44 protein-coding genes are annotated in these 52,349 nt (G+C 67.2%); 21 read left to right on the top strand and 23 right to left on the bottom strand.

Annotated features, from left to right (window positions below; all coding sequences use genetic code 11):
- Nucleotides 1-179: 179 nt before the first annotated feature.
- From AC1DFU_RS27005 to AC1DFU_RS26985, 5 genes are all read left to right on the top strand, one after another.
- Nucleotides 180-1,841 (top strand): T6SS phospholipase effector Tle1-like catalytic domain-containing protein, encoded by a 1,662-nt coding sequence (locus tag AC1DFU_RS27005; RefSeq protein WP_441593715.1) that lies wholly within the window; start codon nucleotides 180-182, stop codon nucleotides 1,839-1,841.
- A 15-nt stretch (nucleotides 1,842-1,856) separates the two neighbouring features.
- On the top strand, nucleotides 1,857-2,108 hold the full coding sequence (locus AC1DFU_RS27000; protein ID WP_092301675.1) for a PAAR domain-containing protein: 252 nt from the start codon (nucleotides 1,857-1,859) through the stop codon (nucleotides 2,106-2,108).
- A 10-nt stretch (nucleotides 2,109-2,118) separates the two neighbouring features.
- Entirely contained in the window at nucleotides 2,119-3,351 is a 1,233-nt protein-coding gene (locus AC1DFU_RS26995) for a hypothetical protein (protein ID WP_441593714.1), read from the top strand.
- Nucleotides 3,351-6,785: an ImcF-related family protein gene (locus tag AC1DFU_RS26990; protein WP_441593713.1), complete on the top strand. Its 3,435-nt coding sequence runs from the start codon at nucleotides 3,351-3,353 to the stop codon at nucleotides 6,783-6,785. The genes AC1DFU_RS26995 and AC1DFU_RS26990 overlap by 1 nt, the downstream gene beginning before the upstream one ends.
- Before the next feature lie 110 nt (nucleotides 6,786-6,895).
- Nucleotides 6,896-7,537, top strand: coding sequence for a hypothetical protein (locus AC1DFU_RS26985; protein WP_143093946.1), 642 nt, complete (start codon nucleotides 6,896-6,898; stop codon nucleotides 7,535-7,537).
- 13 nt (nucleotides 7,538-7,550) lie between these two features.
- On the opposite strand, the gene AC1DFU_RS26980 is transcribed toward AC1DFU_RS26985, so the two are convergent.
- From AC1DFU_RS26980 to AC1DFU_RS26970, 3 genes are all read right to left on the bottom strand, one after another.
- Complete coding sequence (locus AC1DFU_RS26980) at nucleotides 7,551-8,024, bottom strand: aminoacyl-tRNA deacylase (protein WP_092301669.1); 474 nt, start codon at nucleotides 8,022-8,024, stop codon at nucleotides 7,551-7,553.
- Nucleotides 8,025-8,061: 37 nt separating this feature from the next.
- Entirely contained in the window at nucleotides 8,062-9,000 is a 939-nt protein-coding gene (locus tag AC1DFU_RS26975) for a LysR family transcriptional regulator (RefSeq protein ID WP_441593712.1), read from the bottom strand.
- 100 nt (nucleotides 9,001-9,100) lie between these two features.
- Nucleotides 9,101-10,414, bottom strand: coding sequence for an MFS family transporter (locus AC1DFU_RS26970; RefSeq protein ID WP_092301665.1), 1,314 nt, complete (start codon nucleotides 10,412-10,414; stop codon nucleotides 9,101-9,103).
- A 404-nt stretch (nucleotides 10,415-10,818) separates the two neighbouring features.
- Here AC1DFU_RS26970 and AC1DFU_RS26965 point away from each other — a divergent pair, with 404 nt between their 5' ends.
- The gene (locus AC1DFU_RS26965; RefSeq protein WP_441593711.1) at nucleotides 10,819-11,976 is read left to right on the top strand and encodes an acyl-CoA dehydrogenase family protein; all 1,158 of its coding nucleotides are present in this window, start codon (nucleotides 10,819-10,821) and stop codon (nucleotides 11,974-11,976) included.
- A gap of 78 nt (nucleotides 11,977-12,054) precedes the next feature.
- Entirely contained in the window at nucleotides 12,055-12,633 is a 579-nt protein-coding gene (locus AC1DFU_RS26960; protein ID WP_441593710.1) for a hypothetical protein, read from the top strand.
- Between the two features lie 83 nt (nucleotides 12,634-12,716).
- Here AC1DFU_RS26960 and AC1DFU_RS26955 read toward each other — a convergent pair whose 3' ends face one another.
- Together AC1DFU_RS26955 and AC1DFU_RS26950 are read right to left on the bottom strand one after the other, a co-directional pair.
- Complete coding sequence (locus tag AC1DFU_RS26955) at nucleotides 12,717-13,088, bottom strand: PHA-granule associated protein 4 (RefSeq protein WP_092301661.1); 372 nt, start codon at nucleotides 13,086-13,088, stop codon at nucleotides 12,717-12,719.
- A gap of 153 nt (nucleotides 13,089-13,241) precedes the next feature.
- Nucleotides 13,242-16,124: a M16 family metallopeptidase gene (locus tag AC1DFU_RS26950; RefSeq protein WP_441593709.1), complete on the bottom strand. Its 2,883-nt coding sequence runs from the start codon at nucleotides 16,122-16,124 to the stop codon at nucleotides 13,242-13,244.
- Between the two features lie 154 nt (nucleotides 16,125-16,278).
- Between AC1DFU_RS26950 and AC1DFU_RS26945 the strand changes: the two genes are divergently transcribed.
- Genes AC1DFU_RS26945 through thpR form a run of 3 tightly spaced genes read left to right on the top strand, consistent with a single transcriptional unit; the run spans nucleotide 16,279 to nucleotide 18,917 of the window.
- Entirely contained in the window at nucleotides 16,279-17,805 is a 1,527-nt protein-coding gene (locus AC1DFU_RS26945) for a DNA-3-methyladenine glycosylase 2 family protein (RefSeq protein ID WP_092301657.1), read from the top strand.
- Entirely contained in the window at nucleotides 17,802-18,353 is a 552-nt protein-coding gene (locus AC1DFU_RS26940) for a methylated-DNA--[protein]-cysteine S-methyltransferase (protein WP_441593708.1), read from the top strand. Before AC1DFU_RS26945 ends, AC1DFU_RS26940 begins: the two co-directional genes overlap by 4 nt.
- Before the next feature lie 9 nt (nucleotides 18,354-18,362).
- The gene (gene thpR / locus AC1DFU_RS26935; RefSeq protein WP_092301653.1) at nucleotides 18,363-18,917 is read left to right on the top strand and encodes an RNA 2',3'-cyclic phosphodiesterase; all 555 of its coding nucleotides are present in this window, start codon (nucleotides 18,363-18,365) and stop codon (nucleotides 18,915-18,917) included.
- On the opposite strand, the gene AC1DFU_RS26930 is transcribed toward thpR, so the two are convergent.
- Nucleotides 18,898-19,536 (bottom strand): LysE family translocator, encoded by a 639-nt coding sequence (locus tag AC1DFU_RS26930; RefSeq protein WP_092301650.1) that lies wholly within the window; start codon nucleotides 19,534-19,536, stop codon nucleotides 18,898-18,900. The genes thpR and AC1DFU_RS26930 overlap by 20 nt on opposite strands.
- Before the next feature lie 130 nt (nucleotides 19,537-19,666).
- On the opposite strand from AC1DFU_RS26930, the gene AC1DFU_RS26925 reads away from it, so the two are divergent.
- The gene (locus tag AC1DFU_RS26925) at nucleotides 19,667-20,536 is read left to right on the top strand and encodes a LysR substrate-binding domain-containing protein (RefSeq protein ID WP_092301693.1); all 870 of its coding nucleotides are present in this window, start codon (nucleotides 19,667-19,669) and stop codon (nucleotides 20,534-20,536) included.
- A gap of 191 nt (nucleotides 20,537-20,727) precedes the next feature.
- On the top strand, nucleotides 20,728-21,522 hold the full coding sequence (locus AC1DFU_RS26920) for a flagellar brake protein (protein ID WP_092301647.1): 795 nt from the start codon (nucleotides 20,728-20,730) through the stop codon (nucleotides 21,520-21,522).
- 31 nt (nucleotides 21,523-21,553) lie between these two features.
- Here AC1DFU_RS26920 and AC1DFU_RS26915 read toward each other — a convergent pair whose 3' ends face one another.
- Together AC1DFU_RS26915 and AC1DFU_RS26910 are read right to left on the bottom strand one after the other, a co-directional pair.
- Nucleotides 21,554-22,402 carry an IclR family transcriptional regulator domain-containing protein gene (locus AC1DFU_RS26915; RefSeq protein ID WP_441593706.1) on the bottom strand — a complete coding sequence of 283 codons (849 nt, stop codon included), beginning with the start codon at nucleotides 22,400-22,402 and terminating at the stop codon, nucleotides 21,554-21,556.
- Nucleotides 22,403-22,674: 272 nt separating this feature from the next.
- Entirely contained in the window at nucleotides 22,675-25,047 is a 2,373-nt protein-coding gene (locus tag AC1DFU_RS26910; protein ID WP_255371004.1) for a patatin-like phospholipase family protein, read from the bottom strand.
- 224 nt (nucleotides 25,048-25,271) lie between these two features.
- Here AC1DFU_RS26910 and AC1DFU_RS26905 point away from each other — a divergent pair, with 224 nt between their 5' ends.
- On the top strand, nucleotides 25,272-25,472 hold the full coding sequence (locus tag AC1DFU_RS26905; RefSeq protein ID WP_092301641.1) for an oxidoreductase-like domain-containing protein: 201 nt from the start codon (nucleotides 25,272-25,274) through the stop codon (nucleotides 25,470-25,472).
- Nucleotides 25,473-25,482: 10 nt separating this feature from the next.
- The gene (locus tag AC1DFU_RS26900; protein WP_092301638.1) at nucleotides 25,483-26,313 is read left to right on the top strand and encodes an NAD-dependent protein deacetylase; all 831 of its coding nucleotides are present in this window, start codon (nucleotides 25,483-25,485) and stop codon (nucleotides 26,311-26,313) included.
- Nucleotides 26,314-26,329: 16 nt separating this feature from the next.
- Here AC1DFU_RS26900 and AC1DFU_RS26895 read toward each other — a convergent pair whose 3' ends face one another.
- The 3 genes from AC1DFU_RS26895 to AC1DFU_RS26885 form a co-directional block, all read right to left on the bottom strand.
- On the bottom strand, nucleotides 26,330-26,917 hold the full coding sequence (locus tag AC1DFU_RS26895; protein WP_092301687.1) for a DUF1439 domain-containing protein: 588 nt from the start codon (nucleotides 26,915-26,917) through the stop codon (nucleotides 26,330-26,332).
- A 91-nt stretch (nucleotides 26,918-27,008) separates the two neighbouring features.
- Nucleotides 27,009-27,212, bottom strand: a complete 204-nt coding sequence (locus AC1DFU_RS26890) for a SlyX family protein (RefSeq protein WP_092301635.1) — start codon at nucleotides 27,210-27,212, stop codon at nucleotides 27,009-27,011.
- A 63-nt stretch (nucleotides 27,213-27,275) separates the two neighbouring features.
- The gene (locus tag AC1DFU_RS26885; protein WP_092301632.1) at nucleotides 27,276-27,707 is read right to left on the bottom strand and encodes a VOC family protein; all 432 of its coding nucleotides are present in this window, start codon (nucleotides 27,705-27,707) and stop codon (nucleotides 27,276-27,278) included.
- A gap of 429 nt (nucleotides 27,708-28,136) precedes the next feature.
- Here AC1DFU_RS26885 and AC1DFU_RS26880 point away from each other — a divergent pair, with 429 nt between their 5' ends.
- Together AC1DFU_RS26880 and argG are read left to right on the top strand one after the other, a co-directional pair.
- A complete protein-coding gene (locus tag AC1DFU_RS26880) occupies nucleotides 28,137-28,514 on the top strand; it encodes a helix-turn-helix domain-containing protein (protein WP_092301684.1) in 378 nt (125 codons plus the stop codon).
- Between the two features lie 156 nt (nucleotides 28,515-28,670).
- Nucleotides 28,671-29,996 carry an argininosuccinate synthase gene (gene argG, locus AC1DFU_RS26875; RefSeq protein WP_092301629.1) on the top strand — a complete coding sequence of 442 codons (1,326 nt, stop codon included), beginning with the start codon at nucleotides 28,671-28,673 and terminating at the stop codon, nucleotides 29,994-29,996.
- Between the two features lie 53 nt (nucleotides 29,997-30,049).
- On the opposite strand, the gene AC1DFU_RS26870 is transcribed toward argG, so the two are convergent.
- Entirely contained in the window at nucleotides 30,050-31,306 is a 1,257-nt protein-coding gene (locus tag AC1DFU_RS26870; RefSeq protein ID WP_092301626.1) for an SGNH/GDSL hydrolase family protein, read from the bottom strand.
- A 102-nt stretch (nucleotides 31,307-31,408) separates the two neighbouring features.
- Between AC1DFU_RS26870 and AC1DFU_RS26865 the strand changes: the two genes are divergently transcribed.
- The 3 genes from AC1DFU_RS26865 (at nucleotide 31,409) to AC1DFU_RS26855 (ending at nucleotide 36,921) form a co-directional block, all read left to right on the top strand.
- Complete coding sequence (locus AC1DFU_RS26865) at nucleotides 31,409-32,323, top strand: LysR family transcriptional regulator (protein ID WP_441593705.1); 915 nt, start codon at nucleotides 31,409-31,411, stop codon at nucleotides 32,321-32,323.
- A gap of 172 nt (nucleotides 32,324-32,495) precedes the next feature.
- Nucleotides 32,496-33,533 (top strand): aldo/keto reductase, encoded by a 1,038-nt coding sequence (locus AC1DFU_RS26860; RefSeq protein ID WP_092301620.1) that lies wholly within the window; start codon nucleotides 32,496-32,498, stop codon nucleotides 33,531-33,533.
- Between the two features lie 349 nt (nucleotides 33,534-33,882).
- On the top strand, nucleotides 33,883-36,921 hold the full coding sequence (locus AC1DFU_RS26855) for a transglycosylase domain-containing protein (RefSeq protein ID WP_441593704.1): 3,039 nt from the start codon (nucleotides 33,883-33,885) through the stop codon (nucleotides 36,919-36,921).
- Here the strand turns inward: AC1DFU_RS26855 and AC1DFU_RS26850 are convergent.
- The 3 genes from AC1DFU_RS26850 to AC1DFU_RS26840 form a co-directional block, all read right to left on the bottom strand.
- The gene (locus tag AC1DFU_RS26850) at nucleotides 36,883-37,134 is read right to left on the bottom strand and encodes a GlsB/YeaQ/YmgE family stress response membrane protein (protein ID WP_092301614.1); all 252 of its coding nucleotides are present in this window, start codon (nucleotides 37,132-37,134) and stop codon (nucleotides 36,883-36,885) included. The genes AC1DFU_RS26855 and AC1DFU_RS26850 overlap by 39 nt on opposite strands.
- Before the next feature lie 122 nt (nucleotides 37,135-37,256).
- Nucleotides 37,257-39,362 (bottom strand): elongation factor G, encoded by a 2,106-nt coding sequence (fusA, locus tag AC1DFU_RS26845; RefSeq protein WP_092301611.1) that lies wholly within the window; start codon nucleotides 39,360-39,362, stop codon nucleotides 37,257-37,259.
- Nucleotides 39,363-39,466: 104 nt separating this feature from the next.
- A complete protein-coding gene (locus AC1DFU_RS26840; protein ID WP_255371001.1) occupies nucleotides 39,467-40,330 on the bottom strand; it encodes a polysaccharide deacetylase family protein in 864 nt (287 codons plus the stop codon).
- A 371-nt stretch (nucleotides 40,331-40,701) separates the two neighbouring features.
- Here AC1DFU_RS26840 and AC1DFU_RS26835 point away from each other — a divergent pair, with 371 nt between their 5' ends.
- On the top strand, nucleotides 40,702-41,412 hold the full coding sequence (locus AC1DFU_RS26835; protein ID WP_177220022.1) for a DUF3047 domain-containing protein: 711 nt from the start codon (nucleotides 40,702-40,704) through the stop codon (nucleotides 41,410-41,412).
- Here AC1DFU_RS26835 and AC1DFU_RS26830 read toward each other — a convergent pair.
- Nucleotides 41,409-42,167, bottom strand: coding sequence for a lipoate--protein ligase family protein (locus tag AC1DFU_RS26830; protein WP_441593703.1), 759 nt, complete (start codon nucleotides 42,165-42,167; stop codon nucleotides 41,409-41,411). The two genes, AC1DFU_RS26835 and AC1DFU_RS26830, sit on opposite strands and share 4 nt — an antisense overlap.
- Nucleotides 42,168-42,304: 137 nt before the next feature.
- Here AC1DFU_RS26830 and AC1DFU_RS26825 point away from each other — a divergent pair, with 137 nt between their 5' ends.
- The gene (locus AC1DFU_RS26825) at nucleotides 42,305-43,867 is read left to right on the top strand and encodes a methyl-accepting chemotaxis protein (protein WP_092301602.1); all 1,563 of its coding nucleotides are present in this window, start codon (nucleotides 42,305-42,307) and stop codon (nucleotides 43,865-43,867) included.
- 69 nt (nucleotides 43,868-43,936) lie between these two features.
- Here the strand turns inward: AC1DFU_RS26825 and AC1DFU_RS26820 are convergent, their stop codons facing one another.
- From AC1DFU_RS26820 to AC1DFU_RS26790, 7 genes are all read right to left on the bottom strand, one after another.
- Nucleotides 43,937-44,953 (bottom strand): LLM class flavin-dependent oxidoreductase, encoded by a 1,017-nt coding sequence (locus AC1DFU_RS26820; RefSeq protein ID WP_092301599.1) that lies wholly within the window; start codon nucleotides 44,951-44,953, stop codon nucleotides 43,937-43,939.
- A gap of 126 nt (nucleotides 44,954-45,079) precedes the next feature.
- The gene (locus tag AC1DFU_RS26815) at nucleotides 45,080-47,815 is read right to left on the bottom strand and encodes a patatin-like phospholipase domain-containing protein (RefSeq protein ID WP_441593702.1); all 2,736 of its coding nucleotides are present in this window, start codon (nucleotides 47,813-47,815) and stop codon (nucleotides 45,080-45,082) included.
- A 72-nt stretch (nucleotides 47,816-47,887) separates the two neighbouring features.
- Nucleotides 47,888-48,874, bottom strand: coding sequence for a DedA family protein/thiosulfate sulfurtransferase GlpE (locus tag AC1DFU_RS26810; protein WP_092301593.1), 987 nt, complete (start codon nucleotides 48,872-48,874; stop codon nucleotides 47,888-47,890).
- 120 nt (nucleotides 48,875-48,994) lie between these two features.
- A complete protein-coding gene (locus AC1DFU_RS26805; protein WP_441593701.1) occupies nucleotides 48,995-49,408 on the bottom strand; it encodes an Hpt domain-containing protein in 414 nt (137 codons plus the stop codon).
- A 20-nt stretch (nucleotides 49,409-49,428) separates the two neighbouring features.
- Nucleotides 49,429-50,088, bottom strand: a complete 660-nt coding sequence (locus AC1DFU_RS26800; protein WP_092301587.1) for a response regulator transcription factor — start codon at nucleotides 50,086-50,088, stop codon at nucleotides 49,429-49,431.
- Between the two features lie 339 nt (nucleotides 50,089-50,427).
- Nucleotides 50,428-51,249: a hypothetical protein gene (locus AC1DFU_RS26795; RefSeq protein WP_092301584.1), complete on the bottom strand. Its 822-nt coding sequence runs from the start codon at nucleotides 51,247-51,249 to the stop codon at nucleotides 50,428-50,430.
- Nucleotides 51,250-51,639: 390 nt separating this feature from the next.
- A complete protein-coding gene (locus AC1DFU_RS26790) occupies nucleotides 51,640-52,029 on the bottom strand; it encodes an OsmC family protein (RefSeq protein ID WP_092301581.1) in 390 nt (129 codons plus the stop codon).
- Nucleotides 52,030-52,349: the final 320 nt, after the last annotated feature.

Here is a 52,349-nt window from a genome sequence, read left to right as displayed (position 1 = left end):
CAGGTGCGATTCGTCTCCGTGCCTCCCTATCGGCCAGACGAATTGGGAAGGTTTGCCGTGCATTTTCTGCGCGACGGCAATGTCAAGGTGTTCGTGACGATGATGAATCTTCACCATCCTGACTATCCCTTGAAGGGCGATGAAGCTCGATTGTAGCCAAACCTATTGGAGAGAACGACATGCCTTACAGCATCACGCCGCCGCCGAACATGCCCGCAAGTGGCGTGCGCGACCTTACACCACGGGAGACTATACAGCGAGCCAGGGCAATGGCCTGCATCCGAAAAAAAGATCCTGCCCAGTGCGGTGGCCAGATATATGTGAGCCTCTTCTTCGACGGCACGGGCAACAATATGGACTGGGAAGAGCCAGGCCTCGGCACCACTCAGATGGCGGCGGGGAAACATAGCAACATTGCTCGCCTGTACAAAGCGAGTTTTGAAGATCTTAAATCTGGTTTCTTTTCCCAGTACATACCAGGAGTCGGCACCCCTGTCCCTGAGATTCGCGACACTGGTGGCTCGCTTGGCCTTGCGGCGGGGTATATGGGCGCGGACAGGATTAACTGGGCGATACTGAGTATCCTGGATTCGGTACACGAGTACCTGACGGAAACTACCTTGTTCGGCACCGGTCAAGTTGGAACCGTCGCTAACCTAGCGAGCAAGACTGGCTTCGAAACTCGATATCGCCGTAGGGTGATGGACACCTGGGAGAAGCGACTGGAAGCGGTCGTAAAGGACCGCGAGCGCAAGGTCACGCACATCAACATCGCCGTGTTTGGCTTCTCTCGTGGCGCGGCCACGGCGCGCGTGTTCGCCAACTGGCTCCTCCAGTGGCTGGAGCAGGAGGATGGCGGCTACCGACTCGCCGGCATTCCGTTGCGCATTTATTTCATGGGCCTGTTCGATACCGTGGCGTCGGTCGGCGTGGCCGACATGCTGCCCGGTTTCGATGGCCGTATGGACTGGGCGACGCCCGCGAATCTGGATATCCATCCCGCCGTGGAGCAGTGCGTCCACTTCGTGGCGCTGCACGAACAGCGCGCGAGCTTTCCGCTTGAGCTTGCCGCACGTGCCACGCAGGTGGCGTATCCAGGCATGCACTCCGACGTGGGTGGCGGCTATCGTCCCGGGGAACAGGGCAAGGCGATGCCCGGCGGCGGTCTGTCGTCGCCACATTTGTCCCAGGTTCCGCTTATCGACATGCATCATGCCGCGCTCGTCGGCGGCGTACCGCTCAGGAGCATGGAGGAAATCAAAGCCGCTCCCCTCATTGCCCCAGACTTCGATTGCCCGCCGGCACTGGCGGCCGCAGTGAACAACTTCTTCGACCATTGCGGGATCAAGACGTCGGCGAAGGGCAAGGATGGCGTGGTGGCCGTCCTTCGATCCCACACGCTGCAATACCTGCAATGGCGAGACGGCCTTCTCCGGCCGGGTCGTCTAATGGAGAACCGACGTTTCTTCAGAGAGGCACACCTGAGGACCGACCGGGCGCAACTACGGGAAGCCCTCAAGGATTTCACCGCGCAGCTTGTCGACCTCCGCGTCTGGGCCCAGGACACCGGGGTTGCAGCAGTGGCGCTCGATGGAGTGGCGAGATTGAATCCCATTGCCGGCGCCGTGCTTCGCACTACGCGAGGCCGGCGCGCCGGACCCGTGGATGCCGAGACGCTCCGCATGCTCGAAGCGGTCAGCCTTGGCGCCACATTGCCCCCCGCCGTGCAGCACCTGATGGACGACTACATCCACGACTCGCGGGCCGGCTTCCGGATTGGCGGAATGATGGAGCCGAGGGAGCTGACCGATGGCTACTTCCGCTATCGCCGTGTTTTCTGAATCGGGAGGACGGACATGAGTGATCTCATCCGATTGGGCGACGCCACCGATCACGGCGGCAAGGTGGTCAGCGCCTCGGCCACCATGCGCTACGACGGCCGCGCGGTGGCACGCATGGGCGACAGCGTGTCGTGCCCCCGGCATCCGGAAGTGCGTCCCAACCTGATCATCGAGGGCGATGCTTCCATGCAGGATCATGGCGTGCCCATCGCGCGGCACGGCCATCGCGCCACGTGCGGGTGCAAGCTGATTTCAAGTCTTCTGTGAGGCCCGGCCCATGACAGTGGAATTGCCGCGTTCAACGCTCGACGCCGAGCCACCGGTGCGGCCAGCAACAGCCGTGTGGCTGTGCTTGCTGGCCGCCTTTCTGGCGGCTGGCGCCCTCTTGACCTTGCTGGCGTGGCCCAAGGACGCACCGACAGGAACACCGTGGTTCTGGATGTGCCTGGTCGGCTTTCCGTTGCTCGGGTGGTGCGTGCTATTCGGCTTCCGGCTCCACTTCTACGAAGATGAGATGAACCGTCTGACCGCCACGGCGGACGCCCGGCAGCGCGAATTCGAAGCTGCCGTGGCATTCGGCGCCGAGCCGCTAGCGGTGCTCCACGCCGCGTATCTTTGCGCGATGCGGACCGGTTGCGCATCCGGTCTGATCCTGGAGCGGGATTCGGTTCTCGTTGCCCACTCGCCGCGCCCGCATCTGCCGCCGGTTCGCCATTCCAAGCTGCCGCTGGCCGAGGAAGTGGAGCCGGGTGGCCGCTATGCGGAAGTGTTCGAAGCCATTCTCGGACAACTGGAAATGCCGCTACGCGCGTTGCCCCCGAGCGTGCCGCTGGATGTCACGTTGCAGGTGTCCGATGGCGTCGATCCGGCGCCGCTTCGCCACGCCTGGCAGACATGCTGGACAGCCACGGGCCTCCATCATGTTGAAGCCTCGGTCCTCCCAGCCAATGATGGGCTGATGGCGCTCGATGCCTGGCTAGACGAGACGGGTGGCCCGGCGCTGGAACGATTCCGCCTCTTCGTTGCCGTCCAATTGCACGAGACGCCGCCACAGAACAGCGCCGAGGCGGCCGTCGCGCTGCTATTGGGCTGGGCGCCATTGGCGGAGCGGCTTGAGCTGCCCGCCATTGCCACGCTACATCGGCCTGTGGCCGCCGCCCATGGCCTCGCCGACACCATCCGGACAGCCGCGCTGTTCGGCCAGATAACGCCGGATGCCTTGACACACCTGTGGCAATCCGGCCTGCAGAAGGCCGAGAAGGCGGCCATGCTGACCGAGGGCTCGGATATCGCCTTGGGCGCGGTGCAGACCGATGCATTCGCCGGCGTGCATGACATTGATGCGGCGCTGGGCAACCCTGGCGTGGCCACCCCATGGCTTGCCGCTGCACTGGCTGTAGAGAATGCCCGGCAGCGTGGCGAGCCGCAATTGATTGCGTGCAGGGAAAGCACGCTTTGCCTGGCAGTCGTACGCCCCCCGGCTGGCCCCAAGGAACAGGAAACAACGTGATGACACATCCAAAGAGCCGGGGGTACACCATCGTGGTCTCCGCCATGACGGCGGCGGTCGCAGCCACGGCATACCTGATGGGCGATGGCAGCGAGGCCGCCCGGCGGCAAGCGGTCATTGCGATGATCGTGGGCGCCGCAGTGCTCCTGATGCGTGGTCCGGTCGCCGCGGCGTGGAAGGTGCTGGCCGCCCGATCGGCCCGAGACACGCCGCACCAGCGCGATCCGGCAGCGCGCCGGGGCAGACGGGAGCCCGGCGATGTGGCACTGAAATCGACGGAATATGACAGGCTCAAGCAAGCGTTGCAGGACCCGGGCGCCCGTCATCTGCCTCGTCTGCTGCTGACGGGCGATGACGCCGTCATTGCCGAGTTGCTGCCGGGCATCGTCAACGACCGCTGGCAGATTACCGAAGAAGCGCTTCTGCTGTGGAATCAGACCGGGCCGGATGGCCAACCAGACCGCGCCTGGCTGGATCGACTCCGCAAGCTGCGGGCCGCGCCGGTGAGCGCCATTGTGTTGGTGACACATGGGGAGGCCGATTTACGACCCCAGCGCCGGGGAATCGTCACGCTGGGCATGCGGCTGGACCACATTGCGAAGTCGCTACGCTGGGCGGCGCCGGTCTACGTGCTCGACGTCGCCCGTATCCATGACGTGGCCGGCGACGGGCCCACGTCTGTGATCGGGTGCGAACTGCCGCCGCGAGCCAATGCGGCGGCCATTTCCGTTGCCTTGGGTGAACTGCGGAGCCGCCTGGCGACGCTCGGGATTGAAGCGTTGATCGAGAACGGCCGCGACCGCTTCCTTGCACAGCTATCCCAACGCCTCGACATCCGTGGCAAGGCGCTGGCAGACTGGATCTTCGGCATGAATGCCCGGCCCGGCACTTTCATGCCGATCCGGGGTGTCGTCTTTGCGCCGGGACCAGGCGCGATGTCGGGCGGATCGGGCTACCATCCCGCTGCAGTCCTGCCGCTTTGGCGCTATGTCGGCGAGCGTGCCAACCGTATTGGCGGTCGCCGCATCGGCTTCCATCCGGTCACCGTCTTCTCGACCATCGCGCTTGTAGCCATTGGTCTGTGGAGCGCCGGGATGTTGCTCTCCGGCTTCCAGAGTGCCCGCAGCATCCATGCTGCGCAGGAAGCCGTCGATGCCATCGCCGCCGCCCCCAACACCGCCGAGCGCCTTCGTTCGCTGCTTGGCCTGCAACACGAAATCGCGCACTACGCGCCTGATGCCGGCCACCTGGCATCGATCTCCACCCGCCTCGGCCTCAATCGCGACGCCGCCATCGCTTCCGCGCTGTGGGAACTCTACGCCAAACATAGCCGGGAACTGCTTGTCGCGCCGATCCAGCAGAATCTCGAAGATGAACTCGCCGAGCTGGCGCAGGTCCAGGCCGCTGGCCTTGACACGCAAGCCAGCGATTGGGCGCTCCGTGGACGAGAGAGCCTCAAGACGTATCTCATGCTCGCCAACCCGGAACGCGTCGAGCCGGACTTCCTCAAGACCCAACTCGTCCAGTACTGGCAGACCGATGCCCGCATCACGCCGGGCGAGCGCGACGACCTGGCCGAGCGCCTGCTCAAGTTCCACGCCGACCACTTCAAGTCCCATCCTGACTGGCGCATCTCCGCACGCCCGGAGTTGGTAGCAGGCGCGCGCCGGACAGTGCTCGCGGTGATCGACCAGCGCAACGCGCAGGACACGCTCTACAGGCAGGTGATCGACGGGATTGGCGGCCGGTTTCCCGACCAGACATTGGCGTCGCTGACACTCGGCACCGATGCACGCGGGCTGATCCGCGCGAATGCGCTGGTGCCGGGCGCCTACACCCGGCAAGCCTATGAGGACCATGTGGCCGAGGCAATCGAAAGCGTCGCCAAGCGCACGCAGGTCACAAGCGATTGGGTGCTCTCGGGCGCTAGCGCGCCACAGCAGCCTACGTCACCCGCCGACCTCCATGCCGCATTGACAGCCCAGTACTTTGCCGACTATGCCGACCACTGGCAGCGCTTCATGAACAGCCTGCAATGGGAGCCGGCGCCTACGCTGCCGGCCGCCATCGATCAGTTGAAGCTGATGGCGGACGCCCGCCAGTCGCCGGTCATTGCGCTGATGACCTCGCTCGAATATCAGGGCCGGGCTGGAGTCCGGGCTGACTCGCTGTCCGACACGCTTGTAGCCAAGGCGCAGGACATGCTTGGCAAGAAGCCGGCTGGGCCGAAGCGGGTGAAGCCCGCCACCGCCGGTCCCTTGGGACCATCATTCGGGCCGATCACCCGGCTCGTGGCGCAGGATCAGGCCAGCGCCGGCGACCTGAGTCTGCAACGCTTTCTCGAGCGCGCCACGGCATTGCGGCTGCGGCTGCAGCAAGTGAGCAACAGCCCGGACGCCGACGCCCAGGCTCGTCAGATGGCGCAGGCGCTGTTCCAGGGCAAGGCGTCCGAGTTGGCCGATACCCAGGCATATGCCCGGCTGATCGCCGCCAGTCTGGGTGCAGAGTGGGCGAGCATGGGCGAGGCGTTGTTTGTCCGCCCCATTGCCCAGGCGACGCAAACCGCGCTCCAGCCCGCCCAGGCGAGCCTCAACGCGGCCTGGCGCGAGAGCATTGCCATGGCGTGGGGCCGCTCGTTCACCGGTCGCTATCCGTTTGCCGACACCGCCAACGACGCCTCGCTGCCCGAGTTGGCGCGCTTCCTCAGGCCACAAGGGGGGCTGATCCAGGGTTTCCTCGCCGCGCAGTTGGCCGGCGTGCTGGAACTGCAGGGCGATCAATGGAAGCCTGCTGCGACGGGCGGACAGGCAGTGGCATTCGATCCGGCCTTCCTGGACGCGATCAACCGCCTCCAGCGGATAGGCGTGCGCCTGCTCGCACAGGGCGAGCCGCGCTACCAGTTCGAACTCAAGCCGATTCCCGTGTCTGGTCTGACCGATACGATACTGACGCTCGACGGCCAGCAACTTCACTACTACAACCAGCGCGAGACATGGCATGCCATGACCTGGCCCGCCAGCAGGCCAGACAGCCCAGGCACCCGGCTGCAATGGCGGACGGAAGCGGCCGGCACCAACAAGCACTATGAGTTCACGGGGCGATGGGGGCTGGTGCGGATGCTCGAGCGCGCCAGCGTCGAGGCGATCGACAGCGGGACGTTCCAGATCACTTGGCAGGGCTCACCCGACAGACTGGTTTCGAATCTTCCGCCAGAACCCGATAGCCTGATGCCCCGCGCAGCGATGCAGCCTGTGTCGAAGGACATCGCCTATCCGATCCGCTACCTGATGCGCACCGAACTCGGCCAAGGGCCGTTGGAGCTGCTGGCATTGCGCGGATTCGTGTTGCCGTCGCGCATCTTCGCCGATCGCGCGCCGACCGCATCGGCGTCGCCCGCTTCGAACCAGACTTCAGGTCTGCGCCCCGTGCCATAAGCCAGCGGCGCTGAGAACATTTGGCACACATTTTCGGAGAATGGCGATGGTAGTGCCCGGCATGGCACTGCAGTATGCGTGGCGTTGCTTTCCAACCTCACCGGACGCGCATGCAAAGACGACATTTTCTGGCCGCATTGGCGGTATCGACCGTAGCCACCAGCGGCTGCGTCACGAGAAAGCTGTTCAAGGAAATCGACAAGCCGAGGTTCCGTGACTACCAGGAGACGGCGAGTCAGATCCTGATCTCACAAGACAAGAAGTCCCTCGTCGTCCTCGGGAAGCGCTATCACTATGTCATGGCGGCGCCGAAGGGCCTGGTCGAGGTCATCCAGTCCGCGCTCCATCCGCGTGTGCGCGCAGTGTTCAGTACCTTTACCGTGGACCTTGACGGCAACGTCATGGGACGCTTGACGCTGAAGGCCGCCGACGCGTTCACGGCGGAGGAAGTGGCGCTCGCCGTCGCCCTTGGTTTTCCGAAGAATTGCGGGACGGAGCGCTGTGGCGCCGCGCAATATACGATCAAAGGCAAGCGGTACGCCGCCGGTGATACCAAATACCCGGATCCGGCGACGCCGTTGAACCAGTCCTACACCATTCCAGTCCGCGAAGAACTCGGCGCCGGCGCCAGGAACGCGCTGGTTCTGCTGACGCCGGTTGCCGTCGCGGCGGATGGTGTGCTCGTGCTTGTCGCGATACCCCTGGTCGCAGCCTTCGCGGTTTATTACGTGGGCAAGGAGAACGTGAGGTGATGCGAGTGTGTCCTCACATCATCCGATGCGAAAACCTCCCCCGTTCCGCGTCCGACATCAGCGCCATGAACTGGTCGCGTTGCATGTGCACCAGTTCCTCGTGGTCGCCGGCTTCGAACCAGATTTCGGGTTCTTCCATCAGGCATTCATCCACATAGGTCGGCATGCCGTAGGACATGGCCACGGGCGGGATGGCGCCGAGGTCGCAATCCTTGAAAACCTCGCGGATCTCGTCCTCGTGGGCCAGTACCAGGTCACGGCCGGTTTGCTCGCAGATGTCCGAAAGCCGGAGGTGGTGGCTCGAAGGAATCACTGCGGCCACGTAGCCGGCCTGGTCCTCGAGCAGGACGGTTTTGGCCAGCCGGTTGCCGGGTACATGGGCGGCCTGGGCGGTGGCCATGCTGCTCAGGCTGTAGGGGTGACGGATGATGTCGAACTGGCTGTTCATGCGGCTGAGCCGGCCAGCCAGGGTGTTTGCGATTGCCATGATTGCCTGCCTCCTGCGCCAGCACGCGCCGGTTGTCCTAGGTCTTTTCAATATAGGTCTTGGCGTCGCGCATGCGGGGCCAGATCGCCTGGAGTTCGGTCTTCAGGAAGGTCAGCAGGTAGCGCGTGGCCATGGTCTGGTAGCGGTTCGGCATGGTCAGCAGGTACAGCTTGCTGCCGAAGACGCTGATGCGGTAGCCATCCAGCAAGGGCACGAGGGTGCCCTGCGACAGTTCCTCACCGATTGCGTACATCGGAAAAATGCCAATGCCGAGCCCGCCGACCACGGCGTCCTTGAGAAACGCGAAGTTCTCGGAACTTAGCGTCGGAGCGAGCACCACCTGTTCCCGGGCGCTGTCCTCGCCGCGCGTGCCGGAGGCCTTGAGCTTCTGGCCTATCGGAGAGGCGCAGACGATGGCGTGGGCCGTCAGGTCGCCCAGTGCCGCCGGCGCCGCGCGGCCCGCCAGGTAGGACGGCGCGGCGCATACGACCCAATCCACCTCGCCGATCTCGGTGGCCACCACGGAGTCTGGCGGCGTGGAAATGATCCGCAGCGCCACTTCCACGTCCTCGGACACAAGGTTGTGGATGCGGTTGTCGAACACCACGTCGAGCGTGATGTCCGGGTAACGCTGCTTGAACTGCACCAGCAGCGGCGACAGCAGGCTGTGGCCGAGGCCGGTGGGCACCGACAGTCGCACATGGCCCTGCAGGCTCTTGCCCATGCTGCTGATCAGCGCGTTGGCGGCGGCCACCTCGCCCAGGATGTTGCGTCCGTGCTCGTACAGGCCGGCGCCCACGGGCGTCGGCTCCACGTGTCGCGTGGTCCGCCGCAGCAGTTGCACGCCGAGTTCCTCTTCGAGCGCCTTCAGGTGGTAGCTGACGTTGGCGCGCGTCATCTTGAGCTTGCGGGCGGCGGCGCTGAGGTTGCCGGCATCGACGATGTCGACGAACAGGCGCAAGGCGTTGAGATCCATGGCGGCGGGGTGGCGGAGATGAGAAAGGGTCCGAAGGCCCACCAAAGAAAAAGGGGCCCGGAGGCCCCTTAGTTTGCCATGCTCGCCCGGAGGCGGATGGTCAGTGCTCGTGATGCAGGTACTTGGCCTGGCGCGGCAGGCGCAGGCTGACGAAGAACGCCAGCACCATCATGCCCGTGACGTACCAGTAGAACGTGGTCTCATGGCCCATCGACTTCAGGCCCAACGCCACGTACTCGGCCGAGCCGCCGAAGATGGCGTTGGCCACGGCGTAGGCCAGGCCCACCCCCAGCGCGCGCACTTCGGGCGGGAACATCTCGGCCTTCACGATGCCGCTGATCGAGGTGTAGAAGCTCACGATCGCCAGCGCCACCGAGATCAGCACAAAAGCGAGTTCCGGGCTCGATACGGTGCGCAGCGCGGTCAGGACCGGCACCGTGACCAGTGCGCCCAGCGCGCCGAACATCAGCATGTTGTTGCGGCGGCCGATGCGGTCAGACAAGGCGCCGAAGATCGGCTGCATGCACATGTACAGGAACAGGCAGCCCGTCATGACGTAGCTGGCGGTCTTGATCGACATGCCGGCCGAGTTGACCAGGTACTTCTGCATGTACGTGGTGAACGTATAGAAAATCAGCGAACCGCCGGCGGTATAGCCCAGCACGGTGAAGAACGCCGCCTTGTGGTGGCGGAACAGTTCCGCCACGCTGCCGGCTTCCTTGCTGTTGCGGCTCTGTGCCGACGAGGTCTCGTGCAGCGTGCGGCGCAGCAGCAGTGCTACCACGGCAGTAATCGCGCCGATCACGAACGGAATGCGCCAGCCCCAGGCCCGGAGTTCGGCTTCATCGAGCAATTGCTGGAGCACCACCACCACCAGCACCGCCAGCAACTGGCCGCCGATCAGCGTCACGTACTGGAACGATGAGAAGAACCCGCGCCGGCCCTTGAGCGCCACTTCACTCATATAGGTTGCCGTTGTGCCGTATTCGCCACCCACGGACAGGCCTTGCAGCAGTCGCGCCAGCAGCAGCAGTGCCGGGGCGAGGGTGCCGATGGTGGCGTAGGTCGGCAGGCAGGCAATCAGCAGCGAGCCGAAGCACATCATCACCACCGAGATCAGCATCGAGTTCTTGCGCCCGTTGCGGTCCGCGATGCGGCCGAACAGCCAGCCGCCGATCGGTCGCATCAGGAAGCCGGCGGCAAACACGCCAGCCGTATTCAGCAGCTGGGCAGTCGGGTCGGCTTTCGGGAAGAACGACGGCGCAAAATAGATGGCGCAGAACGCGTAGATGTAGAAATCGAACCATTCAACGAGGTTGCCGGACGAAGCGGCAACAATCGCGAAGACGCGTTTCCTGGTCTCCTCTGGGGAGGGTGCCGTGGAGGTATCGGCGGTTGAGGCGATTTGAGTCATGGACCTTCTCTTTCTTGGCGGCGAGGGGCGCCGCTGGGATCGGGGCGCGGGCGGAGCCGCGGCAGGCTGGCAAGCGGGGGCCAGACGCGCGGAACACACCCGTGGGTTGTGCCCGGGTAGCGTACTCCGAACGCAACAAGGTTGCCCAGCCGATAGCGGCGAATAAGTCACGTGGCGAATGCATCACCACTTGCCGGTATTGGGTTTCCGGGCGATTGTTCTGCAGGGTGGATTGTTTGTTCTGCATGCCGCACTAGGCGTGACAGCGAACCAGCGGCAGGCACGCCGGTGATTGTCAAATTGTTTTATCCCTTCTGTCCAAGCCTGCGTGGATTGTCAAATCGGTCAGGCGGCGTACCATTGACGCCCATTGTGTCTGACCCGCATTGACCCGGAGATTTGCCATGGCCCTCGACGCCGAATCGTTTTCCCTGCTGCGCGCCTCGGTGCAGCGTTTCATCGACGAACGGCTGAAGCCGGCGGAAGACACGCTGGAAGAACTGGACGAAGTGCCAGCCGAGATCGTCGCCGACATGAAGGAGATGGGCCTGTTCGGCATCTCCATTCCCGAGAACTACGGCGGTATCGGCCTGGCCATGTCGCAGGAATGCGATGTGGTCTATGACCTCGGCCATACGGCGTTTGCGTTCCGCTCGGTGTTCGGCACCAACGTGGGCATCGGCTCGCAGGGCATCCTGATGGACGGCACCGAGGCGCAGAAGCAGGAATACCTGCCGAAGATCGCCAGCGGCGAGCTGATCATCTCGTTCGCGCTGACCGAGCCGAACGCCGGCTCCGACGCCGCCTCGCTGCAAACGCGCGCCGAGCTGGATGGCGACCACTACGTCATCAACGGCACCAAGCGCTTCATCACCAACGCGCCGCGCGCCGGCGCCTTCACGCTGATGGCGCGCACCGGCGGTCCGGGCGCGTCCGGCATCTCGTCGTTCATCGTGCCCGCCGATACGCCGGGGATCTCCCTCGGCAAGCCGGACAAGAAGATGGGCCAGCGCGGCACCAAGACCTGCGACGTAGTGCTGGAAAACGTGCGCGTGCCGGCGGCCAACATCATCGGCGGCGTGCCGGGCGTGGGTTTCAAGACCGCGATGAAGGTCCTCGACCGTGGGCGCCTGCATATCTCGGCGCTGGCCTGCGGCATGGCGCACCGGCTGATTACCGACGCCGTGGCCTATGCGAAGGAGCGCAAGCAGTTCGGCAAGCCCATCGGCGACTTCCAGCTGATTCAGGGCATGCTGGCCGACAGCCAGGCCGAGCTATACGCGGGCCTGTCGATGGTGCGCGACTGCGCGCAGCGCTACGACGCCAAGCCTGCCGGCAAGAGCGACCCCGAAGTCAGCATGCTGGCCTCGTGCACGAAGATGTTCTGTACCGAAATGGTGGGCCGCGTGGCGGACCGCGCCGTGCAGATCCACGGCGGCGCCGGCTACATCGCCGAATACAAGGCCGAACGGTTCTACCGCGACGTGCGCCTGCTGCGCCTGTACGAAGGCACCACGCAGATCCAGCAACTGATCATCGCCAAGCAACTGCTGCGCGACTGATGGCCAGCGCCCGGCCTCCGGGCCGGGTGCCATGCAACCCGCGACGAAAACCCGCGACGATAAGCAGGGGGAGGCAGGATGAGCAAGTTCCAGGCAACGGTGCCGAGGGCATCGAGCGTGTCCGTAACGTCCGCGCCGTCAGTGGCGGCCACCAAATCGGCCGATGTGCACCGGCTGCGCGCGGTGGTGGCTACCTACCGCACGGCGTTGCAGGCGTACACGCTGATGGTGTCGCCCGACGACCTCATGGCCTTGAGCAACGGCCCCGCGCCGGCGCACTCGGCGCGTGATTACCGCGCGCAGGCGCATCTGGACCGGCTGCGCGACACCGTGCGCGAGAGCGGGCTGGCGCTGCCGAATGCCATCGTGGTGGCGGTATCGGGTGGCCGCATGCAATGCGAATGTGATCATCTCTACGCGCTGGAGCTGCGCCCACAGGCCGGAGACGGCCTGATCGTGCTCGACGGGCATGAACACCTCGCCGCCCTGGCGGGGGGCGCGCGTGGTCATATCAAGACGCTGGTTACGGCGGTGCTTTGCCGGACATCGATCGACACGGCGCAGCCGGGGCTGGCCCCAGGCGCCGACGCCGATCACGCCGTGAGGCACGCCTCCGCAGCCGCCCGCTGGGCTGGCGCGACGCGCGTCTGGCAGTAGCTTCCCGCCAGGTTTCCACGTCGATTCAATGCAATGACGGCCCGCGAGGCCGTCATTTGCCATGTGCGGCCGTCAGTTGCCCGTCACGGCCAGACGCCGTCCACGTCGCGCAGCAGATGGCCGGCGAGAATGTAGTCGCCCAGGCGGGTCGCCTTGGCTTCCAGATCCAGCAATTCATTGTCGGCAAGCGTGCCGAGGTCGAACTGGCAATAGAGATTCCGTTGCCGGAACGTGCCTTTGGGTTTGGCGAGCCCTTCGACCAGGGCCTCGCGGGAGCGGACAGCGATGCTTTCCTGTCCGCGGTATTGCACTTTGATGCCGCGCTTTTCTCCGAGCCGGCCCAACTCGACGGCATCCTGCCATCCGGTTTCGTAATCCAGCTCAAGCGCCAGCACCTGCTCGGAGGCCAGAAGCCGAAGCGCTTCCGACTTGCTGCCAGCTCGCACGATTGACATCCACACCTCTTGTCTCAACGAATACTGTACGAATATACAGTGATTGACCGGCCGTCACAAGGACGCGGAAGGGGTAGTCACGGGCGTTTCGGCCCGCAACCCCGGCCCCGGGCCGGTCTCGCCAGAATTGGCGTTCTTCCTTATACCAGCTTCCTAGGGCTTTGATGCGTCTGGCGGCTCGATTGCCGCCGCCGGAGCCGGCATGCCGACCGGCGCCGCCGCCCCCGTGGTGGCGCCAAAGTCTCCCGCGAAGGCCTGCGTCAGCCCGGCCGGCGTGAGGTAGCGGCGGATGGCGTCGTTCACGGCGGCAGGCGTGGCAGCGCGAATGCGAGCCTCCACTTCGGCCGTATGGGCCATGGTGCGGTCCAGGAACAACTGATTGGCGAGCGCGCCGGCCAGCGCGCCGTCGCGTGTGCGGCTCATCATGCCTTGCTGGAGCAGGCCGCTCACGGCCTCCGCCAGCTCGGCGTCGGAAATACCGTCACGCGCAAAGCGTGCCATTTCCTCGTCGATGGCCTTGCGCAGCCGGCCCTGGTTCTGGGGGGCGTAGGCCGCCCACAGGCCGAAGCGCCCGGCCCGATCCAGCGCGCCCACCGAGATCGAACTCGACGCCCCGTAGCTGATGCCGTCCTGCTGGCGCAGCCGGTCCGCCAGCCGGCTGCGCATGCCGGTGCCGCCGAGCACGCGGCTGGCGACCAGCAGCAGGGGGTAGTCGGGCGAACCGTCGACGAGGTCGATCGGCAGCGACGCCAGATAGACCGCGTTGGCCTTCCCCGGCGTCTCCAGCGTGAAGCTGGCCGCCGGAATCGCGTAGAACGGGCGCTCCACGCGTTCGAACGGCACCTGCGCCCGCCAGTCGCCGAACAGGGCGGTGGCCTGCCGCACGGCCTCATCGGCATCGAAATCGCCGACCAGCGCCAGTTGCGCGTGCTCAGCGCCGTAGAAGCGCGCATGGAACGTGCGGATCTGCGCCGGGGTGACGGCGCGCAGCGCGGCGATGCTTTCGTCGAAGGTGGGGGTGTATCGCGGGTCCTCGGGCGGGTAGGGGTTGCCATGGCGGCCTAGTGCGTTCGGCGCGAGCGCGTTGGGCTGGCGTTGCTGGCTCTCGATGCCGGCGACACTGCTCGCGCGCAGCGTCTCGAACTCGCTGGCCGGGAACGTCGGCATGCGCAGCACCGTGCGGAGCAGCGCCATCAGGTCCGGCAGGTACTGGCGCCGCGTCTCGAAACGCACCGTCAGCCGCTCGGCGTTGCCCGAGATCGACACACTGGCCTTGAGCGCCTCCAAGCGGTCGGCAATGCGCTGGCGGTCGAACGCGCCGGCGCCACGGTCGAGCATGCCCGCCGCGAGCGACCCCACCGAGGACTGGCCCTGCAGCGCCTGCGTGTTGCCAAAGCGCAGGACCAGCGTGCCGTTGACGACCTCCCCGCGCGTGGGCTTGGACAGCAGCGCCAGCTGCATGCCGTTGGGCAGCGTCTGGCGCACCGTGTGGGCGTCGATATTGGCCGGGCTTGGGTCGAACGTCGGCACCGGCGCGGCGGCCGGGCGGCCCGCGTAGTCGCGCACCAGCGCGGCCACGTCGGGCGCCTTCGGCACGTTGGCAAGCTGCGGCTTGTCGCCGGGCAGGAATTGTCCGACGGTGCGATTGGTCGGCCGCAGGTACAAATCGGCCACGCGCTGCACGTCCGCCAGCGTGGCGGCCTCCACGCGGTCGCGATCGAGCAGGAACAGCCGCCAGTCGCCCTTGGCGATGGCTTCGGACAGCAGCACGCCGTACTGCGCCGGATTGTTCAGCACCTGCTCGTAGCCGTTGCGCACCCGCGTGCGCGCCCGGTCGAGTTCCTCCTGGGTGACCGGCCGCGTGGCCAGCCCCTCCACCTCGGCCAGCAGGGCGGCCCGCACGGCGTCGAGCGGGCGATCCTTGCTCGTGCCGGCCGCGAACACGATCAGCCCGGGGTCCTTCATCCCTTCGAACCGGCTGGTTTGCCATGCGGCCTTGTGGGTCTCCACCAGCGCGTGGTGCAGCCGCCCGCCCGGCGTGTCGGAGAGGACCAGGGACAGCAGGGTCAGCGCGGCGGTGTCGGGATGGGCGCCGGGCGCCACGTGGTATTGCACGGCGACGATGCTGCTGTCCCCGGGGCGCGTCAGCGTCAGTTCGCGCGCGCCTTCCTGCGGCGGCTCCACGGTGTACTCGGTCGGCAGCACGCGTGTGGGGCGCGGAATCGGCCCGAAGGCCTGCTCGATGCGCGTCAGCGTGGTGGCGGGGTCGAATTGCCCCGTCACCACCAGCACGGCGTTATCCGGCTGGTAGTAGCGGCGGTAGAACGCCTGGAGGTTCTCGATGCCCACATGCTCCACGTCGCTGCGCGCGCCGATCGGCGCCTTGCCGTAGTTGTGCCATCGATAGGACGTCGCGTTCATCTGCTGCAGCAGCATCCGCATCGGATTGTTCTCGCCGATCTCCATCTCGTTGCGCACCACGGAAATCTCGCTGTCCAGGTCCGTGCGCGAGACAAAGCTGTTGACCATGCGGTCCGCCTCCATCTTCAGCGCCCAGTCGAGGTTGTCGTCGCTGGCGGCAAAGGTCTGGAAGTAATTGGTACGGTCCTGCGAGGTGGTGCCGTTGTATTGCATGCCGCGCCGCGCGAATTCCGTGGGAATCGTCCGGCCCGGCAGCGATGGCGTGCCCTTGAACAGCAGGTGCTCCAGCAGGTGCGCCATGCCGGTTTCGCCGTAGTTCTCGTGCCGGCTGCCCACCAGATAGGTCATGTTGACCGTGGTGGTGGGCTGCGCGGCGTCCGGCGCCAGCAGGATGCGCAGGCCGTTCGGCAGCCGGTACTCGGTGATGCCTTCCACGGTGGCCACGCGCGTGGCCTGGAGCACGGGGGTAGCGCCCGGCGCGGTGGCGGGGGCCGGCGACTGCGCACGGGCGGCGCTACGCGTAGGCGCGGCAAGGGCTGGCGGGGCCGGCAGGGCGGCGGCCAGCGAGACAGCAACCGCGACAAAGGCGGCAAAGGCAGCACGACGGCGAAGCATGACGTCCTCGGACGATGAACAGTGATGCGATTCTAGCCCCGTGGCACCATCCCGGAACGCGTGGGGCCGCACTTTCAGAATCGGGGACAGTTGTCTCAGGCGAATGTCCGATTCCAGCGTATTTCCCGGCGCCGGAAGCGGTAGGATGCTTCCCATGAACCTCGATCCCGACACCTGCTACAAGGCAGTCGCCTCGCACGACCGGCGCTTCGACGGACGGTTTTTCGTCGGCGTGTCGTCCACGGGCATCTATTGCCGGCCGATCTGCGCGGTGCGCACGCCCCGGCGCGAGAACTGCACGTTCTACGACACCGCCGCCTCGGCCGAGAAGCACGGCTTCCGGCCCTGCCTGCGCTGCCGGCCGGAACTGGCACCCGGGCACGGGCTGGCCGATATTTCCGGCCGGCTTGCGCAGGCCGCGGCCACGCTGATCGACGAAGGCTTCATGGCCGAGGCCGGCGTGGCGCAACTCGCCAAGCGCATCGGGGTGACGGAGCGTCACTTACGGCGCCTGTTCGATGCCCAGTTCGGCGTTTCGGTGCTCGAGTACGCCCAGACGCAAAAGCTGCTGCTGGCCAAGCGGCTGCTGACCGACACCACGCTGCCCGTTACACAAGTGGCGCTGGCGGCGGGTTTTGGCAGCGTGCGGCGCTTCAACGACGTGCTGCGCCAGCGCTACGGCCTGACGCCGCTCGCCATGCGCCGCCGCGCCGCCGAGGGCATGGCCGACCAGCTCGTGTTCGAGCTGGGCTACCGCCCGCCGCTGGCGTGGTCCGCGCTGCTGGCCTTCCTCGGCGTGCGTGTCGTGGACGGTGTCGAACAAGTACGAGGGGATGTCTACCTCCGCACGCTGGCCGTTGACGTGGGCGCGCAGCGCCACCTCGGCTGGGTGCGGCTGGAGCATGTGCCGAAGCGCACGGTGCTGCGCGTGACGCTCTCCGGCACGCTGGCCCACGCGATTCCGCAATCCCTCGGCAAGGTGCGGCGGCTGTGCGACCTCGGTTGTCGGCCGGACGTGGTGGATCGCCATCTGGGCGACCTTGCCGCCGATGTGCCGGGCATGCGCCTGCCGGGCACGTTCGATGGCTTCGAGATTGCCGTGCGGGCGATCGTCGGCCAGGTGATTTCCGTGATCCAGGCGCGGCGGATTCTCACGCGGCTGGTGGCGCTGGCCGGCGAGCCCTTGCCGCCCGAGGCACTGGCCGGGCTGCCCGCCTTGGCCGGCCAGCCGCCGCTGACGCACGTCTTCCCGACCGCGCAGGCGCTGGCCGACCTGCCCGACGAGATTTACCGCGAGGCCGGCGTGACGCCGGGCAAGCTGCGCACGATCCGCGCGCTGGCGCTCAGCATCGTCTCAGGCGACATCGCGCTCGATCCGCTTGCGCCGCCCGAGGAGACCGTGGCCCGGCTGCGCGAGATCGACGGCATCGGCGACTGGACCGCGCAGTACATCGCCATGCGCGCGCTGGGCTGGCCGGACGCCTTTCCGGCCACTGACTACGCGCTGCGCAAGGTGCTCGCCGTGAGCACGGTGCGCGCGATGCACGACCGAACCGCGCATTGGGCGCCATGGCGCGCCTACGCGGCGATTCATCTCTGGCATCGCTATGGCACGCCGCCCGCGTCCGGCGAGCCCATGGAAGAAGTATCCGAAGATCACAGCAAGGAGCAGGCAGCATGACCAGCTATCAAATCATCGACAGTCCTCTCAGGGAAATACTATTGCGGGCCGACGACGGCGCGCTGACCGGCATGTTCTTCTCCGGGCAGAAGTATTACCCCGCCGGCGCGCCCGCGACCTATATCGCATCGGCGGCCGACCAGCGCGTGCTGGACCAGGCGGCGCAAGAGCTGGCCGCCTATTTCGACGGTGCGCTACAGACCTTCGCGGTGCCCATCCGCTTTATCGGCAGCGCCTTTCAGCAGCGCATCTGGCAGGCGCTGTGCGACATCGAATTTGGCGATACATCGACGTACGGGCAGCTTGGCGCCGGCCTCGGGCTGCCACCGGCGCACTCGCGCGCGGTGGGGGGCGCCGTCGGGCGCAATCCGCTCTCGGTCATCGTGCCTTGCCATCGGGTGCTCGGTGCGTCGGGCGCGCTGACCGGCTATGCCGGCGGCGTGGACCGCAAGCGGGCGCTGCTGCGGCTGGAGGGCGTCCGGGGCGTGGATCTCGACGTCGTGGCGCCGCGCGCGCAGGGCTTGCAGTCGGCGCTGGCGTTCGGCTGATTTCTGGCTTTGGCCCGGCTGTTCATCGCCATCGACACGCCGCCCGCTGTGGCGGCGGGCCTGCTGCATACGCTGCCCGTGCATCGCGGCGTGCGGCCCGTGCCGCCCGGGCAGTTGCACCTGACGCTGCGATTCCTTGGCGATCAGGACGAAGACTGTGCCGCGCGCATCGGCAAGGCGTTGGAGGCCATGCAGGCGCCGCCGTTGACGATGCAGGTCCAGGGCGTCGGGCGCTTCCGAGGCGGGCAGGGTGCCGTGCTGTGGGCCGGACTGGCGCACGATGATCACCTGACCGCGCTATTCGACGACATTGAGGCCGCGCTGGCCGACGTCGGCATCGCGCGCGAGCGCCGTCGCTTCCATCCGCACCTGACCGTGGCGCGCTGCCGTCCGGGCCTGCCGGAGGCGGTGCTGCGCGACTGGCTCGCCGCGCAGCACGACCTGACCCTGCCAGCGTGGACCGCCGACCGCTTCGTCCTGTTTGAGAGTTTTCTGAGCCCGGAGGGCGCGCGCCATGTGCCGCGCGCCGCCTACCCGCTGGCCGCTATCGCCCCAGGTTGCTGAGCCCCAGCGCCACCCCCAGCCCGCACAGCGCCGAGCCGAGCGTCTTGTCGATCAAACCCTGCCGGCGCAGCATCGCGGCGCGCAGCGGCGCCGCGCCGAAGCCCCACGCCACGAGGCTGAACCACGCCCAGTGCGCCACGGACATGAACAGCCCGTAGCCGAGCTGCACCGCCCACGGGGTATGGGCATCCACCACCTGTGTGTAGGTGCTGACCACGAACAGCGTGGTCTTGGGATTGAGCGCATTGGTCAGGAATCCCATCCGCAGCGAAGCCCAGGCGGAGAGCCTGGGCGCCTCGCGCGCGTTGTCCCCGGTATCCACCGTCAGCGGCGTGCGGTTGCGCAAGGTCTTGATGCCGATCCAGATCAGATAGGCCGCGCCGAGCAGCTTCACCGCCGTCAGCCAGCCGTGCGCGTGCTCGATCAGCATCGCCACGCCGAACATGGTGTAGCAGACGTGCACCTGCACCCCGAGCGCGATGCCCAGCGCGCATAGCAGCCCGGTGCGCCGGCCGAACAGGTAGCTGTTGCGCGTGACCATGGCGAAGTCGGGGCCGGGACTGATCACGGCGAGGAGGGTGATGCTGGCGACGGCCAGCGCTTCGGCAAGAGGTGACATATCGGTCAGTTTTCCGGTTCGATGGGAGGGGGATCGCGCCGCCATTCTCGCCAGAGGGAACAAGCCAGACAACCGATATATACTCGCCGAAAATGGTGAGGAAATCTGACAGATGAGCGATTTGCCGCCGATGCACTGGCTGGGCGCGATCCGGTTCTTCGAGGCCGCCGCGCGGCTTGGCAGCTTTGTGCGCGCCGCTGACGAACTCCACCTGACGCACGGCGCCATCAGCCGCCAGATCCGCCAATTGGAAGAGGCGCTGGGTGTGCCGCTGTTCGAGCGCCGGAACCGCGCGGTCTTCCTCACCGAGGCCGGCCGCACGCTCCACGTTGCCGCCACGCAATCTCTGGCCGGGCTGGCGGAGGCGGTCGCCCGGATCCGCGCGCCGGCGCCCCGGGCCGCGCTGGTGCTGTCGTGCGAGCCGACCATCGCCATGCGCTGGCTGATTCCAAGGCTGTCGCGCTTTGCCGACGCTCATCCGGACATCGCGTTGCACCTGATGGCGGCGGGCGGGCCGATCGATTTCCGGAGAAGCGGGGTGGATGTAGCGCTGCGCCGCAACGATTTCCCGTTCGATGCGCGCTGGCACACGCGCGAACTGGCGCTGGAGCGCGTCGGGCCGGTCTGCCGGCCGGACCTGGCCACGGCTGACCCGGCGGCGGTCACGCGCCTCCACACCCGCACCCGGCCCGATGCCTGGCAACGCTGGCAGCAACTCAAAGGGGATGAAAAAACCGGTCCCACCGTCCAGATCGGCCGGTCAGACCCGTGGTATGAACACTTCTACCTGAGCCTGCAGGCGGCTGCGGCCGGCCTGGGCTGGGCCATGGCGTCGCGGCTGATGGCGGCCGACGAACTCGCCGATGGCCGGCTGGCCGCACCGTTGGGGTTTGTACCGGACGGGTCGTCCTACCACCTGATTTCGCCGGCGCCGTTCGCCCAGGATGCCCGGCTGGAGGCCCTGCACGGCTGGCTCCGCGCGGAGATGGAAACCGGCTGAAAAGGCCTTGCAACCGCTACCCCCCGGAAGTCGGTTGCTAAAGTTACGTCGTATTTTGCCGAAGGCCTAGGCATGACTTGCGCCATCCCCGGGCGGCGCTTACCATGCGGCGCTGGCCGCCGCCAGATCCACAAGCGTTGCCCGCCCCAGGCAAGACGGCGAGTAACCACTTTCGACGTAGCGTATTCCCCATGAGTGTCCAAGATTCCCGAGGGCCCGAGCAGGCCCAAAACCGGTCCCAGATCGAGGGCGAACCTGACGAGCAGGAAGGCTCGCATTCGGACGAACGCTACCGGCTCACGCATAGCTCGCAGATCGGCACGGTCCTGCGCGACCTGGCCTGGCAGAAGTGCCTGCTGAACGTGCGTTCGGCGCGCGGCTCTGAGATCGTGACGTCGATCCTGCACGTGGATCCGGCCAACCGCACCTTTATCTTCGACTGGTGCCGCGCGGATGCGGAGCGCCAGGCGCTGATGGCCTCGGACAAGAATGCGTTCTCGGGACTGCTGCGCGGCGTGCCTGTGAACTTCGTGGTCGGCGTGCCCGGCGCCACGCGCTTCGAGGGCGGGCCGGCCTTCATCGCCGATTTCCCGGACAAGCTCTACCACTTCCAGCGCCGCCGCCATTTCCGCGCGCGCACGCTGCTGACCAAGGGCTACCGCTGCCAGATCCATCTGCCGGAGACGGCCGACAAGCGCACGCTGCACCTCGATATTGCCGATCTGTCGCTGTCCGGCGCGGGCCTGCGCTCGCGCTCGGTGGGCGCTGACCAATTGCCGGTGGGCACGGTCGTCAAGAAGTGTGTGCTGGATTTTGCCGAACTGGGCCGGCTGGAACTGGACATGCAGGTGGTGGGCCACTGGCTGGTCGGCTTCGACGACAACACCGTGCACCACTACGGCTGCGCCTTCCTGAACCCGGATGGCCGCATGGAGAACTTCCTCCAGCGGCTGGTGTTCCAGCTCGAACTGGCGCACCGGGGCTGATTTTTCGGCATCGCCCCCCTGATCCGGACGCTTAAGTCCCGATCAACTTCCCGATGGCAACGGCGGCCTCCCGCATGGGGGTCAGCAGCCGCGCCACCATCTCCGCCTCGGACACCCGGGTGGCCTTCACGCTGACGCTGATGGCCGCCACCACGGTGCCCGAGAGCGACCGCACCGGTACGGCAATCGCCCGCAAACCCGGTTCCAGTTCCTCGTCGATCAGCACGTATTCCAGTTCCCGTGCGCGCCGGAAGGCTGCTTCCAGTTCCGTGCGCGAGATCTTGGTCTGCAAGGTGCGCGGACGCAGTTCGGCATGTTCGAAGAACGCCTCGAGCACTGCCTCGGGCTGGTGGGCCAGCAGCAGCCGGCCCGTGGACGTGCAATAGGCCGGCAGCCGGCTCCCCATTCCAAGTGCGTGAGTCAGCACACGTTGCACTTCCGAGCGCACCAGGTAGAGGATGTCCGGGCCGTCGAGAATGGCCAGGGCCGAGGTCTCGTGGATGCGCGTGCTCAGGTTGTCGAGGATGGGCTGCGCCGCCGAGACCAGCGACGTCGAGGAGAAATACGCGTGCCCCAGATGGAGCACGCGCGGCCGCAGCGCGAAGTGCCCATCCTGCTGGCTCACGTAGCCCAACTGCTCCAGCGTATAGAGACAGCGCCGCACCGAGGCGCGCGACAACTGCGTGCGCTGCGCCACCTGCGAGATAGTGAGTGGGCGCTTGCGCTCGGAGAAAGCCTCCAGCACCGTCAGCCCGCGCGCCAGCGACAGCATGAAATTCGGGTCGCCGGCGAAGCTGGACAGGATGTCGGCCGGCGGCCGGGCGGCGCGGACGGAGTCGGCCTGTGCAGGCTTGAGGCTGATGGGGGCGGGGGCGTCCATATGGGAATTCGGCAGGAAATACGATGCGGGGGGCGTTCGATAATCGCGCATCTTAACGTCCCACGGCGGGGCCTGCCGGGATTCGCCCAAAAAAATGTCGCCGATTGGGGCGGCGACTGGGTAAGGGGTGTCGTCCGGGACGGGGGTCCCAACGACGAGGCCAGTATAGGCAGCGGCACTTCCTGCCGACATGCCACCTCGGTGGGGGTTGGCCGTAGCGCACTTTGCGCTAGGGCCGTCACATCTCCGCAGGATTTGTCCCCTGAGTGTCCCTAAGGCTTGCCCAGGAACAGGTAGAACGCGTACTGACCGCCTGCCGCGCGGCCATAGGCGAGGTAGAACGGCCCGATCGGGCTGTCCAGGCCGAGGAAGGCGGCCCCCGACTTGAGCACCCCGGTGGGGTTGCCCGGTACCAGCGGATCGCCTACGCGGCCGACCTCCAGCGAGAACCCGGCGTAGACCCCTTCGAGGAAGGTCTGCCGCACGAGCTTGTTGTAGTAGACCATCCGCGCGAACTGGATATTGCCGCCAATCAGCTGCCCGGTGGAGTAGCCGGACTGCTGCAGGAAGCCGCCCCACTGGAACATCGCGTACGGCGGCAGCGCCGGCCCGCCCAGGTTGGAGCCCGCCCGCACGCCAAAGTTGATGGTGTTGTTGCCGAAGGAGTGCGCATAGGTGGCCGTCAGGTCGCCCTTGGTATAGGTGTCGGTGGCGCCCATTGCGCCTTGCGACGAGTAGACGTTCATCGTCGCCCCGTAGCCGAAGCGCGGGAAGTTGATGCTGTCGACCTGATCCACCAGTATCCGGGCCGTGAAGGCACGGCGCTCGATGCTTTCATGGCCCGGGTCCAGGAACGCCGGCCCGGTGGAGAGCGACGCGTTCTGGTGGCCGAGCACGAAGCCCAGGCGTCCCTCGCCATATTTGGTGATCTGCGTGCCTACATCCAGCGCCAGGTCCGTGCGGCGCAGGTCGTACTGGGCGATCCGCTGGCTGCCGCTGAAGACATTGATGGGGCGGCGTTCCAGTTCGAAGCGCGGGGCGATGAAGAACAGCTGGCGGGTGTCGAGCGGCTGGTAGAACTCGCTGGTCAGGCTGGAGGTCTGGCCCACCTGGGCGTCCGTGCGCCATTCGGCGCCGAGCGAGTTGATCCACGTGCGGCGGTAGCTCGCCAGCAGGTTGAAGTAGGCGTCGCCGCGGAAGTCGGAACTGAGGCCAAGCCCGAAGCGCAGGTAGTTGGGCCCGTACGATTTCTCGATGGCTTCCACGCCGAGCACGCGCTTGCCCGGTTCCTCGAGGAAGCGGTAGTTCACGTGCTCGAAGTCGCCGGTGCCGAACAGCCGGCGCATGTCGCGGTCCAGCGTGGCCTGCGAGATCGGCTCGCCGGGGTGGGTTTCCATCGTCGCGGCGGCAAACCCGGGGCTCACGCGCTCCATCGGCGCGAAGCGGATTTCGTCCACGGGGCGCAGGTCCGGTGGCGCCAGGTTGCGCTGCGCGGCGCGCAGGGTGGCGTACTCGTCGGGTGGAATCGCCAGCGCGGCGAGCCGGGTGTGCTGGCGCCGGGCGGCTTCCTCGCCAATCGGAATGGTCTTGGGCAGGTGGTCGAAGTCGCCGGCGGAGAATTCGCCGAGTTCGGGCAGGATCAGGATGTCCATGGGCCGCAGCGAGGCCAGCGAGCTGCGCACGTTCTGCTCGGTCAGGATGTTCAGCATCTGGCTGGTTACGCCGATCAGCGAGGTCAGGTCCTCGCGCTTCATCAGCGGCGTGCCGAGGTTGACCGCGATGACGATGTCGGCCCCCATGGCGCGCGCCACGTCCACGGGCAGGTTGTCGGTCAGGCCGCCATCGACGAGCAGCTTGCCCTGGTACTCGGTGGGCGCCACGGCGCCGGGCACGGACATGCTGGCGCGCATCACGTTCGCCAGCTCGCCCTCGGTGAACACCACGGCGGTGCCGGCGACAAGGTCGGTGGCGACGGCGCGGTAAGGAATCGGCAAGGTATCGAAATTCCGATAGCCGGGGGTGTTGGAGAGCTTGCGCAGCACCGTTTCCAGCTGCACGCCGGAGACCGCACCCTTGGGCAGCAGCAGCCCGTCCCCGCGCACGCCAATCTCGGGCGTGAACAGGTTGGTGTGGTCGTCCAGCTTGCGGCGGACGGCCAGATCCTGACGCGGTGGCCGTTCCTTGAAGAGCGCGCTGGTGGACAAGCCGCCGACCAGTTCCTCCATTTCCTTGATGCTCATGCCGCTGGCATACGCGCCGCCGACCAGCGAGCCCATGCTGGTGCCGGCGATGCAGTCCACGGGCACACGCAGTTCCTCGAGCACCTTCAGCACGCCGATATGGGCGGCACCGCGCGCGCCACCGCCGGACAGCACCAGGCAGATCTTGGGGCGGCCCACCGGGTGGGTCTTGGCCGCAGCCCCTTCGACCGTGCCGCCGGGCGTGGCCGGGGCGAGGAGGGCGGGCGCGGGGAACGGCGGATTGGGTGCGGGGACGATGTTGCTGGGGGTGTAGGCGGGCAGGCGGAGGGTCCCGCCCTGCGGCGGCGGCTCCTCGGCCGTGGCCGGGCCCGGCGCGACCGCCAGCGTGGCCAGCATTGCGGCAAGCAGGCTGCATAGGGAAGGGAGTCGCGTCGCAACGCGCATGGCAGCGTATCCGATCATCCACGCCTCAGAGGTGGCCGGCGGCAACCTTGCCACAAGGCTAGCAGCCTGCCGCCGCAATCGTGTGCGCGATGGGCCACCTTCGAAACAATTCAACATCGGATTGGAACGATGCAGATCAGGCCGGCGCCGGAGGGGCGGTCCGCGGACCGAACCGGACAGGCGGCATATACTGGCGCCGTAACATTTCCTTCAGGTCTTGAGCCGTGTCTTCCCCCGTTTCCGATGATCCGCGTCCGCTCCCGCCCGAGCGCCCTGGCGACAACGAGTGCTGCCAGAGCGGCTGCGATCCGTGCATCTTTGACTACTACAACGACGAAATGGACCGCTACCGGCAGGAACTGAGGGCGTGGGAGGCGCGCCAGGCTGCGCGCGCCGAGGCCTCTTCTACATCGTCCACCTCGTAACCCCCGGCCGGTGGAAGACCTTCTCGACTTCGTGCAGCGCCATCCGCGCCTGTTTGTGCTGACCGGCGCCGGCATCAGCACGGACTCCGGCATTCCGGGCTACCGCGACGAGCAGGGCCGGTGGCAGCGCTCCGCGCCGATGACCATCACCGCCTTCCTGAGCGGCCACGCGGCGCGCCAGCGCTACTGGGCGCGCAGTATGGTCGGCTGGCCCGTGGCGGACGGCGCGCAGCCGAACGTGAGCCATCGCGTGGTGGCGCGGCTGGGCGATGCCGGGCGCGTGGCCGGGCTGGTCACGCAGAACGTGGATGGCCTGCACCAGCGCGCTGGCAGCCAGGGGGTGATCGAGCTGCACGGCAGCATCGGCCAGGTCATCTGCCTGTCCTGTGCCACGCGCTACCCGCGCGCGGACATCCAGCGCTGGCTGTGGCAGCACAATCCCGAATTCCGCGATGTGTCGGCCCTGCCGGCGGCCGATGGCGACGCCCATCTGGAATCGCCGCTATTCGACAATTTTTCGGTGCCGGTGTGCGAGCGCTGCGAAGGGCTGCTCAAGCCCGATGTGGTGTTCTTCGGCGAATCGGTGCCGCGCGAGCGCGTGGCGGCCGGGCGGCTGGCGCTCGATGCAGCGGACGCCATGCTGGTGATCGGCTCGTCGCTGACGGTGTTCTCGGGGTATCGCTTCTGCGTCTGGGCGCACGAGCGCGGCTTGCCGATTGCCGCCCTGAACCTTGGCACCACGCGGGCCGATCCCCTGCTGACGCTGAAGGTGCTCGCGCCGATCGGGCCGACGCTGGCGGCGCTTGCCACCGCGCTGGGGCTGGAAGCCGGCGCGGGTTAGCTCGGACTACCTCGGACTAACGCAGATCGAGCTTCACCCGGATACCGTCCGCCGCGACGGTGATCGCGCCCGGCTGCACGTCCTTGCCGTTGAAGCGCAGCTCCTCGGGCTTGAACGTATAGAGCGGATAGTCCTTCAGCAACTGCTGCGCCACCACCGCGCCGATGGCGTTGAGCTGCTCGTTGTACTGGCTCATGCCCTGCACCTGTACCTGCTGGACCGTGGGATTGTCGAGCAGCACGGCACGCTGCGTGGCGTCGTAGCGCACGCCGCTGTTCAGCGCCAGCGTGCCGTTGACCGGCGGGGACGGCAGGATGGTGTTGCTGATGGCCGCATCCATCTGCGTGGTGATGCGGTTGGTGGCCTCATCCAGCACCAGGCGCGGGTGCGACAGCTGCACGCTCACCAGTTCGCCATAGCGCAGCGTGGTGGGAAAGCGTTTCTCGACGGCACTCTGCAACTCGGCCTTGGTGAAGGTGTACTCGCCCGTCCATACGTTGTAGGCGGCGTGGGCGAGGGCGAAGCTGCCCAGCGCGGCGACTGCGGCCGTGGCCAGCAGCGCGCGGCGGGCGTGGAAGAAGCGATTGATCAAGGGACGGGCCATGGGCTCGGTTCGGTTGGCATCGTTGCCGGTCAGACCGGGCCCGGGGGGCATCGTTCCTGTGTGATGAGTGCGCCGCATGGCTGCTGCCGCCTCAATAGTGCGGCGGAATCTCATGCTGCGGATTGGACTCGGCGGCGGCCGAGGCACTCGTCCGGACCTGCTGGTACAGCGCCCGGAACTGGGCCTGGAGCAGGTCCAGTTGCTGCTGCTGGCGCGCGACGGCCAGGTTCAGCGTCTCGATCAGGTCTTCCTGGAAGGCGAGCTTGATCTCGAGGTCGGTCAGGCGGGATTCCATGGCATGTCTCCGGTTGGCCGCGCATTTTACGGCACGGCCATGCCGGGACCCTGCCATCGGCGCCTATTCGGCCGCCACCAGGACCATCCAGGTCACGCCGAACTTGTCCGCCACCATGCCGAAGCGCTCCGAGAAGAAGGTCTTCATCGCCGGCATGACCACGTTGCCGCCCGCGCTCAGCGCGCCAATCGTCTTGTCGACCGTCGCGGCGTCCGGCACGGTGATGGAGAGCGCGAAGCCCTGGAAGGCGGTCTGGCCCTTGCAGTCGCCATCGGACGCCATGATCGTGGTGTCCCCAATCTGCAGCGCCATATGCATGACCTTGTCATCGTTGCCGGCACCGGGCCCGCAACCGGGGCTGGCGTCCTGCGGCTCGGGGTTGTCACGGAAGCGCAGCAGCATTTCCACCTTGGCACCGAGCGCGGTCTTGTAGAACTCGGCCGCTTCCTCTGCGCGACCGTCGAAGAACAGATAGGACTGGACTTTCTTGGACATCGACATCTCCTGGTTTGGCGTTGGCCGGCGATTTGTGTACGCCGTCCACAAGAGACTAGCAAATAAAATGGACAACGTCCACATTGTTACTTTTCGTGTCCGTCACCGCCGGACACGTTTTCACGCTGGGCACCGGGCTAGGATAGGCGCTCCATGCCAGGGCGACCCGATTTCTTCCCGTCCACAAGCCGCCCTCTTCCCTGGCGTTCGTCACTCCCACCGCAATGAAATCAGCGTCCATTTCGGTTGCTAATTTTATTTGCGGATTACTTAGCGATAAGCTAATGTGACGCACGTCCATGAAGTTGACCTTTCCAGACAGGCGCGCCGGGCTTTGAATGCCATGCCGCGCAACGTTGCCACCCAGATCCGCAGAAGATCGACATGCTGGCGGGGAATCCGTCTCAATCCGCGCGGGGGCGCCTATCAATGACCGACATCCAATTTATCGAGCAAGATGGCCAGCGGGCCTTTGCAGTCGTGCCGATCGACGTTTGGGACAAGGTGAAGCACCTGTTCGAGGATCTCGACGATGTAGCCCTGTATGACCGTGCCAAGGCGGCCGATGACGGTGTACGCATTCCGGCCGCCGTGGTCGACGCGGAGTTGGCGGGCGACCATCCAGTCAAGGCCTGGCGCGATTACCGTCGCATGACCCAGGAGGCATTGGCCCAGGCGGCCGGGCTCAGCACCCCCTACCTGAGCCAGATCGAAAACCGCAAGCGCGACGGCACCGTGGACGTGCTGCAGCGGCTGGCGCTGGCACTTGGCGTTCCCATGGACCTGCTCGTGGACGACGCCGACTGAGCGCCGAGTGAACCCCGCCCGGGCCCCGCAGTTTGGCGCTACCGCCCGGGCGTGTCACAATTCAAGGTTACGAGTTCGGGCGCCGCATCGGCTGCCGTGTGGGGGTTTCACGCGGGAGCGCCCCAAGAGCCGACAAATTCACCTAGATTTCTGGCGATGACTACCATCCTGCAGCACATTCCTTCCGGCCAGCGCGTCGGAATCGCCTTCTCGGGCGGACTCGACACCAGCGCCGCGCTCCTCTGGATGCGCCAGAAGGGCGCCATTCCCTACGCCTACACGGCCAACCTGGGTCAGCCCGACGAGCCGGACTACGACGACATTCCCCGCCGCGCCAAGGCGTACGGCGCCGAAGAAGCGCGTCTGGTGGATTGCCGCGTGCAGCTGGTGTCCGAAGGGATCGCCGCGCTGCAGTGCGGTGCATTCCACATTTCCACGGCTGGCGTGACGTACTTCAACACCACGCCGATCGGCCGCGCCGTGACCGGCACGATGCTGGTGGCCGCGATGAAGGACGATGGCGTCAACATCTGGGGCGATGGCAGCACGTTCAAGGGCAACGACATCGAGCGTTTCTACCGCTACGGCCTGCTGACCAACCCGGGCCTGCAGATCTACAAGCCGTGGCTGGACCAGCAGTTCATCGACGAACTGGGCGGCCGCGCCGAAATGTCCGAGTTCATGCGCCAGAGCGGCCATGACTACAAGATGTCGGCCGAAAAGGCGTATTCGACGGACTCGAACATGCTTGGCGCCACGCATGAGGCCAAGGATCTCGAGCACCTGAACTCGGGCATCCGCATCGTCCAGCCGATCATGGGCGTGCAGTTCTGGCGCGATGACGTGGAAGTGAAGCGCGAGGAAGTGACCGTGCGCTTCGAGGAAGGCCAGCCCGTGGCCCTGAACGGCAAGACCTTCGCGAACAGCGTGGACCTGTTCATGGAAGCCAATGTCATCGGCGGCCGCCACGGCCTGGGCATGAGCGACCAGATCGAGAACCGGATCATCGAGGCCAAGAGCCGCGGCATCTACGAAGCCCCGGGCCTCGCGCTGCTGTTCATCGCCTACGAGCGCCTGATCACCGGCATCCACAACGAAGACACCATCGAGCAGTACCGCGACAATGGCCGCCGCCTGGGCCGCTTGCTGTACCAGGGCCGCTGGTTCGACCCGCAGGCCATCATGCTGCGCGAAACCGCCCAGCGCTGGGTGGCGGGCGCCGTGACCGGCGAGGTGACCATCGAACTGCGTCGTGGCAACGACTACTCGATCCTGAACACCACGTCGCCGAACCTGACCTACAAGCCGGAACGGCTGACGATGGAAAAGGGCGAATCGATGTTCACGCCGCTGGACCGCATCGGCCAACTGACGATGCGCACGCTGGACATCGTGGACACCCGCGAGAAGCTCCAGACGTACGCGAAGAGCGGCCTGCTGTCGACCAAGACCAGCGCCGCGCTGCCGAAGCTCGAAGACTGAGCGCGGGCAGGCATCGCCAGAAAAGCCGGCAAGGGCAACCTTGCCGGCTTTTTTCATGGCTGGCGCGCAGGCAGCAGCGCGGCGGGGTCGATGGCGCCGGCCATCGCTGCGTAGCCCCGGTCGCCAGGGTGGAGGTGGTCGCCGCTGTCGAAGGCTGTCTGCAGGGCGTCCGGGCGGGCCGGGGCGCGCAGGGCGGCGTCGAAGTCCGCTACGGCATCGAAGGCGCCGCTGGTGCGGATCCAGTGGTTCACCTGCTGGCGCAGCGCGTCCTTCTCCGGGCTGGCGTAGCCGTGGATCGGCGACCCTTCCACAGCCAGCGCGTCCGCAAACGGCGTGATCGTGGCGCCGATCACGCGCACCCCGCGCCGGTGCGCGCGGTCGATCAGGGACTGGTAGCCGGCGATCAGGTCGGGGGCGGCGGGCAAGCGGGTCGTCGGCAGGAAGGTCGAGCCGGGCCAGCCGATGTCATTGATGCCCAGCGCGACGATGACCGCCTGCACGCCGGGCACATCGAGCACGTCGCGCTCGAAGCGCGCGCGGCCCGCTTCGCCCATGCCGGCGCGCAGCAGTTGCCCGCCCGAGATGCCCGCGTTGAGGACCGCGATGCCGTCCCCGGCCAGCCGGGCGGCGAGAACGTCAGGCCAGCGCCGGTTGGCGTCGGGCGTGGCGCCGTTGCCTTCGGTGATCGAATCGCCGAGCGCGACGATGACGGGCGCCGGCTGGCGGGCTTCCACCTCGATGGCGGACAGCAGCAGCCTTGCCTGGAAGGTCTCGGGCCGGGGCAGGGCGGCGTCCGTCACGTGGTGGCCATCGGCGATATAGGCGGTCTGCCGGCCATCCCAGTGGAAGGTGGCGATCCGCACCGGCGCCGGCAGGTGGAGGCTGACCGCCACCTCGGCCAGTGCTGGCACCGGCAGCGACACCGGGTCGCTGGTCGCCGTGGCGCCGGGCGGGATGGAGATCGCGGGTTTGCCGGCGAAGGTCACCGCATGATTGGTGGTCGGATCGATCACGCCGCCGCCGGCATGACGAGCGAGCTGGATGGCATCGACAGTCAGCGGCACCCGGCCGTACTGATTGGATAGCACCACGCGCACCCGACTCGCGCCGATGCTGACGCGGGCGACCTGCCGCACCGTGCGGTCATCAAGCCGGGCCGGCAAGCCAGTCGGCAAGGGCAGTTCATCAGGTCGCCAGACCGGTTGTTGGCTGGCCACCCAGGTCGGCACCCATTGCGGGGCGGCCATGGCGGGGCCGGCGGCGATGCAGCCCGTCAGGGCAACCATGCGAAGCAGCGAATAGGCAGACATCAGAAAACTCTCATCAAAGTGGGAATGGCCCCACTGTCACCTATTCCGATTCGCACGAGAACGCGGCAGAATCGCATATCAATCATTCCAATTAAGAATGACATGGACACCCTCAAGGCGATGCACGTCTTCACCCGCGCCGTGGAGCTGGGCAGCCTCTCCGCCGTGGCGCGTGAGCTGGACAGCACCCAGCCGACCATCAGCAAAACCGTAGCCGCGCTGGAGGCGGACCTTGGTGTGCGGCTGCTCGAGCGCAGCACCACCCACTTGCAGCCGACCGAGGCCGGCCGTCGCTTCTATGCCCATGCCCTGACCGTGCTCGACGCCTATGCCGAAGCCACCGCCGATGCGCGCGGCCGGGCGGATCGTCCCGTGGGCAAGGTGCGCCTCAGCGCGCCGGTCAGCTTTGGCGTGCTGCGGCTCAATGCACTGATCCTCGATTTCCTCGCCCGGTATCCGGAGGTCGATGTCGAACTGGTCTTCGACGACCGTTTCGTCGATCTGGTGGAGGCGGGCGTGGACGTGGCGGTGCGGCTCGGCGCGTCGCTGCCGCCCAATGTGGTGGCGCGGCGCATCGCGGTGTCGCCGCGCGGACTCGTGGCCGCCCCGGGCTACCTCGCGCGCCATGCCCCGGTGCGGCAGCCGGCCGATCTGGCCGGTCACGACCTGCTGCGCTTCACCTGGCTCGCCGCCGGGGACGAGATCGTGCTGACCGATACCCACGGCAACGTCGCCAAGGTGGACGCGCCGTGCCGCTATCGCGCCAACAACTCGCTGGCCATGCGCGAGAGCTTCCTGGCGGGCGCCGGGTTTGGCCTGACGCCGGCCTGGCTCGTGCAGGACCTGCTCGACACCGGCGCGCTGACCCCGGTGCTGCCCGGCTGGCAGGGCCCGGCGCAGGATGCCTATCTGGTCTATCCGTCGCGCCGCCACCAGCCGGCGCGCACGCGGGCGCTGCTGGCCTTCCTGGCCGAGCGGGTGCCGGCACTGCCCGGATTCCACCCTGTGGAAGCCTGAATCGACAGGGGTACTGCCCCGAAGTCACCCGAAAGCGCCCGAAAGCGCCCGAAAGCGCCTCTAGCGGCGCGTCGCCTGCAAGCCCCGCCACATCGGCGCACAATGCGCGCTGGCGGTCGCGCAGGCGCCGCCAGACCCTTTGCTTCGGCCTCGACTACCCTGGGAATTCGCCATGCCAGATTTCACCATGCAGTACCGCCGCCTCGGCGCCAGCAACCTGAAGGTTTCCGCCCTGTGTCTGGGCACGATGATGTTCGCCGACCAGACCGACGAGGCCGAGGCCGCCCGCATCGTGGGCAGCGCACGCGACCACGGCGTCAATTTCATCGACACCGCCGACGTCTACAGCAAGGGCGGTTCCGAGCAGATGGTGGGCCGCCTGCTGATCGCCGACCGCCACGACTGGGTGCTTGCCACCAAGCTGGGCAACCTGATGGGCAGCCGTCCGAACCAGTCGAACTATTCACGTACGTGGATCCTGCGCGAGGTGGAAGACAGCCTGCGCCGGCTGGCCACCGACTATGTGGACATCCTCTACCTGCACCGCGACTTCGCCGGCGCCAATCTTGAGGAACCGGTGCGCGCCATGGGCGACCTGATCCGCGCCGGCAAGATCCGCTACTGGGCCGTGTCGAATTTCCGCGGCTGGCGTATCGCCGAGATCGCCAACCTGTGCGACCGCCTGGGCGTGCCGCGCCCGGTGGCCTGCCAGCCGTACTACAACCTGCTGAACCGGATGCCGGAGGTGGAAATCCTGCCGGCCTGCGAACATTTCGGCCTGGGCGTGGTGCCTTACAGCCCGATCGCGCGCGGCGTGCTGACCGGCAAGTATTTGCCGGGCCAGAAGCCGGACGCGGACAGCCGCGCCGGCCGGGCGGACCGCCGCATGATGGAAACCGAGTTTCGCGAGGAGTCGCTGGTCATCGCCCAGCAGCTCAAGGCGCATGCCGAAGGGCGCGGCATCACGCCGGGCCAGTTCGCCACGGCCTGGGTGCTGGCCAACCCGATCATCAGCAGCGTGATCGCCGGGCCGCGCACGCTGGCGCAGTTCGAGGACTACTTCGGCGCAGTGAACGTCGCGATTTCGGCGCAGGAAGAGGCGCTGGTCGATAAGCTCGTGCCGCGCGGCCATGCTTCCACGCCCGGCTACACCGATCCGAGCTATCCGTTCGGCGGGCGCCCGGTGGCATCGGCGGCGGCATCGGCATAAGCCGGTCAGTGCAAAACTGACATGGCCGCACCGCCCGCGTGTGACGCGCGGGCGGCTCGCGGCACCCGTGTGGCGTGCCGGCCCGCCACGTGTTGCGTGCCGGGCACGGCGCCGCAAGAAATTCCGTGTTTGAAAGCGTGCGCCAGCCCACTTCGGCATGCCACTCCACGCTGGTTGCTAGTAATATCAATACAGGCCGTCGCACGCCGATGCTGGCGCGGCAGCCTGCAATGAAAAAGCTGGTGGCGCCCCGGAACTGGTGGGCGCAAGCGCAACCGGATGCCGAAACGTGTCACGTCGTCGCTGGATTCTCGCTGGCTTGGCGGTTGCCGTATGTGGCGGCGCCTACATGGTTGTGACCCTCGTCACGCACGAGGTTCGCACGTCGCAATGGCAGGCTCTGTACATGAGCCGGCTGGGCAAGTCGTTGACCTACGAAATCCAGCCCGGCGCGAGCGACAGCATCCGTTATCCCCATTCCGGTCCGTACGACGAGCGCCTGGGCTACGAGCGCCTGCCCGAGTTCGGCGAGCGCCTGCTGCGGCACGGGTTTGCCACGAGCGCGCAGGTGCGCATGTCGCCGGATCTCGTCCGGCTGATGGACGAGGGCATCTTTCCGCCCTACCGAGAGAAAAACCAGGCCGGCCTGATCGTGCGCGACTGCAACGCGCTGACGCTTGCCTTCGAACGCTATCCCCAACGCCAGTACGATAGTTTCGACGCGGTGCCGAAGGTGGTGGTGGCGTCGCTGCTCTACGTCGAGAACCAGAACCTGCTCAATCCCGAGTATCCGATGATGAATCCGGCCGTGGACTGGCGCCGGTTCTCGCGCGCGGTGCTCGACCAGGCCGTGAAGCTGGCCGACCGGCACCACGACTCGGCCGGCGGCAGCACGCTCGCCACCCAGATCGAGAAATTCCGCCATTCGCCCGAGGGGCGGACCCAGTCGATTCCAGACAAGTTCCGCCAGATGACCTCGGCCTCGCTGCGCGCCTATGTCAACGGTCCCGACACCCAGCGCGCCCGCGAAAACATCGTGCTCGACTACCTGAACACGGTGCCGCTCTCCGCGCGCGTGGGGCATGGCGAGATCAACGGCATTGGCGACGGGCTGTACGTCTGGTACGGCGAGGACTTCGGCGAGGTCAACGCGCTGATCCGCAACATGGACCCGCGCCGCCCCACCCCGCGCGAGGCCCAGGCGTACAAGCGCGCGCTGTCGCTGATCGTCTCGCAGCGCCGGCCGTCGTATCACCTGCGGCGCGACGATACCAACCTGGACGCGCTGACTGGCAGCTACCTGCGGCTGCTGGCGGCCACCAATACCATCACTCCGGAGTTGCGCGACGCCGCGCTGGCGCAGTCGCTGGACAAGGCGGCCCCGCCGCAGCGGCCCGACCCGGCGCCCTGGGTGACGCGCAAGGCGGTCAACCAGGTGCGTAACGATGTGTCGCACCTGCTGGGCGTGGACAGCCGCTACGCGCTGGACCGCCTCGACCTGACCGTCGACAGCAGCATCAACCGTGAAGTGCAACGCATGGTCACGGACACGCTGCTGCGCATCCGCAACAAGACCGATGCCCACGAGATGGGCCTGTACGGCAAGAACCTGCTGCGCGAGGGCGACGACCCGTCGCGGCTCGTGGCCAGCTTCACGCTGTTCGAGCGCGTGGGCAACGCCAGCCTGGTGCGGGTGCAGGCCGACAATGTCGACCAGCCGTTCGACATCAACGCGGGGGCGCGGCTGAACCTGGGCTCCACCGCCAAGCTGCGCACGCTGGTCACCTATCTGGAAGTCATCAACGAGATCTACGATCGCCACGTCAGCCTGAGCCGGGCCGAGCTGGCCGCGATCCAGGTGCCGCGCCAGGACGCGCTGACCCGCTGGGTGATCGACACGCTGATCAAGGCCAAGACGCCGGCCGAGCGCTCGCGCGGGGCCATCCTCGAAGCCGCGATGGAGCGCAAGTATTCGGGCAATGCCGGCGAGGCGTTCTACACCGGCGGCGGCATGCAGAGCTTCACGAACTTCGAGAAATGGGAGGGCGAGCGCCAGATGACGGTGCGCGTGGCCTTCCAGCATTCGGTCAATCTCGTATTCATCCGGATGATGCGCGACATCGTGAAGTACGAAGTCCACCAGGCCCACCCGGAAGCCACCGCGCTGATGGAGGATCGCAGCGACCCGGGCCGCCGCCCGTACCTGGAGCGCTTTGCCGATGAGGAAGGCAGCTCCTATATGACGGCGTTCTGGCAGCGCTACCGGGGCAAGACTTCGGATGAGCGTTTGAACGTTCTGCTAGGTCGCGTGAAGCAGCCGACGCCCTACCTTGGGGCCGTGCGCCTCTCGGTGACGCTGCTGAGCGCCCGGCCGGCCACCGATTTCGACACCTACGCCGGCCTGGTGCGCGCACGGCTGCCCAAGCAGAAGCAGCCGTCCGAGGAAGACCTGCACAAGCTCTACGACAAGTACGGGAAGGACAAATTCGACCTGAACGACCGGGGCTACCTGTCGCGCATCCATCCGCTGGAACTGTGGATGGTGGAATACCTCGGCAACAACCCGGATGCCACGCTGAGCGAGGTGCTCAAGGCCAGCGCGGACGAGCGGCAATACGTCTACAAGTGGCTGTTCAAGACCCGCAGCAAGCTGGGGCAGGACGCCCGCATCCGCACGCTGCTGGAGAAGGAGGCGTTCGACAAGGTGGCCAAGCGCTGGCAGCGGCTCGGTTATCCGTTCGATTCGCTGACGCCGTCGTACGCCACGGCCATCGGTGCCTCGGGTGACCGCCCGGCGGCGCTGTCGGAGCTGGCCGGCATCATCCTCGGCAATGGCGTGGATGCCCAGCCGTCCACGATCCGCACGCTTGCCTTTGCCGCCGACACCCCCTATGCCACGACATACGCCCTGCGCCCGGGGCCAGGCAAGGTGCTGATTGCGCCGGAGATTGCCGCGCTGGTGCGGCGTTCGATGTTCGATGTGGTGGAGAGTGGCACGGCCAAGTCGATCCGGGGGGCCTTCACGCCGGTCAGCCGGCCGGGGCAGCCCGGCGCGCCACTGATGATTGGCGGCAAGACCGGTACGGGCGACCAGCGCTTCCAGACCTATGGTCCGGGCGGGCGCGTAATTTCGTCGCGCTCGGTCAACCGGTCGGCCACCTTCGTGTTCCTGCTGGGGGACCGCTATTTCGGCACGGTGACGATCCACGTGCGCGAGCCGTACGCGGCGCGCTACGCGTTCACGAGCGCGCTGGCGGTGCGCGTGCTGCGCTCGGTGGCGCCGCAGGTCGCGGCGATGGCCGCCCCGGGCAGCACCACCGCGCTGCAGCGGTGCGGCAAGGAAGGCGCTTCAGTTCTTACGGCGAACCAGGTCGTATATCACCAGTAGCACGATGGCACCGATGACCGAGGCAATCCATCCGGCGGCCTCGCCCGGCTGGTAGTACCCCATCGACCGGCCGATGTAGCCGGCCGCCAGCGCGCCAAGCACGCCCAGCAGGATCGTCATGATCCAGCCCATCTTGTCGTCGCCAGGTTTGATGGCGCGGGCGATGAGCCCCACGACAAGTCCAACCAGCACAGTACCGAGGAATGCCATCATGGTGCGCTCCCGTAGCAGTGGATGAGGCGGCGTGTGGCCGCCGGAGCATCATGCCATGAATCGATGACGGGTGGCGCATGGTGTTCTCCCCGCTCCCTCCGGGAAGGGGAGAACACCCGTGCTCAGTTCTTGCGCGAGCTGATCACCGCCTCGGCCACGTTGGCCGGGGCTTCGGCGTAGTGCTTGAACTCCATCGTGAAGGTGGCGCGGCCCTGGGTGAGGGAGCGCAGCGAGGTGGAGTAGCCGAACATCGTCGCCAGCGGCACCTCGGCGCGCACGATCTTGCCGCCGCCGCCCGCGATGTCTTCCATGCCGTGCACCATGCCGCGCCGCGAGGAGAGGTCGCCCATCACGTTGCCGGTGAATTCCTCGGGCGTTTCCACCTCCACGGACATCATCGGCTCCAGCAGCACCGGCTTGGCGCGGCGCATGCCTTCCTTGAACGCCATGGAACCCGCCATGCGGAACGCGTTTTCGTTCGAATCCACATCGTGGTACGAGCCGAACACCAGCGTCGCCTTCACGTCCACCACCGGGTAGCCGGCCAGCACGCCGGCTTCCAGCGTCTCCTTGATGCCCTTGTCCACCGCCGGGATGAACTCGCGCGGCACCACGCCGCCCTTGATGGCATCGACGAAGGCATAGCCGCCGCCCTGCGGCATCGGCTCGAGGTTCAGCACCACGTGGCCGTACTGGCCGCGCCCGCCCGACTGCTTGATGAACTTGCCTTCCACGTCCTTGGCGGTGCTCTTGATGGTCTCGCGGTAGGCCACCTGCGGCTTGCCGACCGAGGCCTCCACGCCAAACTCGCGCTTCATCCGGTCCACCAGGATTTCCAGGTGCAGCTCGCCCATGCCCGAGATGATGGTCTGGCCGGACTCCTCGTCGGTCGCCACGCGGAACGACGGGTCTTCCTGGGCCAGCCGGTTCAGGGCGATGCCCATCTTCTCCTGGTCGGCCTTGGTCTTCGGTTCCACGGCCTGCGAGATCACCGGCTCCGGGAAAGTCATGCGTTCGAGGATGATGACCTTGTCGGGATCGCACAGGGTGTCGCCCGTGGTGGCCTCCTTGAGGCCCACGGCCGCGGCGATGTCGCCGGCGCGCACTTCCTTGATCTCGTTGCGGACGTTGGCGTGCATCTGGAGGATGCGCCCCAGCCGTTCGCGCTTGGACTTGACCGGGTTGTAGACCGTGTCGCCCGAATTCACCACGCCCGAATACACGCGGAAGAAGATCAGCTGGCCGACGAACGGGTCGGTCATGATCTTGAAGGCGAGCGCCGAGAACGGCTCGTCGTCGTTCGGGTGGCGCTCGGCTTCCTTGTCGTCCTCGGTGTGGCCGAGGATGGCGGGCACGTCCGCCGGCGACGGCAGGTAGTCGATCACCGCGTCCAGCATCGCCTGCACGCCCTTGTTCTTGAAGGCGCTGCCGCATAGCATCGGCACGATTTCACCGGCGATGGTGCGTTTGCGCAGCCCGGCCTTGATCTCTTCCTCGGTCAGCGGCTCGCCGCTCAGGTAGCGCTCGAGCAGGTCCTCGCTGGCTTCGGCGGCGGCCTCGACCATCTTCTCGCGCCATTCCTGCGCGGTGGCCTGCAGCGCGGCCGGGATGTCGGTGTACTCGAAGTGCACGCCCTGGCTCGTATCGTCCCAGACGATGGCGCGCATTTTCACGAGATCGACCACGCCCTGGAAATGATCCTCGGCGCCGACCGGAATCTGGATCAGCACGGCGTTGCCCTTCAGGCGATCGGCGATCTGGGTCTGCACGCGGAAGAAGTCGGCGCCCACGCGGTCCATCTTGTTGACGAACGCGATGCGCGGCACCTTGTACTTGTTGGCCTGGCGCCAGACGGTTTCCGACTGCGGCTGCACGCCGCCCACGGCGTCGTACACCATGCAGGCGCCGTCGAGCACGCGCATGGAGCGTTCCACCTCGATGGTGAAGTCCACGTGGCCGGGGGTGTCGATGATGTTGATGCGATGCTCGGGGTAGTTCCCCGCCATCCCCTTCCAGAAGGCCGTGGTGGCGGCCGACGTGATGGTGATGCCGCGCTCCTGCTCCTGCTCCATCCAATCCATGGTGGCGGCCCCGTCATGCACCTCGCCCAGCTTGTGGTTCACGCCGGTGTAGAACAGGATGCGCTCGGTCGTCGTCGTCTTGCCGGCGTCGATATGCGCGCTGATACCGATGTTGCGATAGCGTTCGATGGGGGTCTTGCGGGGCACGGTGATTCTCCGGTTAGGGCACCACGGGCCGTTAGCGTAGCACTTCTACGAATTCCTCGTGCGGTGCCGCATGGCCGATTGGGCCCTGCCGGAGCAGGCGCCGGTCAGGGCCAGCTTTGCCGCGCGTAGTCGCCGTCCCTGGCACGCACCAAAGCGGCGCGTTCGGCGGCGCGGGCGTCGGTATAGAAGGGCGGATCGGCCAGCGGCAGGCCGTTCTCGCGCGCGGCATCGACGAGGATCTGGAGGTACTCGGTCATGTGCGACGCCGTGTAGTCGTTGGTGTCATGAAAGCTCACCACCACCGGCACCACGCCGTTCACCGGCTGGAGCCGCCGCGCGCCGATGGCCGCGCGCACCTGCTCCAGCTCGCTCACCATATGGGAGCGCCGCCGCAGGCTGATGTGCCAGCCGTAGATCTTGCCGTCGCGCGCGTTGGCGTCGGCCATGAGCATGCCCAGGCCCAGTCCCTGGTAGACGCCCCGCGTCTCATCGTTATAGGCCCAGTTGGGCGGCCGCACCAGTTGTGCCACGTGGCGGCACTGGGCGGCGATGTCCGCCTCGCCCGCGCGCAGCGACGCCGCCAGCTCGGTCGGCGCCAGCTTGGTATGGGAGACATGGCCCTCCACCACGCCGCTGTGCACGGCGAGCAGGTGGCCGGCGGCGCAGGTGTCGCGCATCTGGGCGCGCCCGGCCGCGCCGCCGCCCCGGCGCGGATGCGCGGTCTGGACGAAGAAGATGGCCTTGATGCCGGGCGCAATCGGGTTGTCGGCCAACTGGCGCAGGATCAGCGGCGTGCTGCCATCCGGGCCGGCGTCCGGGCCATCGTCGAATGTCAGCAGGAAGCGCAGCGGCGGCAGCTTGGCGGTGGGCTTGGCGAACGCCACCGGCGTGACGGCGGCAGGCGGCTCCGGGGTCTCGGACGCCGGGAAGGTGCCGTCGGCCAGCACGGACACGGGCGCGGCCAACATCAGGACCGCGGACAACAGGGATCGAACGACAGCAGCACGCATGCGGAATCAGGGGAGCGGAGATGACGGCGCGCGGCCAGACCCGCACCGCGCGAGGCAGCACGATACCACCGGCCTGCGGCCCGGCCGTGGGCCAGTTTGTAAGCAGGTATGTGAAGTGGCGAATGCGGTACTTGTGGCGAGGGCGCGCCAGATCCTGTCAGCGTCTGTCCGAAGCCGATTTCGGCCTACGCCGCACGGTGCGGGCCGGCGGCGCTTTCTACAATGGACTGAGCAGTCCATGCGAATGATCTGAATTTCACCCGTCACCATAACAAAAGGCGGTCACGATGCGCGCCCCGGTCCTTCGTCTTACTCGTCCGATATTGCCGATGCTCGCCGCCATGGTGGCGGCCTCGGCCATGACCCTTGCCACGGCGGCCCGTGCCGACGACCCCGGCGTTGCCTTCTCGGCCAGCCGGCCCGGCGGCGCGCTGCCGGAGGGCTGGCAGAACAAGCCCGTGGTCAGCGGCAAGGCCCTCACGCGCTACGCGCTGGTGGCCGACCAGGGCACCACGGTGCTCGAGGCCGATGCCACCGGCGCCGCCTCCGGCCTGATCCACGCCGGCGACTTCGACCTCGCGGCCACGCCGGTGGTGCAATGGCGCTGGAAGGTGGCCGGCCCGATCCCGGACGCCGACAACCGCGACGCCAAGCGCGAGGACGCCCCCGCCCGGCTGGTGTTCTTCTTCGACGGCGAAAGCAGCAACCTGTCGATTGGCGAGCGCGCCGGCATGGCCATCTCGGGCGCGGTCGGCGACAAGCTGCCCTACGCCACGCTGATGTATATCTGGACCAACAGCGCGCCGGTGGGCACGGTCATCGCCAATCCGCATACCAACCGGGTGCAGATGATCGTGGTGGGCGGCGCGGCCGATGCCGGCAAATGGCAGAAGCTGCGCCGCAATGTGAGTGCGGACTTCCAGAAGGTCTTCCGCGAAAAGCCCGGCAAGCTGCTGGGCTATGGCCTGATGACCGATACCGACAACACCGGCGCCAACGCGCGCGCCTGGTACGGCGACATCCGCTTCACGGCGCGCTAGGCGCCCGGCGGCGGCGTGCGGGCGATGGCGGCGCGGATCGCCTCGGCCACGCGCGACGTCAGTTGGGGATCGTCCTCGATGCCGGCCGCCTCGCGCACGCTGACCACCTTGGCCGGGTCGTAGTGCCGGCCGCTCCCGATGGCCGCCTCGAACGCATTGGCGCGGGCATTGATCTCGACCGGGTCCGCGCTCACCAGCAGGATGGCGTGCGCCAGCACCAGATGGCGCTGGCCATCGTCCGATTGCGCGGCGGCCGGCGCGCGGCGCCAGTACTGCGCGGTGCCGGCGATCTTGCGCGCTGCATCGCCCGGCCCCCAGGCCAGGTTGTAGCGCCCGTCGCAGAACGACCCCTCCACCGCCTGCCAGTGCGTTTCCACGCCCAGCTGGCGCATCCCGTCCGCCAGCACATCGCACAGGTGGATATAGACGGGCTCCATCCACGTAGCCGCGCCCTTCGGCACCGCGTAGGCCAGGCTCACGTTCAGGATGCCCGGCCCCTGCGGCACCAGCCCGCCGCCCGACATGCGCAGCCAGACCGGGCAGCCCCGGGCGGCAAAGTCCGCGCGGGCGGCCTCGATGCCGGGCTGGCGCAGGTAGCTGCGCGGAATCACCAGTGACAGCGGCGCCTCCCACAACTGCGCCACCGGGCCGCGCAGGGCGGCGTGGTCCAGCAGCGCCAGCTCGCCCTGCAGCGGATCGGCCTCGGCGGGGTCTGGATCGATGAAGGAGAAGGCGGCGGACGGCTGAGCGGTCATGGCAGGGGGCTCCAGGTGGACAGTGCGGCGCAATTTTCCCGATCATCGCCCATCTTGGCCCCCTGGTGCTAACGGAAGCTAAGGGAATGTGGCTGCGGCGTCGTTAATCCCAGGGAATTCCCAACAGCCTCCCGATCATGAACCGTCTCACTCTGAACACCAAACTCTGGGCGGCGCTTGCCGTCATGTGGCTGCTGCTGCTCGCGCTCGGCACCTGGAACGCCTTCCACACCAGGTCCGTGATGATGGGCGAGCGGCGCGAGAGCCTGCAGTCGCTGGTCGCCACCGGCGAGGGCATCGTCAAGCTGTACGCGGCGCGTGCCGCCAAGGGCCAGATGTCGAAGGAAGACGCCCAGACCGCCGCCAAGGACGCGCTGCGCGCGATGCGTTTCGGCCAGAACGGCTACCTGTTCATCATCGATTCCAAGCCGCAGGTGATCCTGAACCCGGGCCTGCCGCAGACGGAAGGCAACCAGGTCGGCGAGTTCAAGGACCCGGATGGCGTCTACGTCTACCGCGCGATCCTGGAAGGCGCGCGCCGCACCACGGGCCCCGAGGCTGGTTTCTCGACCTACCGTGGCCGCCTGCCCGGCACCGAAAACCCGCAGCGCAAGCTGACCTACGGCCGCTACGTGGCGGACTGGGACTGGTTCGTGGCCACCGGCGTGTTCCTGGTCGATGTGGAAGACGCGTTCCGCGCCAACCTGATCAACGCCCTCGTCAGCACGCTGCTGATTGGCGCGCTGATCGCGGCGGTGATGCTCTGGCTGATGCGCACCGTCAAGCGCAGCCTCGGCGGCGAGCCGGCCTACGCGGTGGAAGCGGTCACGCGCATCGCCGGCGGCGACCTGACCGTGCCGGTGACCGTGCGCGCTGGCGACGAGCAGAGCGTGCTGGCCGCCATGCAGCGCATGCAGACCCGCCTGGCGGGCACGCTGGGCGAGATTCGCGGCGCGGCGGGTTCCATCGCCACGGCCACGGACCAGATCTCGGCGGGCAATACCGATCTCTCCCAGCGCACCGAAGAGCAGGCTTCGGCACTTGAGCAGACCGCGTCGAGCATGGAAGAGCTGACCGGCATCGTGCGCCAGAACGCGGACAACGCGCGGCAGGCCAGCGCGCTGGCCGTGAATGCCTCGGACATTGCCAATCGTGGCGGCGAGGTGGTCAGCGAGGTGGTGGCGACGATGGGCGAGATCAACAACGCCTCGCGCCAGATCGTCGACATCATCGGCGTGATCGAAGGCATCGCCTTCCAGACCAACATCCTGGCCCTGAACGCGGCCGTGGAAGCGGCGCGGGCCGGCGAGCAGGGCCGGGGCTTCGCCGTGGTGGCGGGCGAGGTGCGCAGTCTGGCCCAGCGCAGCGCCAACGCCGCGAAGGAGATCAAGACGCTGATCGACAACTCGGTGGCGCAGGTGGACAACGGCTCGTTGCTGGTGGCCAAGGCCGGCGAGACCATGCACGAGGTGGTGGGTGCGGTGCGCCGCGTGACCGACATCATGGGCGAGATCAGCGCGGCTTCCGCCGAGCAGAGCACCGGCATCGAGCAGGTGGGCCAGGCCGTGACGCAGATGGACTCGGTGACACAGCAGAACGCGGCACTGGTCGAGGAAGCGGCTGCCGCCGCCCATTCGCTGGCCGAGCAGGCCCAGTCGATGATGCGCGCGGTGTCGGCGTTCCGGCTGGCGACGGCCTGATCGATCCGGCTCGTACGCAAACAAAAACCGCGGCCTTGGCCGCGGTTTTTGCTTTCTGGCGCTGACGGTTCAGGCCAGTTGCGTGGGCGAGAGCGACAGGGCGCGCACCGCCTTCGCGGCAATCTCGAACGACTTGAGCCGCGCCGCGTGATCGTAGATCTGGCCGGTCAGCATCAGTTCGTCGGGGCGCAGGTCATCCACGAAACGTTGCAGGCCGTCGCGCACGGCGGCGGGGTCGCCCACGACCGAGACGGCCAGCGAGCGGCGGATGTGGTCGGCCTCGCTGGCGTCCCAGAGCAGGTCCATGTTGTCCACGGGCGGCTTGAGCTGGCCCGGCGTGCCGCGCACCAGTGCCAGGAACTGCTGCTGGAGCGACGAGAACAGCCGGCGCGCCTCGTCACCGGTGTCGGCGGCGAACACGTTGACGCCGAGCATCACGTGCGGGCGATCGAGCTGTTCGGACGGGCGGAAGGTGCGCCGGTACAGGTCCACGGCCTGGCGCATGAAGCCGGGCGCGAAGTGCGACGCGAACGCAAACGGCAGCCCCATCGCGGCGGACAATTGCGCGCTGAACAGGCTCGATCCGAGCAGCCACAGCGGCACCTTCAGGCCCGCGCCGGGCACCGCGCGCAGGCGCTGGCCCGGGCGCACCTCATCGAAATAGGCCTGCAGCTCTTCCACATCCTGCGGGAAGGTGTCGGCGCTGTCGTGGCTGAGCTGGCGGCGCAGCGCGCGCGCCGTGGCCTGGTCGGAGCCGGGCGCGCGGCCCAGCCCGAGGTCGATGCGGCCCGGATACAGCGCAGCCAGCGTGCCGAACTGCTCGGCAATCACCAGCGGCGAGTGGTTCGGCAGCATCACGCCGCCCGAGCCGACGCGGATGGTGGACGTGCCATTCGCCACGTAGCCGATCAGCACGGACGTGGCCGCGCTGGCAATGCCGGGCATGTTGTGATGCTCGGCCAGCCAGAAGCGGCGATAGCCAAGGCGTTCGGCGTGCTGCGCCAGGTCCAGCGTGTTGCGCATGGCCTGGCCGGCATCGCTGCCTTCCACGATCGGTGAAAGGTCGAGCAGGGAATACGGAATCATGGATGCGGGGCGCGGCCGGGGTGACCGGCGCGCCATGTGGAGACGGGAACGGGGCTATGGTAGTCACGTGCGCCGAATCGTGCTGGCGCCCGCCGAGTAGCCCTGCTAACCGTGGGGCTACGCGCGTTACCCGAACAGCCGCTGCGCTACGGGCCCCTGGGCAATGCGCCGGCCGATGTCGAACCCCAGCGCGCGGTAGCTCTCCCACTGTGCTTCATCGAAGAACTGGTCGGCGGTGCCTTGCTGCGGGAAGTCGCGATGGACGGCGCCGTACTGGCGCACATCGGCCGGCGCGGTGGGTGTGAGGCGCGGCTTCAGCAGGATGATGCGGGTGACTGGCGGGGCGTCCGGGGCGCCGCCCTGGCCGGCCACGAAGGCATTGAGCAGCAGCCCGACCTTCATTCGGCTCTCCGGGCTGGCATCGGCGGCAAAGTCATCCATGGTGCCGAACACGGTCTTGAGCACCGGGTCGCTCGCGGCGGCGGTGTCCACCACGATTTCGAGTCCGAAGTCGATGCGGGCCAGCCGGATCAGGTTGGCGAGATCCTTGAAGCGGTAGTCGGCGTCGCAGCCGCAGTCGCACAGCACGATCAGCGCTACGCGGCGCTCCGGGCGCAGCAGTTCATAGACGGCGGTGTTCTCGAAATGGCCGCCATCGGACAGGTACTGCCAGCCCCGCCGCGTGCCGTGAAAGCGCGCGGCGAGTTCGCACCCGAGGTAGTACTGCGTGCGGAACAGGCCGGTCAGCACGCCGAGCGTGGGCCGCGCGCGCCCCGCCGCGCCGCGCCGGCGCATGGGGGCGTGCCCGCTGCCAGCATCCAGCCGCGATGGCCACCAGACGCCGAGCCGCAGGTTGGCGAACCCCATCAGCAGCGAGGTGCCCAGCGTGGAGGCGCGGCCGAGACCGGTGGAGATGGCGGCGCCCGAGATCGCCACCCAGTCGCCCACGGTGCGTGCGTGGGCCATCTCGCCGGGATGACGGCGGAAGGTGCGTTCCTGCGACATCGCGCAGCAAGGCCGCCCATCGACGCTGAATCGCACGTAGGTATCGGCGGGCAGTTGCTGCGGGGCGCCCGGCTGGGCCAGCGCGGGGCCCGGCGAGACGCACAGCGGCTTGCCCTTGCGGTCGCGCTGCACGAGCTGCTCGGCCGGATCGACGGTCAGGTTCAGCGTGACGTTGATCAGGTGCAGCGGCGCCAGCACGCGGGGATCGTAATAGTCGTTGAGGCTCAGGGCGTCGTCCGGGGCGGGCTCGGCCACGCTGAAGCGCTGCCGCGCGTCCGGGCTGCCCGCCGTGGCGGTGAAGCGGTTGCCGTTGGAGGCGCCCAGATAGGCGCGCGTGAGCCGGGAGGCGTAGAACGACTGGAGCGTGGACAGGTTCAGGAAGCCCGCGAAGCGCCCCACCACCATCGCCATGACCAGCGCGAGCCCCGTCAGCACGGCCAGCGCGGGCGTGGTCCAGGCCTTGCCGAAGACGAGCCAGTCGACCGGCTCGCCGCCATCCCACCGCACCCAGAGCACGATCCACGACCAGAGCACGAAGACGAGCAATGCCAGCACGGCCGCCAGCGCCCCGGCCAGCAGCGAGACGGGCAGGCGGTTCAGCATCGCGCGCCAGGACGAATCGCCGGCGCCCTTGTGGCCGTTATCGAGCAGATTGGCGCCATAGCGGACCAGCCAGACCAGCACGCCCAGCGTGCCGGCCGGGCCGAGCGCGCCCCACGGATGCACGGTCAGATAGCTATAGAGATAGCAGGTGCGCGCGGCGGTATCGGCAAGCCCCAGCGCGGCCAGCGCGCCGGTGACCCCCATCGCCGTGCGCAGCGCCCGCGTGGCGCGCACGCGGAACATGGTCACCGAGCGCGGGGCCGGCATCACCATGACCAGGCAGGACGCCACGCCCAGCCAGGCCAGGATGCCGATGGCGAAGCAGGCGTAGGCCAGCCGTGGCGACGGCTGCAACTGCTGGAACCACCACGCGGTGGCCAGGAAGGCCGCGCCGATCAGCGCCGCGAGCAGCACGGCGTTGTTCAGCACCCGCACGGGCTGGCGCGGGTCGTCCGAACGCGGGTAGACCAGCCAGAACGCGATGCCGGGGGGCACGGCGAACAGCAGCGCGGAGGCCACCGGCAGCCAGAGCAAGGGGCTCCACCAGATGGCCAGCCGTTCGTCGTAGAACGCCAGGCGCGCGGCGTGGAGCAGGTCCATCTCGTTGCGGGCGAGTCCGTGCCATGCGCCCGTGGCCAGGTGCAGCCCCAGCGCCAGCGCGGCCAGTAGCACCAGCAGTGCACTGCCAATCACATATTGCATGGCCAGCCAGTTTCGCACCACCACGGCGGCGGCGTAGAGGTTGTCGCCCGCGCCGGTGGGGGTGAGGTAGCGGCCGTTCTCGCGCAGCCACGCCACGGCGGCCCGGCCCGGGGTCTCGGCATAGGAGACCGAGGTGTGGATGCGCCCCGGCGGTTCGTATTGCATCGTCCGGTAGGCATCCTGCGCGGCCTGCACGGCACTGGTGCCGCGCCGCAGCCGTCCGGGCACGAACAGGCTGACGAAGAACGCGCCAAGGTAGCCGCCGCCGCTGACGGTGGAGAGATAGTCGAACTGGGCCAGCAGCGACTGGGTGCCGGCGACAGTGGGGGAGGGCGGGGTGTCGAGGGGCGTCCGGGCGGGCGTCTGGGCGGGATTCGGCGCTTCGGCCATCGCCTGCATCACGCCGAGGCAGAACGTGGCGCTGCGGATGCCGCCGCCGGAGAGGGCGAGCGCGTAGGTCTGGCCGGCGCTGTGCCGGGGAATATCGAGCATGCGCCGGCGGTGCGCCACGCGCGCGGCTTCATCGTCCCAACCCGGGTCTTCGCCTGGCATGCCGCCCTCCCTGCACAATGGCCTGCGCCAAGTATAGGAAGCGGCGGTTGCTCCGGGGGTACGGCGGGTGGATTAGTGCGCGGAGGCCTGCTTGGCGGGGTCGGCCGCGTCGTTGCTGGCCTCATCGGCCGGGGTCGACAAGGCGCCCTGCAGGCGCTTCCATTCGTCGAACCCGCCCGCCAGCGCCCAGGTGTGGCGGTAGCCCGCCACACGCAGCCGCTCCGCCAGCACGGCGGCGGACATCTCATGGGGGCAGGCGCAGTAGATCACGATGTCATGTTCGGGCGAATGCTCGCCCAGCGTTTCCAGCGGCGCGTGCAGCTCCATGACCAGCGCGCCGGGAATGCGCTCGATGGGAGCGACGCCATGCGCGCGCACGTCCACCACCAGCGGCGGCGCGCCCGTCGAGCGGCGCGATTCCAACTCCATCACCGTCATCCGCGGAATCCGGCCCGTGCGGCGCAGCATGCGCCAGCGCAGCCAGAAGCGCCAGGCAATGAACAGCGCGAAGGCGCCGCCGGCAATCAGCACGGCGATATGGCCGTAGGTGCTGAAGGCGGCCAGGATCGTATCGACGAAATCGCTGAACACCACGCCCGCCAGCAGCGCGCCGCCAGCCCAGACCAGCGCGCCGAGGGCGTCGTAGAACAGGAAGGTCATGAACGGCGTGGAAGTCATGCCGGCCATGGCCGTCGAGAGCGCGCCGGCGCCGGGCAGCAGCTTGGCGAAGACGAGCGAGCGGGGGCCTACGCGCAGGTAGAGCGACTGGGTCTGCCGGATGCAGGTGTCGGGGGAGAGGGAGACGCGGCAGATCGTGCGCAGCATCGGCTGGCCCAGCCGCTTGCCGGCGAAGTACCACGCCGTATCGGCGATCAGGCAGGCGGAGATCACCGCGAACAGCACGGCGCCAATCGACGGACCAGACTCCTGCATCGACAGCGCACCCGCCACGAACATCATCGGATAGGCCGGCACCGGCAGGCCGGCCTGCTCGGCCAGCACGCTCAGGAACACCAGGGACAGCCCGTGGCTGTCCAGCAAGGCCTGCAAATCACCCACGACATGTCTCCCGCCAGAAAAAGGGTCCGGCGCGAAAAGAAGGGGGCGGCCGGATGGACCCACAGTGTGCCAGTGCCACCGGCGCCTTGCACTGCCATGATGTAGGCAGGGTCATCAAATTCACTGAATGTGGCTGGACGGCGACGTATCTTCGGCCGGATCGGGATGGCAGGCGGGGGGCGCGGCAGCCTGCAGGGCGATCAGCGCATCGTTGAATTCGGTCACGATGGCGACATAGCGCGGCAGTAGCGCGTCGATCACGGCAGGCTTGCCCTGCCGCGCCGCGGACTCCAGCGACTTGCCCGCCGCCACCAGCGTCGGGCAGCGGGACAGCGCAGCGCTCCCCTTGATGCGGTGCACGGTGCGCTGCACGCCGGTCCAGTCCCGCATCGCCACCGTCCGCTGCAGGTTGGCCATGTCCGCCTCGTTGGTCTCGATCAGCCGGGCGAGCAGCATCCGGTAGAGCACGGGGTCATCCCGCGCCGCGTTGGCCACTGCCGCGCCCATGGCTTCGCGTTCGGCGCGGGGCAACACGCGGCGGGCCCCGGCGCGGGTCACGGGGTGAGCTGGCAACGTCGGGCGAAATCGACCAGATCGACCAGGGATTCGGCACGCAGCTTGGCCATGATGCGCGCCTTGTAGCTGCTGACGGTCTTGTTGCTGATGAACAGCGCGTTGCCGATGATCTTGTTGCTCATGCCGCGTGCCAGCATGCGCAGGATGACGACCTCCTTGTCCGACAGCTTGCGCAGGCCTTCATCGTCGCTGACCATGCGGGACTCGTGCGAGGGGTCGCTGAACGTGACGGCCGTGGCGGGATTGGCGCTCGCGCCGTTCGGGAACACGGTAAAGCCGCCGAGCACGCTTTCCACGCAGCGGACGATGGCATCCATGTCCTGCGTCTTGCTGATGAAGCCCTGCGCGCCGGCCTGGTAGGCGCGCGCGGCGAACGGCGTGGGATTCTGGGCGGTCAGGATCAGGATACGCACGGCCGGATGGAGCGCGCGCATGCGTGGCGTGGCATCGAGCCCGCTCATGCGGGGGATGTCGAGGTCGAGTACGACGAGGTCGGGTTTATGTCGACGCACGGCCTCGATGGCGCTCTGGCCGTTGTCGGCTTCCAGCAGTACATTCACGCCCAGCAACTGGGAGAGATGGGCGCGCATGGCAAGCCGCAGCGCGGGGTGATCGTCGACGATCAGGATGGTGGTCATGCGTTGCTGCCTTGTGGCCGTGCCGCGTGGGCGGCTGGCCAGGGGTCATCACTGACTGGGCAGTATATGGAGATAGCGTCGCTTAATTTGTGGGAAATTTCCGCAATCGCTGCGTGAAATTTCCCCATTTGCGCCGCATTAGATCCAGATCATGTTCGCGTGACATTTTATGTCACTCATAGGCTACGGACCATCCCAAAAAAATAGCGGCCCTCCACCAACATGGGGGGCCGCAAATCGGGAATGCGAGGAGGTCAGAATCCTCAAGGAGTGTTATCGGCACATGGGGGCGCCGCTGATCCCTACTTAGGTGGGGCCAGCGTCACACTGCAGCCGGTATCAGGCGATCAGCCGATCCGGCTGGTTGGCTGGCCCCGTGGCGGCACGCACGCGGCGCACGCCGGCTTCCATCTCCGCGTGCGCGGCGTCCAGCCACGCGATGCGGTGGCGCACGGGATCATTGGGCGACAGGTCGTTGGCGGTTATCTCGCGCAGGAAATACCGCACCATGCTGCCGGCGCGCGCGGGCACCGGCATCATCCCCAGCATCTGGCCCCGATCGATCAGACCCAACCCGGCGGCATGCCGCAGCCCCGCCCACGCCGTGCGCCCCAGTCCTATAAAGAGCGCCTGCCGATGGCACTGCCCGAGCCGCGCGAGGAACAGCGACTCGAAGACGGCGCGGAGCATGGGCACATCGAGCAGTTCGTCGAGCGGGCCGTCGAATGCGAGCCCGCGTCGCGTGGTGGCATGGGGCAGCAGGGCAAGCGGCTGGATGGCGTCGAACCCATCGTTCCACAAGGCTGCCGCATGGGGTTGCCCAATCAGCTCGGGCACGCGGAAGTGGTCGAGCATGCGGATCAGGTTGGGCCGCACGAGTCGGCCGCCCAGTTCCACACGCCGCTTGTTCTCGCGCTGGATGCTCCGCCCGGGCGTATGCGCGAGCAGCAGTTCCTCCGTGACCGATGCGGCGAGCCGCACGTGGGTGTGGCCCGGCGTGGTGCTGACCAGCACCAGGCGCGCATCGGCGTTCCGATGTTCGAACGGCACGTAAGCCATGGTGTACGTCCCGTCCTGATCCACCATCACGGGTTTGTCCGCAATGGCTCGCGCGCCGCCGCGTCGGATGCGCGCGCAATACTCTTCGATGTAGTTCGCCAAGATGTCCCCGCTCCAATGCTTCCCTGCTGCTGGCTGCCATGTCTTGTTTTGGCTTCATGTTAAGCCGCAGTACATGGCCACGAAAGCGCCCAAGTGGCGTTCGGAGCGCGTTACAACACAGGCTTGGTTGGCGAGCGAACCAATGAGACGAGGGAGCCCTACGTATGAGGGATGCGTTTCGCGCTTGGGATGTGGATCTCGCTGTAGGACAACGTTGCGCGACAGGTGGGTCAGGATGATGACGGCGGGATCGGCCTTTGGGGCCGCCAGCAAAAAAGGCCGGACACGAGTCGTGTCCGGTAACCCATTTGCTGACTCAGGTCGTGTCAGAAACCCGAGAACTCAAATGATAACCATTATCATTTGTCGAGTCAATGAATGGCGGTGCCTTTAGGCGGTCAGCGTGGTTTCGATCGAAATCTGGGCGGACAGGGATTTGTGCACCGGGCACTTGTTGGCCACGCGCAGCAGATCCTCGCGCACGTTCGGCGGCAGCTCTCCATCGATCTTGACGGTGCGGATCATCTTGTAGGTGCCGGGCGCCTCTTCGTGCCGCACCGAGACGTGCACCTCGCGTAGGTCATAGCCCTTGCGCTTGGCGTACACCTGGAGCGTGAGCGTGGTGCACGCGGCCAGCGCGGAGTCGAGCAGGTCATGGGGGTTAGGGAGCGACGGGTCGCCTGCAGGGGCGTCCAGGTCCGCGCGCCAGGTGGCGGTCTCGTTGCGCAGGTCGCAGGCGCTCGCGCCCGAGGCGGCGAGCCAGGTTGCTTCAATGGTCATGGGTGAGTGTCCTCTGGAGATGGGAGGGCGGGAACCGGTCCCGGATTGATGATTCTATATATAGGGGCCCGACATCGCGCTGCTGAGGTGCCGTAATCGTCATTTCCAGAAAAATCTGAAATTTTGATGACAAACCCCTTGCCAGCCTGCGTTGGCTCCCTTAATATTCGCCCCCTCGCAACACAAACCGCGCTGCAAACGCAGCAGCGACAAGGGTTGCGGGGTTGATGGGTGGTCGGGCTGAGGAGTTTTCCAGCGCTGACCGCAGCGAAAAAAACTTCGCTGACCTGTTGACGAAACGCAGGTTGTTCTTCATAATC

This window comes from Cupriavidus sp. 10L45 (assembly GCF_056395225.1).
Note: the sequence above shows the minus strand (reverse complement) of the source record. Positions and strands in the feature narration are given on the sequence as shown.

What these genes read in the sequence shown, in the direction of transcription:
- AC1DFU_RS26930 (WP_092301650.1), bottom strand. Translation starts at nt 19,536, where the DNA reads ATGTCACCTCTTGCCGAAGCGCTGGCCGTCGCCAGCATCACCCTCCTC.
- AC1DFU_RS26915 (WP_441593706.1), bottom strand. Translation starts at nt 22,402, where the DNA reads ATGGACGCCCCCGCCCCCATCAGCCTCAAGCCTGCACAGGCCGACTCC.
- AC1DFU_RS26945 (WP_092301657.1), top strand. Translation starts at nt 16,279, where the DNA reads ATGAACCTCGATCCCGACACCTGCTACAAGGCAGTCGCCTCGCACGAC.
- AC1DFU_RS26815 (WP_441593702.1), bottom strand. Translation starts at nt 47,815, where the DNA reads ATGCCAGGCGAAGACCCGGGTTGGGACGATGAAGCCGCGCGCGTGGCG.
- AC1DFU_RS26860 (WP_092301620.1), top strand. Translation starts at nt 32,496, where the DNA reads ATGCCAGATTTCACCATGCAGTACCGCCGCCTCGGCGCCAGCAACCTG.
- AC1DFU_RS26790 (WP_092301581.1), bottom strand. Translation starts at nt 52,029, where the DNA reads ATGACCATTGAAGCAACCTGGCTCGCCGCCTCGGGCGCGAGCGCCTGC.
- AC1DFU_RS26920 (WP_092301647.1), top strand. Translation starts at nt 20,728, where the DNA reads ATGAGTGTCCAAGATTCCCGAGGGCCCGAGCAGGCCCAAAACCGGTCC.
- AC1DFU_RS26830 (WP_441593703.1), bottom strand. Translation starts at nt 42,167, where the DNA reads ATGACCGCTCAGCCGTCCGCCGCCTTCTCCTTCATCGATCCAGACCCC.
- AC1DFU_RS26980 (WP_092301669.1), bottom strand. Translation starts at nt 8,024, where the DNA reads ATGGCAATCGCAAACACCCTGGCTGGCCGGCTCAGCCGCATGAACAGC.
- AC1DFU_RS26820 (WP_092301599.1), bottom strand. Translation starts at nt 44,953, where the DNA reads ATGATTCCGTATTCCCTGCTCGACCTTTCACCGATCGTGGAAGGCAGC.
- AC1DFU_RS27000 (WP_092301675.1), top strand. Translation starts at nt 1,857, where the DNA reads ATGAGTGATCTCATCCGATTGGGCGACGCCACCGATCACGGCGGCAAG.
- AC1DFU_RS26960 (WP_441593710.1), top strand. Translation starts at nt 12,055, where the DNA reads ATGAGCAAGTTCCAGGCAACGGTGCCGAGGGCATCGAGCGTGTCCGTA.
- AC1DFU_RS26825 (WP_092301602.1), top strand. Translation starts at nt 42,305, where the DNA reads ATGAACCGTCTCACTCTGAACACCAAACTCTGGGCGGCGCTTGCCGTC.
- AC1DFU_RS26950 (WP_441593709.1), bottom strand. Translation starts at nt 16,124, where the DNA reads ATGCTTCGCCGTCGTGCTGCCTTTGCCGCCTTTGTCGCGGTTGCTGTC.
- AC1DFU_RS26870 (WP_092301626.1), bottom strand. Translation starts at nt 31,306, where the DNA reads ATGTCTGCCTATTCGCTGCTTCGCATGGTTGCCCTGACGGGCTGCATC.
- argG (WP_092301629.1), top strand. Translation starts at nt 28,671, where the DNA reads ATGACTACCATCCTGCAGCACATTCCTTCCGGCCAGCGCGTCGGAATC.
- AC1DFU_RS26865 (WP_441593705.1), top strand. Translation starts at nt 31,409, where the DNA reads ATGGACACCCTCAAGGCGATGCACGTCTTCACCCGCGCCGTGGAGCTG.
- AC1DFU_RS26880 (WP_092301684.1), top strand. Translation starts at nt 28,137, where the DNA reads ATGACCGACATCCAATTTATCGAGCAAGATGGCCAGCGGGCCTTTGCA.
- AC1DFU_RS26895 (WP_092301687.1), bottom strand. Translation starts at nt 26,917, where the DNA reads ATGGCCCGTCCCTTGATCAATCGCTTCTTCCACGCCCGCCGCGCGCTG.
- AC1DFU_RS26995 (WP_441593714.1), top strand. Translation starts at nt 2,119, where the DNA reads ATGACAGTGGAATTGCCGCGTTCAACGCTCGACGCCGAGCCACCGGTG.
- AC1DFU_RS26985 (WP_143093946.1), top strand. Translation starts at nt 6,896, where the DNA reads ATGCAAAGACGACATTTTCTGGCCGCATTGGCGGTATCGACCGTAGCC.
- AC1DFU_RS26850 (WP_092301614.1), bottom strand. Translation starts at nt 37,134, where the DNA reads ATGATGGCATTCCTCGGTACTGTGCTGGTTGGACTTGTCGTGGGGCTC.
- AC1DFU_RS26990 (WP_441593713.1), top strand. Translation starts at nt 3,351, where the DNA reads ATGACACATCCAAAGAGCCGGGGGTACACCATCGTGGTCTCCGCCATG.
- AC1DFU_RS26855 (WP_441593704.1), top strand. Translation starts at nt 33,883, where the DNA reads ATGGTTGTGACCCTCGTCACGCACGAGGTTCGCACGTCGCAATGGCAG.
- AC1DFU_RS27005 (WP_441593715.1), top strand. Translation starts at nt 180, where the DNA reads ATGCCTTACAGCATCACGCCGCCGCCGAACATGCCCGCAAGTGGCGTG.
- AC1DFU_RS26885 (WP_092301632.1), bottom strand. Translation starts at nt 27,707, where the DNA reads ATGTCCAAGAAAGTCCAGTCCTATCTGTTCTTCGACGGTCGCGCAGAG.
- AC1DFU_RS26955 (WP_092301661.1), bottom strand. Translation starts at nt 13,088, where the DNA reads ATGTCAATCGTGCGAGCTGGCAGCAAGTCGGAAGCGCTTCGGCTTCTG.
- AC1DFU_RS26840 (WP_255371001.1), bottom strand. Translation starts at nt 40,330, where the DNA reads ATGTTGGCCGCGCCCGTGTCCGTGCTGGCCGACGGCACCTTCCCGGCG.
- AC1DFU_RS26965 (WP_441593711.1), top strand. Translation starts at nt 10,819, where the DNA reads ATGGCCCTCGACGCCGAATCGTTTTCCCTGCTGCGCGCCTCGGTGCAG.
- AC1DFU_RS26910 (WP_255371004.1), bottom strand. Translation starts at nt 25,047, where the DNA reads ATGCGCGTTGCGACGCGACTCCCTTCCCTATGCAGCCTGCTTGCCGCA.
- AC1DFU_RS26800 (WP_092301587.1), bottom strand. Translation starts at nt 50,088, where the DNA reads ATGACCACCATCCTGATCGTCGACGATCACCCCGCGCTGCGGCTTGCC.
- AC1DFU_RS26975 (WP_441593712.1), bottom strand. Translation starts at nt 9,000, where the DNA reads ATGGATCTCAACGCCTTGCGCCTGTTCGTCGACATCGTCGATGCCGGC.
- AC1DFU_RS26835 (WP_177220022.1), top strand. Translation starts at nt 40,702, where the DNA reads ATGCTCGCCGCCATGGTGGCGGCCTCGGCCATGACCCTTGCCACGGCG.
- AC1DFU_RS26940 (WP_441593708.1), top strand. Translation starts at nt 17,802, where the DNA reads ATGACCAGCTATCAAATCATCGACAGTCCTCTCAGGGAAATACTATTG.
- AC1DFU_RS26890 (WP_092301635.1), bottom strand. Translation starts at nt 27,212, where the DNA reads ATGGAATCCCGCCTGACCGACCTCGAGATCAAGCTCGCCTTCCAGGAA.
- AC1DFU_RS26925 (WP_092301693.1), top strand. Translation starts at nt 19,667, where the DNA reads ATGCACTGGCTGGGCGCGATCCGGTTCTTCGAGGCCGCCGCGCGGCTT.
- AC1DFU_RS26970 (WP_092301665.1), bottom strand. Translation starts at nt 10,414, where the DNA reads ATGACTCAAATCGCCTCAACCGCCGATACCTCCACGGCACCCTCCCCA.